Annotated in this window: 58 protein-coding genes (1 of these 58 cut by a window edge); 26 read left to right on the top strand and 32 right to left on the bottom strand. The window is 67.7% G+C overall.

The genetic code is table 11. The features are described from left to right. Positions 1 to 371 precede the first annotated feature (371 nt). On the bottom strand, positions 372 to 722 hold the full coding sequence (locus V0Z78_RS08880; protein WP_336344270.1) for a helix-turn-helix transcriptional regulator: 351 nt from the start codon (positions 720 to 722) through the stop codon (positions 372 to 374). 91 nt (positions 723 to 813) lie between these two features. On the opposite strand from V0Z78_RS08880, the gene V0Z78_RS08875 reads away from it, so the two are divergent. Further along, complete coding sequence (locus V0Z78_RS08875; RefSeq protein WP_336344269.1) at positions 814 to 1,923, top strand: aminotransferase class V-fold PLP-dependent enzyme; 1,110 nt, start codon at positions 814 to 816, stop codon at positions 1,921 to 1,923. Here V0Z78_RS08875 and menE read toward each other — a convergent pair. From menE to V0Z78_RS08855, 4 genes are all read right to left on the bottom strand, one after another. Then, a complete protein-coding gene (menE, locus tag V0Z78_RS08870; protein WP_336344268.1) occupies positions 1,906 to 3,372 on the bottom strand; it encodes an o-succinylbenzoate--CoA ligase in 1,467 nt (488 codons plus the stop codon). The genes V0Z78_RS08875 and menE overlap by 18 nt on opposite strands. Beyond that, complete coding sequence (locus tag V0Z78_RS08865) at positions 3,365 to 4,399, bottom strand: mandelate racemase/muconate lactonizing enzyme family protein (RefSeq protein WP_409338685.1); 1,035 nt, start codon at positions 4,397 to 4,399, stop codon at positions 3,365 to 3,367. The genes menE and V0Z78_RS08865 overlap by 8 nt, the downstream gene beginning before the upstream one ends. Further along, positions 4,396 to 5,331, bottom strand: a complete 936-nt coding sequence (locus V0Z78_RS08860) for a 1,4-dihydroxy-2-naphthoate polyprenyltransferase (protein WP_336344267.1) — start codon at positions 5,329 to 5,331, stop codon at positions 4,396 to 4,398. The genes V0Z78_RS08865 and V0Z78_RS08860 overlap by 4 nt, the downstream gene beginning before the upstream one ends. 180 nt (positions 5,332 to 5,511) lie before the next feature. Then, entirely contained in the window at positions 5,512 to 5,976 is a 465-nt protein-coding gene (locus V0Z78_RS08855) for a nucleoside deaminase (RefSeq protein WP_336344266.1), read from the bottom strand. A gap of 188 nt (positions 5,977 to 6,164) precedes the next feature. Between V0Z78_RS08855 and V0Z78_RS08850 the strand changes: the two genes are divergently transcribed. Next, a complete protein-coding gene (locus V0Z78_RS08850) occupies positions 6,165 to 6,704 on the top strand; it encodes a carboxymuconolactone decarboxylase family protein (protein WP_336344265.1) in 540 nt (179 codons plus the stop codon). A gap of 50 nt (positions 6,705 to 6,754) precedes the next feature. Here the strand turns inward: V0Z78_RS08850 and V0Z78_RS08845 are convergent, their stop codons facing one another. Then, positions 6,755 to 8,971, bottom strand: a complete 2,217-nt coding sequence (locus V0Z78_RS08845; RefSeq protein WP_336344264.1) for a hypothetical protein — start codon at positions 8,969 to 8,971, stop codon at positions 6,755 to 6,757. Positions 8,972 to 9,056: 85 nt separating this feature from the next. Between V0Z78_RS08845 and V0Z78_RS08840 the strand changes: the two genes are divergently transcribed. Further along, a complete protein-coding gene (locus V0Z78_RS08840) occupies positions 9,057 to 9,434 on the top strand; it encodes a hypothetical protein (protein ID WP_336344263.1) in 378 nt (125 codons plus the stop codon). 108 nt (positions 9,435 to 9,542) lie between these two features. On the opposite strand, the gene V0Z78_RS08835 is transcribed toward V0Z78_RS08840, so the two are convergent. Both V0Z78_RS08835 and V0Z78_RS08830 read right to left on the bottom strand, forming a co-directional pair. Continuing rightward, the gene (locus V0Z78_RS08835; RefSeq protein ID WP_336344262.1) at positions 9,543 to 10,457 is read right to left on the bottom strand and encodes a 1,4-dihydroxy-2-naphthoyl-CoA synthase; all 915 of its coding nucleotides are present in this window, start codon (positions 10,455 to 10,457) and stop codon (positions 9,543 to 9,545) included. 274 nt (positions 10,458 to 10,731) lie between these two features. Continuing rightward, complete coding sequence (locus tag V0Z78_RS08830; protein WP_336344261.1) at positions 10,732 to 10,980, bottom strand: hypothetical protein; 249 nt, start codon at positions 10,978 to 10,980, stop codon at positions 10,732 to 10,734. A gap of 287 nt (positions 10,981 to 11,267) precedes the next feature. Here V0Z78_RS08830 and V0Z78_RS19215 point away from each other — a divergent pair, with 287 nt between their 5' ends. Continuing rightward, positions 11,268 to 11,627 carry a DUF7344 domain-containing protein gene (locus tag V0Z78_RS19215; protein WP_457852003.1) on the top strand — a complete coding sequence of 120 codons (360 nt, stop codon included), beginning with the start codon at positions 11,268 to 11,270 and terminating at the stop codon, positions 11,625 to 11,627. Between the two features lie 56 nt (positions 11,628 to 11,683). Here the strand turns inward: V0Z78_RS19215 and V0Z78_RS08820 are convergent, their stop codons facing one another. The 3 genes from V0Z78_RS08820 to V0Z78_RS08810 form a co-directional block, all read right to left on the bottom strand. Then, positions 11,684 to 12,292, bottom strand: coding sequence for a CDP-alcohol phosphatidyltransferase family protein (locus tag V0Z78_RS08820; protein WP_336344259.1), 609 nt, complete (start codon positions 12,290 to 12,292; stop codon positions 11,684 to 11,686). Between the two features lie 208 nt (positions 12,293 to 12,500). Further along, positions 12,501 to 12,881 (bottom strand): hypothetical protein, encoded by a 381-nt coding sequence (locus V0Z78_RS08815; RefSeq protein ID WP_336344258.1) that lies wholly within the window; start codon positions 12,879 to 12,881, stop codon positions 12,501 to 12,503. A gap of 137 nt (positions 12,882 to 13,018) precedes the next feature. Then, positions 13,019 to 13,861 (bottom strand): NAD-dependent epimerase/dehydratase family protein, encoded by an 843-nt coding sequence (locus V0Z78_RS08810; RefSeq protein ID WP_336344257.1) that lies wholly within the window; start codon positions 13,859 to 13,861, stop codon positions 13,019 to 13,021. 269 nt (positions 13,862 to 14,130) lie between these two features. Here V0Z78_RS08810 and V0Z78_RS08805 point away from each other — a divergent pair, with 269 nt between their 5' ends. Together V0Z78_RS08805 and V0Z78_RS08800 are read left to right on the top strand one after the other, a co-directional pair. Next, complete coding sequence (locus tag V0Z78_RS08805) at positions 14,131 to 14,445, top strand: hypothetical protein (RefSeq protein ID WP_336344256.1); 315 nt, start codon at positions 14,131 to 14,133, stop codon at positions 14,443 to 14,445. A 46-nt stretch (positions 14,446 to 14,491) separates the two neighbouring features. Further along, on the top strand, positions 14,492 to 14,731 hold the full coding sequence (locus V0Z78_RS08800) for a hypothetical protein (protein WP_336344255.1): 240 nt from the start codon (positions 14,492 to 14,494) through the stop codon (positions 14,729 to 14,731). A 19-nt stretch (positions 14,732 to 14,750) separates the two neighbouring features. Here V0Z78_RS08800 and V0Z78_RS08795 read toward each other — a convergent pair whose 3' ends face one another. Continuing rightward, on the bottom strand, positions 14,751 to 15,038 hold the full coding sequence (locus tag V0Z78_RS08795; protein ID WP_336344254.1) for a PadR family transcriptional regulator: 288 nt from the start codon (positions 15,036 to 15,038) through the stop codon (positions 14,751 to 14,753). A gap of 231 nt (positions 15,039 to 15,269) precedes the next feature. Between V0Z78_RS08795 and pdhA the strand changes: the two genes are divergently transcribed. After that, positions 15,270 to 16,379: a pyruvate dehydrogenase (acetyl-transferring) E1 component subunit alpha gene (gene pdhA / locus V0Z78_RS08790; RefSeq protein ID WP_336344253.1), complete on the top strand. Its 1,110-nt coding sequence runs from the start codon at positions 15,270 to 15,272 to the stop codon at positions 16,377 to 16,379. Between the two features lie 33 nt (positions 16,380 to 16,412). Here pdhA and V0Z78_RS08785 read toward each other — a convergent pair whose 3' ends face one another. Next, positions 16,413 to 16,712: a hypothetical protein gene (locus tag V0Z78_RS08785; protein WP_336344252.1), complete on the bottom strand. Its 300-nt coding sequence runs from the start codon at positions 16,710 to 16,712 to the stop codon at positions 16,413 to 16,415. A 121-nt stretch (positions 16,713 to 16,833) separates the two neighbouring features. Further along, positions 16,834 to 17,445, bottom strand: coding sequence for a class I SAM-dependent methyltransferase (locus V0Z78_RS08780; protein ID WP_336344251.1), 612 nt, complete (start codon positions 17,443 to 17,445; stop codon positions 16,834 to 16,836). Between the two features lie 238 nt (positions 17,446 to 17,683). Here V0Z78_RS08780 and V0Z78_RS08775 point away from each other — a divergent pair, with 238 nt between their 5' ends. Beyond that, complete coding sequence (locus V0Z78_RS08775; RefSeq protein WP_336344250.1) at positions 17,684 to 18,595, top strand: NmrA/HSCARG family protein; 912 nt, start codon at positions 17,684 to 17,686, stop codon at positions 18,593 to 18,595. Positions 18,596 to 18,662: 67 nt separating this feature from the next. Here V0Z78_RS08775 and V0Z78_RS08770 read toward each other — a convergent pair whose 3' ends face one another. Next, positions 18,663 to 19,580, bottom strand: a complete 918-nt coding sequence (locus V0Z78_RS08770) for a TIGR03571 family LLM class oxidoreductase (RefSeq protein WP_409338731.1) — start codon at positions 19,578 to 19,580, stop codon at positions 18,663 to 18,665. Between the two features lie 142 nt (positions 19,581 to 19,722). Between V0Z78_RS08770 and thiE the strand changes: the two genes are divergently transcribed. Both thiE and V0Z78_RS08760 read left to right on the top strand, forming a co-directional pair. Next, positions 19,723 to 20,364, top strand: coding sequence for a thiamine phosphate synthase (thiE, locus tag V0Z78_RS08765; protein WP_336344248.1), 642 nt, complete (start codon positions 19,723 to 19,725; stop codon positions 20,362 to 20,364). Between the two features lie 74 nt (positions 20,365 to 20,438). Then, on the top strand, positions 20,439 to 21,104 hold the full coding sequence (locus tag V0Z78_RS08760) for a helix-turn-helix domain-containing protein (RefSeq protein ID WP_336344247.1): 666 nt from the start codon (positions 20,439 to 20,441) through the stop codon (positions 21,102 to 21,104). Between the two features lie 138 nt (positions 21,105 to 21,242). Here V0Z78_RS08760 and V0Z78_RS08755 read toward each other — a convergent pair whose 3' ends face one another. Both V0Z78_RS08755 and V0Z78_RS08750 read right to left on the bottom strand, forming a co-directional pair. Then, complete coding sequence (locus tag V0Z78_RS08755; RefSeq protein ID WP_336344246.1) at positions 21,243 to 21,653, bottom strand: TRAM domain-containing protein; 411 nt, start codon at positions 21,651 to 21,653, stop codon at positions 21,243 to 21,245. 190 nt (positions 21,654 to 21,843) lie between these two features. After that, positions 21,844 to 23,961: a beta-glucosidase family protein gene (locus V0Z78_RS08750; protein ID WP_336344245.1), complete on the bottom strand. Its 2,118-nt coding sequence runs from the start codon at positions 23,959 to 23,961 to the stop codon at positions 21,844 to 21,846. Between the two features lie 158 nt (positions 23,962 to 24,119). Here V0Z78_RS08750 and V0Z78_RS08745 point away from each other — a divergent pair, with 158 nt between their 5' ends. Further along, positions 24,120 to 24,773: a hypothetical protein gene (locus V0Z78_RS08745; RefSeq protein WP_336344244.1), complete on the top strand. Its 654-nt coding sequence runs from the start codon at positions 24,120 to 24,122 to the stop codon at positions 24,771 to 24,773. Between the two features lie 61 nt (positions 24,774 to 24,834). On the opposite strand, the gene V0Z78_RS08740 is transcribed toward V0Z78_RS08745, so the two are convergent. After that, positions 24,835 to 24,981: a hypothetical protein gene (locus V0Z78_RS08740; RefSeq protein WP_336344243.1), complete on the bottom strand. Its 147-nt coding sequence runs from the start codon at positions 24,979 to 24,981 to the stop codon at positions 24,835 to 24,837. A gap of 374 nt (positions 24,982 to 25,355) precedes the next feature. Here V0Z78_RS08740 and V0Z78_RS08735 point away from each other — a divergent pair, with 374 nt between their 5' ends. Both V0Z78_RS08735 and V0Z78_RS08730 read left to right on the top strand, forming a co-directional pair. Then, complete coding sequence (locus V0Z78_RS08735; protein ID WP_336344242.1) at positions 25,356 to 28,982, top strand: MMPL family transporter; 3,627 nt, start codon at positions 25,356 to 25,358, stop codon at positions 28,980 to 28,982. 88 nt (positions 28,983 to 29,070) lie between these two features. Then, the gene (locus tag V0Z78_RS08730; RefSeq protein WP_336344241.1) at positions 29,071 to 29,400 is read left to right on the top strand and encodes a hypothetical protein; all 330 of its coding nucleotides are present in this window, start codon (positions 29,071 to 29,073) and stop codon (positions 29,398 to 29,400) included. Between the two features lie 21 nt (positions 29,401 to 29,421). Here the strand turns inward: V0Z78_RS08730 and V0Z78_RS08725 are convergent, their stop codons facing one another. Both V0Z78_RS08725 and V0Z78_RS08720 read right to left on the bottom strand, forming a co-directional pair. Beyond that, on the bottom strand, positions 29,422 to 30,141 hold the full coding sequence (locus V0Z78_RS08725) for a hypothetical protein (RefSeq protein WP_336344240.1): 720 nt from the start codon (positions 30,139 to 30,141) through the stop codon (positions 29,422 to 29,424). A 132-nt stretch (positions 30,142 to 30,273) separates the two neighbouring features. After that, positions 30,274 to 30,693, bottom strand: a complete 420-nt coding sequence (locus V0Z78_RS08720) for a VOC family protein (RefSeq protein WP_336344239.1) — start codon at positions 30,691 to 30,693, stop codon at positions 30,274 to 30,276. Positions 30,694 to 30,828: 135 nt separating this feature from the next. Between V0Z78_RS08720 and V0Z78_RS08715 the strand changes: the two genes are divergently transcribed. Continuing rightward, positions 30,829 to 31,089, top strand: coding sequence for a hypothetical protein (locus V0Z78_RS08715; protein ID WP_336344238.1), 261 nt, complete (start codon positions 30,829 to 30,831; stop codon positions 31,087 to 31,089). A 553-nt stretch (positions 31,090 to 31,642) separates the two neighbouring features. Here V0Z78_RS08715 and V0Z78_RS08710 read toward each other — a convergent pair. The 5 genes from V0Z78_RS08710 to V0Z78_RS08690 form a co-directional block, all read right to left on the bottom strand. Further along, entirely contained in the window at positions 31,643 to 31,957 is a 315-nt protein-coding gene (locus V0Z78_RS08710; RefSeq protein WP_336344237.1) for a HalOD1 output domain-containing protein, read from the bottom strand. 186 nt (positions 31,958 to 32,143) lie between these two features. Further along, positions 32,144 to 33,895 carry a 2-succinyl-5-enolpyruvyl-6-hydroxy-3-cyclohexene-1-carboxylic-acid synthase gene (gene menD / locus V0Z78_RS08705; protein WP_336344236.1) on the bottom strand — a complete coding sequence of 584 codons (1,752 nt, stop codon included), beginning with the start codon at positions 33,893 to 33,895 and terminating at the stop codon, positions 32,144 to 32,146. Further along, the gene (locus V0Z78_RS08700; RefSeq protein WP_336344235.1) at positions 33,892 to 35,244 is read right to left on the bottom strand and encodes an isochorismate synthase; all 1,353 of its coding nucleotides are present in this window, start codon (positions 35,242 to 35,244) and stop codon (positions 33,892 to 33,894) included. The genes menD and V0Z78_RS08700 overlap by 4 nt, the downstream gene beginning before the upstream one ends. A gap of 148 nt (positions 35,245 to 35,392) precedes the next feature. Next, positions 35,393 to 36,580: a Cdc6/Cdc18 family protein gene (locus V0Z78_RS08695; RefSeq protein ID WP_336344234.1), complete on the bottom strand. Its 1,188-nt coding sequence runs from the start codon at positions 36,578 to 36,580 to the stop codon at positions 35,393 to 35,395. 924 nt (positions 36,581 to 37,504) lie between these two features. After that, positions 37,505 to 38,101, bottom strand: a complete 597-nt coding sequence (locus V0Z78_RS08690; RefSeq protein WP_336344233.1) for a sulfite oxidase-like oxidoreductase — start codon at positions 38,099 to 38,101, stop codon at positions 37,505 to 37,507. A gap of 154 nt (positions 38,102 to 38,255) precedes the next feature. Between V0Z78_RS08690 and V0Z78_RS08685 the strand changes: the two genes are divergently transcribed. The 3 genes from V0Z78_RS08685 to V0Z78_RS08675 all read left to right on the top strand — a co-directional run bounded on the left by V0Z78_RS08685 (position 38,256) and on the right by V0Z78_RS08675 (position 40,876). Continuing rightward, positions 38,256 to 38,468: a ribbon-helix-helix domain-containing protein gene (locus tag V0Z78_RS08685; RefSeq protein ID WP_336344232.1), complete on the top strand. Its 213-nt coding sequence runs from the start codon at positions 38,256 to 38,258 to the stop codon at positions 38,466 to 38,468. A gap of 124 nt (positions 38,469 to 38,592) precedes the next feature. Next, complete coding sequence (locus V0Z78_RS08680; RefSeq protein WP_336344231.1) at positions 38,593 to 38,871, top strand: UPF0058 family protein; 279 nt, start codon at positions 38,593 to 38,595, stop codon at positions 38,869 to 38,871. A 67-nt stretch (positions 38,872 to 38,938) separates the two neighbouring features. Beyond that, positions 38,939 to 40,876, top strand: coding sequence for a DUF7527 domain-containing protein (locus tag V0Z78_RS08675; RefSeq protein ID WP_336344230.1), 1,938 nt, complete (start codon positions 38,939 to 38,941; stop codon positions 40,874 to 40,876). Here the strand turns inward: V0Z78_RS08675 and V0Z78_RS08670 are convergent. After that, positions 40,873 to 41,178 carry a hypothetical protein gene (locus tag V0Z78_RS08670; protein ID WP_336344229.1) on the bottom strand — a complete coding sequence of 102 codons (306 nt, stop codon included), beginning with the start codon at positions 41,176 to 41,178 and terminating at the stop codon, positions 40,873 to 40,875. The genes V0Z78_RS08675 and V0Z78_RS08670 overlap by 4 nt on opposite strands. Before the next feature lie 200 nt (positions 41,179 to 41,378). On the opposite strand from V0Z78_RS08670, the gene V0Z78_RS08665 reads away from it, so the two are divergent. After that, positions 41,379 to 42,743, top strand: coding sequence for an adenylosuccinate synthase (locus V0Z78_RS08665; protein ID WP_336344228.1), 1,365 nt, complete (start codon positions 41,379 to 41,381; stop codon positions 42,741 to 42,743). Between the two features lie 46 nt (positions 42,744 to 42,789). Beyond that, entirely contained in the window at positions 42,790 to 43,530 is a 741-nt protein-coding gene (locus V0Z78_RS08660; protein ID WP_336344227.1) for a hypothetical protein, read from the top strand. Positions 43,531 to 43,575: 45 nt separating this feature from the next. On the opposite strand, the gene V0Z78_RS08655 is transcribed toward V0Z78_RS08660, so the two are convergent. After that, positions 43,576 to 44,142, bottom strand: a complete 567-nt coding sequence (locus V0Z78_RS08655) for a hypothetical protein (protein WP_409338684.1) — start codon at positions 44,140 to 44,142, stop codon at positions 43,576 to 43,578. 138 nt (positions 44,143 to 44,280) lie between these two features. Between V0Z78_RS08655 and fdhF the strand changes: the two genes are divergently transcribed. Together fdhF and V0Z78_RS08645 are read left to right on the top strand one after the other, a co-directional pair. Further along, positions 44,281 to 46,416, top strand: coding sequence for a formate dehydrogenase subunit alpha (fdhF, locus tag V0Z78_RS08650; protein WP_336344225.1), 2,136 nt, complete (start codon positions 44,281 to 44,283; stop codon positions 46,414 to 46,416). Positions 46,417 to 46,476: 60 nt separating this feature from the next. Next, complete coding sequence (locus V0Z78_RS08645; protein WP_336344224.1) at positions 46,477 to 47,556, top strand: CobW family GTP-binding protein; 1,080 nt, start codon at positions 46,477 to 46,479, stop codon at positions 47,554 to 47,556. Here V0Z78_RS08645 and V0Z78_RS08640 read toward each other — a convergent pair. Next, entirely contained in the window at positions 47,553 to 47,705 is a 153-nt protein-coding gene (locus V0Z78_RS08640) for a hypothetical protein (protein WP_336344223.1), read from the bottom strand. The two genes, V0Z78_RS08645 and V0Z78_RS08640, sit on opposite strands and share 4 nt — an antisense overlap. Before the next feature lie 135 nt (positions 47,706 to 47,840). Here V0Z78_RS08640 and V0Z78_RS08635 point away from each other — a divergent pair, with 135 nt between their 5' ends. Continuing rightward, on the top strand, positions 47,841 to 48,002 hold the full coding sequence (locus V0Z78_RS08635; protein ID WP_336344222.1) for a hypothetical protein: 162 nt from the start codon (positions 47,841 to 47,843) through the stop codon (positions 48,000 to 48,002). A gap of 96 nt (positions 48,003 to 48,098) precedes the next feature. Further along, positions 48,099 to 48,956, top strand: a complete 858-nt coding sequence (locus V0Z78_RS08630; RefSeq protein ID WP_336344221.1) for a hypothetical protein — start codon at positions 48,099 to 48,101, stop codon at positions 48,954 to 48,956. Positions 48,957 to 49,071: 115 nt separating this feature from the next. On the opposite strand, the gene V0Z78_RS08625 is transcribed toward V0Z78_RS08630, so the two are convergent. Beyond that, on the bottom strand, positions 49,072 to 50,232 hold the full coding sequence (locus tag V0Z78_RS08625; protein ID WP_336345174.1) for a glutathione-independent formaldehyde dehydrogenase: 1,161 nt from the start codon (positions 50,230 to 50,232) through the stop codon (positions 49,072 to 49,074). Between the two features lie 192 nt (positions 50,233 to 50,424). On the opposite strand from V0Z78_RS08625, the gene yqeC reads away from it, so the two are divergent. Beyond that, the gene (gene yqeC, locus V0Z78_RS08620; RefSeq protein WP_336344220.1) at positions 50,425 to 51,138 is read left to right on the top strand and encodes a selenium cofactor biosynthesis protein YqeC; all 714 of its coding nucleotides are present in this window, start codon (positions 50,425 to 50,427) and stop codon (positions 51,136 to 51,138) included. On the opposite strand, the gene V0Z78_RS08615 is transcribed toward yqeC, so the two are convergent. Then, on the bottom strand, positions 51,131 to 51,742 hold the full coding sequence (locus tag V0Z78_RS08615; RefSeq protein ID WP_336344219.1) for a molybdenum cofactor guanylyltransferase: 612 nt from the start codon (positions 51,740 to 51,742) through the stop codon (positions 51,131 to 51,133). The two genes, yqeC and V0Z78_RS08615, sit on opposite strands and share 8 nt — an antisense overlap. A 100-nt stretch (positions 51,743 to 51,842) precedes the next feature. Here V0Z78_RS08615 and V0Z78_RS08610 point away from each other — a divergent pair, with 100 nt between their 5' ends. After that, the gene (locus tag V0Z78_RS08610) at positions 51,843 to 52,037 is read left to right on the top strand and encodes a methytransferase partner Trm112 (RefSeq protein WP_336344218.1); all 195 of its coding nucleotides are present in this window, start codon (positions 51,843 to 51,845) and stop codon (positions 52,035 to 52,037) included. An 11-nt stretch (positions 52,038 to 52,048) separates the two neighbouring features. Then, positions 52,049 to 52,666 (top strand): DUF7524 family protein, encoded by a 618-nt coding sequence (locus tag V0Z78_RS08605; protein ID WP_336344217.1) that lies wholly within the window; start codon positions 52,049 to 52,051, stop codon positions 52,664 to 52,666. Here the strand turns inward: V0Z78_RS08605 and V0Z78_RS08600 are convergent. Beyond that, entirely contained in the window at positions 52,663 to 53,742 is a 1,080-nt protein-coding gene (locus tag V0Z78_RS08600; protein WP_336344216.1) for a DR2241 family protein, read from the bottom strand. The two genes, V0Z78_RS08605 and V0Z78_RS08600, sit on opposite strands and share 4 nt — an antisense overlap. A gap of 1 nt (position 53,743) precedes the next feature. Continuing rightward, positions 53,744 to 54,223: the 3' portion of a CbiX/SirB N-terminal domain-containing protein gene (locus V0Z78_RS08595; RefSeq protein WP_336344215.1), read on the bottom strand. It continues 396 nt past the right edge of the window; 480 of the gene's 876 nt are visible here — the last part of the coding sequence; its start codon lies off the right edge, out of view; it ends in the stop codon at positions 53,744 to 53,746.

Below are 54,223 nucleotides of genomic sequence, written 5' to 3'. Positions count from 1 at the left end.
GTTCGTGCGGCGAGCGCAGGAGAGGACTAAGCGGGTTACTCGGCCTTTCGGGAGGTGGGGAACGACGATCCGCCACGGCCGCCAAAGAGCCGGCGAACGAGTCCGACGAGGTGTTTCGCCTTCGTCACCTGACAGGCCCCGGATCCCTGTACGGGAAGGTAACCGCAGCGAGTGCAGACGTGGTATCCGTACGTTTCGGCCATCGATTCGGCGCATTTCGGACAGTTCATACGATCGATAGTCGCCGAAACCGGTTAAACATGTCGTAGTTATTAGATGTATACCGATCGATCATGGTGCATGATCGATCGATATCCACGTTACGAAGCGATAGCTGGACGTTCGTTCGATCGAATCGGAGGAGATCGTCGTCAGCCCTCGTACGCGAGGTTCATCATCCACTGGGAGAACGCGTCGCTCTGAGGGTTGATCTCCTCCTCGCCGATGAACGGCGAGAGCATGTCGCCGGCCATCAGCAGCGAGAAGTCGAGGTCCCGGGCGGTCGGGGTGAGGAGGTAGGTGTTGTGTCCGTTGTAGACCGTCTCGTGTCGTTCGATCAGATCGTTTCGGGCGAGCTTCTCGACGATGCGACTCCCCTTTCGGGATGAGACGCCGAGCTCCTTCCAGAAGTCGCTCTGGTGGATCCCTCCGCTCTCACGGACGAGTTCGAGCCCTTCGTGCTCGTCCTCCGACAGCTCGGCTTCGGTCTCGGCGGCGCTCATACCGTACTCTCGCGCGGCGAGGCGTTTAAAGTTGACCGTCGGTCGATCGTCGATCGGGAGGACTGATGGTCGTGCCCGTCGAAGCCCGCCCATGACACCCGAGGAGCTCCGCGCCGAGACGCCCGGGTTCGACGACGAGGGAACGGTCTACCTCAACACGGGCGCGAGCGGGCCGAGCCCCCGTCGCGTCGTCGAGGCCGCCACCGACTTTCTCGCTCACCACGAGTACGACTCACCCCGCGGGGAGGGGATGTACGCCGCGGCCGATCGCGCCTACGCCGAGGCCCGCGAGGCGGTCGCCGGTCTGCTGAACGTCGAGGAGGAGTCGATCGCGCTCACCCAGAGCACTACGGACGGGATCAACCGGGTCGCGAGCGCGATCGACTGGGAGCCGGGCGACGTCGTCGTCCGGACGGACCTCGAACACTCCGCGGGGATCCTCCCCTGGCAGCGTCTCGCCGACCTCCACGACCTGGAGGTACGCGTCCTCGAGACCGAGAGTGGGAGAATCGACCCCGACGCTTACGCGGAGGCGGTCTCGGACGCCCGGCTGGTCTGTTTCAGCGCGCTCACCTGGACCCACGGGACCCGCCTTCCGGTCCGGGAACTGGTCGACGTCGCCCACGACGTCGGCACACGGGTGCTCGTCGACGCCGTCCAGCTGCCGGGCCAGGCGGAGATGAACGTCACCGGATGGAACGCCGACGCCGTCGCCGCCGCGGGTCACAAGTGGCTCCTTGGACCCTGGGGCGCCGGGTTTCTCCACGTCTCGGAGGACTTTCTCGCCGAACTGGAGCCCCGGTCGGTGGGCTACCGGAGCGTCGCGGAGCCCGACGCGGACGTCTACGAGTTCCACCCGGGCGCTCGGCGCCTGGAGATCGGGACCACGAACCCCGCGCCCTACGTCGGCCTTCGCGAGGCGATCGGGACGATGGACGCGATCGGCTACGGCGCGATCGAGTCACGCATCGAGGAGCTCACCGACCGGCTCAAGGAAGGACTCGGCGAGGAGCGCCTACTGAGTCCTCGCGAGTACGAGAGCGGGCTAGTGACGTTCGCCGTCGAGGACCCGGAGACGACCGTCGAACGACTCGGGGACGAGGGGATACGCGTCAGGAGCCTTCCAACGGGGGCAGTCCGGGCGTCGGTCCACGCGGTCAACACCGAAGCGGACGTCGACGCGCTACTCGAGGCGCTCTGAACGCGAACGGTCGCGGAGAAGCTCGCGAACGGCCTCGCGGTCGACCGTCCCGGAGGCCGTACGGGGAAGCGCGTCGGCGAAGGCGATCGTCTTCGGGCGCTTGTAGTCGGCGAGGCGCCCCTCGCAGAACGAGCGAAGCTCACCCTCCGTTACGCCATCGGCGACGACCAGCGCACAGACGCGCTCGCCCCACTTCGGATCCGGAAGGCCGACGACGGCCGCGTCCTCGACGGCGGGATGTGAGCGAAGGACGGTCGCGACCTCGGCGGGATGGACGTTCTCGCCGCCCGTGATCACCACGTCGTCGACCCGGCCGATCACCCGTAGCGAGCCGTCGGCCTCGACCACGCCCACGTCGCCCGTCCGATAGCCCTCCGAACCGAACGCCGCGTGGGTCGCCTCGGGGTTGCCGTAGTAGCCGGACGAGACGGTCGGCCCGCTGACGACGAGCTCGCCCGGCTCGCCCGTCGCCAACGGCTCCCCGTCGTCGACCGCCCGCACCCGGGTGAACGCCAGCGGACGGCCGACCCGCTCGGGACGGGAGAACGCCTCCTCGGGGCGGGCGGTGGCGACCTGCGAGGCCGTCTCGGTCATGCCGTAGGTGGGGTGGATCGGCACGCCGCGGCCCTCGCAGCGCTCGATCAGCTCGCGGGGCGTCGGCGCACCCCCCGTGAGGACGAACCGCAACGAGTCCGGAAGGTCGCCGGCGTCGAGCAGCCGAGCGAGCATCGTCGGCACGAGCGAGACCCCGGTCGCCTCGTGGGAGCGGAGATCGTCGAGCGCCCGCTCGGCGTCGAACTCGCCTCCGAGGACGACGCACGTCCCGTAGAGCGCCGAGCGGACGATCGGCGCGAGCCCGCCCATGTGGTACGGAGGGAGGGGATCGTACCACCGATCGTCGGGGAGCACCCCCATCCGGAAGGCGGAGGCGACCGCGCTCGCGAGCAGGTTCCGCGCGGTGAGGACGACAGCCTTCGGCTCCCCGGTCGTTCCGGACGTGAAGAGCATCGTCCTGGGATCGTCGAGGGACCGATCGGTCGGCGAGGACTCGACGTCCTGCTCCTCGGCGAGCGAGCCGGAACCCTCCACGGATCGAACCGGAACGCTCCCGAGTTCCGTCTCCGACGGTTCGTCGTCGTGGACGAACGCGTCGAGGTCGACCCGATCGGTCTGTGCCCGCAGCTCCGGCTTCGAGAGACGCGTGTTCAGCGGGACGAAGAGCGCGCCGATCCGCCACGCCGCGTGTAGCAGCCGGACGAACGCCGGCGAGCCGTCGAGGAGAGCGCCGAGCTGGTCGCCCGCTTCGAGCCCCAGTGAGCGAAGCCGCCCGGCCGTCCGATCGACCCGTTCGTCGAGTTCCGCGTAGGTCCATCGTTCGTCCGACCGGGCGTCGATCAGTGCCGTCGAACGCGGGGCGGCGTGGCGCTGGTAGCGCAGGAGGTCACGCATCCCCGCCACCCCATGGGCCGTCCGTTCCCAGGCCCGCTGCTTGCGGGACGGCGATCTTCCCGTCGCGAACGGTCGCGGGATCCGTTCCGATGTCCTCCTCGAGCAGGTCTGCGGTCGCCAGCCCGCAGGCCCGCTCGACGTCGAGCGCCGCCGCGACGTGGATCGCGCCCGTTCGGGCGATCACGGCGTCGATCGTCGTCGTGATCACGATACCGAGTCCCTCGTCCTGCATGCGGCGACCGATATCGAGCGTACGATCCGGACCGCCGAGCGCCATCGGCTTCAGGACCAGCACGTCGGCGGCATCGACGAGCGAGTCGATCCCGTCGGGGCTCCGGTCGGCCAGCGTCTCGTCGAGGGCGATCGGCACCGGCCCGCCGGCGAGTGCGCGGTGGCCCGCGACGTCGTCCGCGGGGAGGGGCTGTTCGACGTACTCGACGTCGAGATTCGCGAGCGCGTCGAGCGCTCGATCCGCCTCCCGCCGATCCCACGCGCCGTTCGCGTCGAGACGCAACGCGACGTCGCTGACGGCATCGTACACTGCCCGAACGCGTTCGAGATCCTCGTCGAGCGGACGGGAGCCGATCTTGCACTTGATCGTCTCGAATCCCTCGGCGATCGCGTTCGTGGCGGCCTCGACCGTCTCCTCGATGGATCCGTCGCCGACGGTGGCGTTGACCGCCAGCCGCTCGACGCGCCGTTTTCCCCCGAGATGACGATACAGCGGAACGCCTGCACGTCGTGCCTCCCGATCGGCGATCGCGAGCGAGAGACCGTGCCGGGTGGCGGGTCGACCGTCGAGGTCCGCGAGCGCTGCCCGTGGATCGGACTCCGAAACGCCCGAGAGCGCCGTTCGACAGCCCTCGAACGACTCGGTCCAGCCCGGCAGCGGGGTCGCCTCGCCGACTCCTCGAGGGTCGTCGCCGACGCGGATCGCGATCCCCTCCCGCCGGTCGATCTCGCCGGCGGCCGTCGACAGCGGCGAGTCGAGCGCCAGCGAGAACGCGCGGCGTTCGATCCGGGTCACGAAAGTACCAGCCCCGTCGCGGACAGCACCGCGTAGGCGGCGAGCAGTTTCCCCGTCCGTTCGAGCGCCGGGTTGAGCGCATCGCCCGACGTCCGGGTCGCGACCGTTCGGGCTATCGAGGCGGCGTACGGCAGCGTCACCAGGGGAAGGAGGACCCATACGCCGAACCCGTAGGCGAGCAGCAGCGGCGGAACCAGGTAGGCGAGCGCGAGCAGCGCCGCGTACTCGATCCGGCTCCACCGGTAGCCCAGCATCACCGCGAGCGTTCGCTTTCCGGTCTTGCGATCGGTCTCGAGGTCGCGGACGTTGTTCACGACGAGGATCGCCGTCGAAAGCCCCGCGATCGGAAGGCTCGCGAGCAGCGCCTCGCTCGTCACGGTTTCGGGAGGGATCCAGAGCGGGAACGGGTCGGCGAGCAACGCCGCGGCCTGGACGTAGTAGGTGCCCGTCACCGCGACGAGGCCGAAGAAGACGAAGACGAAGAGGTCGCCCAGTCCGCGGTAACCGAAGGGGTAGGGGCCTCCGGTGTAGGCGATCCCGCTCGCGACGCTCGCGAGGCCGATCACGAGGATCGGCACGCCGCCGACGTAGACGAGGTAGGTGCCCACGAGAATCGCGAGCGCGAACGTCGCGACCATCGCGCGCCTGACCTCGTCGGCGCCGATCAGTCCCGATTGGGTGACCCGGGTGAAACCCTGGCGCTCGTCGGTGTCGGCGCCCTTGATCGCGTCGTAGTAGTCGTTGGCGAAGTTCGTCCCGATCTGGATCAGCGCGGCGCCGACCAGCGCCGCGAGCGCCGCCAGCGGGGCGAAGAGGCCGTCGTGGACGGCGAGGCCGCTTCCGACGATCACCGGCGCGGCCGCCGCGGGCAGCGTCTGCGGGCGGGCGGCCATCAGCCACGCCTTCGGACGTGAGACCTCGACCGTGCTCATTCGTCCAAACCGTGGGAAGCGCGACGCATAGCGGCTGTGGTTTTCCGCCCGTCGCTCGACGGAGCGGACGTCGTTACGACCCTCGACGGCGGGCTCTCGGAACCCACGAACGCGAAGGACGCGTTCGTCGACCGTCCCGATCGGGGGGCGTGGTCCCCGGTCACGAGTTCGCCGGCGGGGTCACCAGTCGAACGTCTCGTGGAGCCGTCGTCCCTCGTCGTTCAGAACGGGACCGGCGACGTCGATGAGGTCGTCGAGGATCTCCGCCGATCGGACCGACGGTGCGGTGCCGGTGAACGCCGCGAGCTCGTCGCCGGCGACGCTGTAGACGACCCGTCCGAACCCGGCACTGGCCATCCCACCGGCACACATCGGACACGGCTCCGTGCTCGTGTACATGACCGTCTCGGCGCGTTCCTCGTCGGTCAGCTCCCGGCAGGCACGGTAGGCGAGGTGGAGTTCGGGATGGCGACGAACGTCGTCCTCCGTGACCACGCGGTTCGACTCGGACATCACGACCCGGTCGTCGCGGACGAGCACCGAGCCGAACGGTCGGTCGCCACGGTCGGCGGCCTCGCGAGCGAGGTCGAGCGCCCGTCGCATGTGTGCGTCGTGGTCGAACCCGTCGAAGTCGGACCCGGTCATGCCCGTATGCTGGTTCGAGCGATCGGATAAGTCGTTCGGGCGGGCGACGAACGCAGCTCTCCGTCGTGACGCCTCTCCGACCGGCATTAAGCGAAACCGACGACGGGATGCACCCGACGGCCGTCGTGCAGAACCGTCGTCGTACCACGGTACACAGAACTAACCGTCCGTCCGTTCAACCCGTTCGCATGGCACGCGTACCGTACGTCGAGAGCGAGGACGTCCCCGAGGAACACCGCGACCTGCTCGTCTCGTCGCTCCAGGATCGCCCGCTCCACGTCTACCAGGCGCTCGGCAACAACCCCGAGGTACTCGCCGGCATGCGGGGCTTCTTCGGCTCGCTGTGGAGCGACAGCGGGCTCTCGGATCGCCGTCGTGAGCTCGTGGTGCTGGCTGTCACCCGCGAGATCGACAACGCCTACGAGTGGCACCAACACGTCCGAATCGCGCGCGGCGAGGGCGTGACCGACGAGACGATCGCGGCGGTCTCGGCGGGCGAGTTCGACGCGCTGGAGCCGGAGGAGGCTACCCTGCTGCGCTACGCGCTCGCGGTCGTCCGCGGCGAGGTCGACGACCGAACCCACGACGCGATCGCCGAACTGTACGACGACTCGGCGGTGGTCGGCATCGCGGCGCTCGCGGAGGGGTACGCCGCGCTCGGCGGCGTCATCGACGCGCTGGGCGTCGAACTCGAGGAGGAGTTCGTCGGCTGGGATCCGACGGCGTAGCCGTAGCCGGTACGACCACGATTCGCCGCATAGCGCTCACGAACGGGAACCTACGGCACGTCCAGCGGTCCCAGAGCGAAGTTCCGCGCTCCCGCCGGGTCCGCCTCGACGAGCGAGGCGATCCTCGCGGGCGTGAGCAGGTTGCCGCGGCCGAAGTACGGCATCGCGTAGGCGCGGTCGACCGAACCGGCCTCGCCGGCGTCGGACTCGAGTCGGACGGAGAACGCGGGGTCGCGCCCGCGTTCGCCGTTGAACAGCGACCCGCGGTCGATGCCGTAGAACGCCGCCGCCCCGTTCGACGCGGACGACGCGGCGCTGTGCTCGACCGCGTCGATCGCCGAGCCGTCGTGCAGGAGGACGACGCGGTCGCCGCCGGGGTCGGCGGTCGCCGCCAGGCCGTCGCCGGCGACCCAGAGGTCGAACGCCGACTCGGGGTCGAACCCGCCGTCCGCCTCGAACGCCTCCAGACTGCGCAGCGTCTCCCGCTCGTCCGGGTAGCGCACGGCGTCGATCGAACCCGTCTCTTCCGGGGGTGCGAGGTCGAGCCGGAGGGTCAGCGACTCGCCCGGTACGAGCCGTTCGTCGACCCGTCGATGGCCCAGCGCGAACGCCGCGGGGTCGGCGTCGTCGAGGAGCCCCATCGCCTCGGGTTCGGAGACGTAGGAATCGGGATCGAACGGGACGGCCGAGACGGAGCGAAGCGTCGCGTCGGTGGCGTCGTTGGGCGTCTCGATCCGGAGCGAGAGCGTCCCCGCTCCCTCTCCATCGTCGGCGAGATGCCGATCGCGGTCGAGCGCGTGGAGGACGGAGACGTGGTCGTCGCGTGGCGGGTCGTAGAGGTGATCCGTGTCGAGATAGCCGTTGACGTCGCCGACGAACTCCCGCTCGCCCGCCGCCGTCTCGAGCCACAGGCGGTGCTCGTGGAAATCGAGGCCCGAACCCTCGAGCCAGAGGTCGAACGTTCCGGACCGCTCGTAGCCCTCCTCGCGCCCGAACAGAAGCGAGTACGCGTATATGAACCGATCGCGGCCGAGCGAGTACGTGGTGGCCTCCGGGCGCTCGCGGAACTGATCGCTCGTGTCGGTCTTCGGGATGAACGGATCGAAACAGCGACCCGGATCCGACGGCGAGTAGGCGAAGCGCGCGTAGTAACCGATCGAGTCCGCGCCGGCGTCAACGGCGGCGTGGACGTCCATCCGGAGCGACTGCTTGCTGGGGGTGTAGCCCGTCTTGTTCGTGTGCGCCTGTCCCATGTAGAAGACCTCGCGGTCGTCGGTGTGGGTACGGGCGTTCCCGATGAGCGATCGGACGGCATCGTTCGCGCCGGTCGGTCCGACGTGTGGCTCGTAGTTGCCGCGGTAGAAGTCCACACAGGTGAAGTCGGGGACGGCGTCGCGCGCTCGGAGGTCGTCCAGCAACTGCTCGAACACCTCCGGATTCTTCGAGTCGACGACGTAGGTGAAGTGAGGGAAGATGCCGACGTCGATGCCGTCGCTGACCTCCTTGACGATCCGCCGCTGGTCCTCGAAGATCGCCGGCCCGTGTCGCTGCAGGTTCTCGACCGATTCGGCGTCCCAGACCTGGCCATCGCTGCTCCAGTAGCCGGAGATCGGCGCCTCCTGCCAGAGGACGACCCGGCCGTCGGGAAACCGCTCGTCGTACGCCTCCGTGAGCGTTCGCAGTCCCTGCAGGTGGCGCTCTCGCTTCTCCGCGTCGGAGACGAACTCCGGTGCCGTCATCGAGTTCAACACGCCGGTCGCGAGCCACGTAGACAGCCCGCGTTCGCTGGCCTCCGTGAGCGGCCCCTCGATGAACTCGTCGACCGCCGCGTCCGGCCGCCTCGTGGGTCCGGGCTGCGAGAGGACGACGGCCATGTCGTGGCGGTCCGCGAACGCGAAGAGGTTCTGCCGGATCCGCGGCTCGAGCCAGAAGTGGGCGTGCATCCAGAGGAACGTGGGAGGTGCGTCCGACTCGGGATGCGGCTCTCGGTTCGGTGCCGGGGACGAGACGAGATCGCTGGCCGCAACGGCGGTCGTTCCGACGGCGGCGGCGCCGCCGGCGAGGAGATACGCGCGACGCGACAGCCGGCCCCCGCCCGACGGCTGGCTGCCGGGCCGTTCGTCGGCGCCGGTCATCGTCCCGGTCGAGACGCCGGTCCGCGTCGCGCGATCCGTCGCGACCGTGGGCCCCGGGGCGTACTCGCGTTCGTCGGCGACCGACCCTCCCGTACCATGTTCGTCCGCAGGAAGGGGAGTCCCGGGCTTCAATGTTCGGAGAGCGACCGTTCGTGACTCCTGCCTCGGGACGCAACGCCACCGTAAGACCCTATACGGACTCGTGAACAGTACGGGTATGACCACCTCGGGAAGAGTCACGTCTACGCTCGGCATCGCACTCGGGAGTGCGCTCGTCGTTCTGGGCGCCGGCGCCTACGTGCTCTCCGACTTCGCGAGCGTCACGGCGCTGATCCCGGCCCTGCTCGGCGTCGCCATCGCCCTCCTGGGGATGGCGGGGCTCCGGACCGGTCGCGAACGCCTCGCCGTCTACGGCATCGGACTGCTCGCGCTGTTCGGCGTGCTGGGCTCGATGCGCGGGATCCCCGACGTGATCGCGCTGCTGACGGGCGGGCCAGTCGGCTCGACGATCGCCGCCGTCGCACAGGGCGTGACGATCCTCGTCGGTCTCGTCCTACTGGTCGCCACAGCGAGGTACGTCCTGGATACGCGCTGACCGGCGTCCCTCGATCCAGAACGCGATCGGTAAGCCCGGATGGCGCACGGTTCTCGGGTCCCTCGAGTCGGCGGACTCACCCGACGACGACCGTCTCCGGCGACCGCTTCAGTAGTGCCAGGGGTAGTCGTCGAAGTCGGGGTCGCGCTTCTCGAGGAAGGCGTCGCGCCCCTCGCTGGCCTCGTCGGTCATGTACCCCAGTCGAGTCGCCTCGCCGGCGAACACCTGCTGGCCAACCATGCCATCGTCCACCGCGTTGAACCCGAACTTCAGCATGCGGATCGCGGTAGGGCTCTTTCCGTTGATCCGCTCGGCCCACTCGAGGGCGACGTCCTCGAGTTCCTCGTGGGGAGCCGTCTCGTTGACCATGCCCATCTCCGCTGCCTCCGCCGCGGAGTAGGTCTTCCCGAGGAAGAACACCTCGCGGGCCTTCTTCTGGCCGATCTGTTTCGCCAGGTACGCGGAGCCGAAGCCGGCGTCGTAGCTCGCGACGTCGGGGTCGGTCTGGAGGAACTTCGCGTGCTCCTCGCTCGCGAGGGTGAGGTCACAGATCACGTGCAGCGAGTGGCCGCCGCCGACGGCCCAGCCGGGAACGACCGCGACGACGGGTTTGGGCATGAATCGGATCAGCCGCTGGACCTCCAGAACGTGCAGGCGACCCGCCTTCGCCTCGCGGACGTCGCTCGCGTCCTCGGCGCTCGCCTCGTCGTCGCCGCGATACTCGTAGCCCGAGCCGCCGCGCACGGATTGATCGCCGCCCGAGCAGAACGCCCAGCCGTCGTCCTTCGGCGAGGGGCCGTTGCCCGTCAGCAGGACGCAGCCGACGTCGGTCTGCTTGCGGGCGTGATCGAGTGCCCGGTAGAGCTCGTCGACGGTACCCGGGCGGAAGGCGTTTCGCACCTCGGGCCGGTCGAACGCGATCCGCACCGCGCCCACGTCGATCGCCCGGTGGTAGGTGAGGTCATCGAACTCGAACCCTGAAACCGCCTCCCACCGATCGTCGTCCATGAGCGCCGAAGCCATGGCGCCGAATTGGTGAGACGGTGCAAAAAGGTTCGTCATCGCGTTCGTCCCTGAGGGACGATCGATGAAGCACCTCGTCCGGGATCGATCGTTACGCTCTCGAGCGGCCTAGGATCGACTTCCCCGAGGAGAATTCGACCCGACCGGAGGAATCAAGCTGCATCCGATCGCGGATCACTGAACTGGTGCGAGGGCGGAGGCGCTCCCGGCTCCTCCGCCCGTACGAGGGACGGCGAGTGAAGAGATTCGGGAGAGGGCCGCGGTTCGATCGCGGTCAGCTGCTCGGGATCGTCCCGGCGTTCACGGACTCGAGGGTTCGCCTCGTACCCTCCCGGAGGCCGACGTACTCGATGTCGTACTCGGCCGCGAGCGTGGCGAGTTCCTCGGCGGCCGCCCACGTAGTGTACTCGAGTGATCCCAGATGGATCTTCGACGCGCCGCTCTCGACGGCGCTCTCGATCAGTTGACGCGCGTACGTCGGGGTACACAGCGATTCGTTCCGAACGGCATACATCTCACTCATGCTTGATCACACCGCGTGTGGTATCATATGACTTGACTAACTCTACCATGATAGACCTTGTGGTTCGACCGCCGACGATTTCACTGAGCCGAGACCGAGAGGAGACGATCGTAACGATCGAATATGTGACTACGTCCACCTGCTTCCCGCTATCGCGATCGATCGTTCTCTTCTAGCGGAAACATCGGCACGAATCGTCGTTCGGGCTGTTCGAGATGACGCTTCTGATTTATTCGGCCTGCCTTAGCAAGCCGGAGGGTGTTCTGGAGAGAGGTCCATGAGATACCATGTCGAGCAAGAGGAACGCGGGCCCCCGGTCAGCCGGCCCGTCCGCCGTGAGCTACCGCGACAGTCACCGTCGCTGGTTCGCCCTCCGACACCTATCGTCGCGTCGCCATCCGACGCCGATCAGCGAAGTCAGCGAATACGTCGCGTCGCACATGGACTCGTCGTGCGAGGAGATCGAGTCCAAACTGACGGAGAGGGACCTGCCGGCGCTGAGCGACTGTAACGTCGTCAGGTACGACTCCTACACCGACCTCGTCTGTCTCTTCGACGACCGCGGCACGTTCGAGAAGTACGTCCGCCGGGCGGCCAACGCGGGAGCGATCCTCCGGTTGACGCCACCCCGAGTCACGACCGACTGAGGCCACGGAAGCGTCCGAACCGGCCGTCGGATCGCCGCCGGCCGGACCGGACACCCTCACCGGAGCCCGTTCCACGCCCGGAGGAACCGCTGAAGCGCCGTCACGTGGCTGACGACGGCGAGAAACGCCACCAGCCACTCGACGATCGTGAGCCCGAGGACGTCGAACCGCACCCACGTCGCCAGCACGCTGGTCACGGTCACCAGGACGAGGATGTCCGCCCGCCCGAGGAGCCCGCCGTAGATCCTCCCGAGACCGACCGCCTGTGCCTGCGTTCCCATGTAGGCGGTCAGCAACACGCCGGTGATGGCGAGCAGTCCGAGTCCGTACCGGCCGACCCCGACGGCGAGGCCGCCGAGGATGACGACGTCCGCGTAGCGATCGAGGACGTGATCGAGGAGGTCGCCGGCCTCGGACGCCGCCTCCGTCTCCCTGGCGACGGCCCCGTCGACCACGTCGAGCAGGCCGTTCAGGAGGACCAACAGTCCGGCGACGAGATACCACTCGGGCGCCGAGCCGGCCACGTACAGCGTGGCCCCCGCCGCGAGAGCCAGCACGAAGGCGACGAGGCTGATGGCGTTGGCCGTGAGACCGAGCCGGATCGAGACCGAGACGAACGGCGCGATGAGCCGCTCGGCGACGGGTCTGAGCCGGTCGAGCGTCATTGAGGGGTGAACGACGACGGACGGCGGAACGCGGGTCCGTCGGGTACGGTATCGTCGGGCATCTCTACTGCCGTCCACGGACGAGAACCCCATAACTGGCCGCATTCCTCGCCGGCGAGTCGTCGGACGGACGACCGCCTCCGTCGTCGGTCCGAACGCCCGAAAACGGCGATCGGATTCGTCGACGGGAACTCTGCCGTCTGCCGGTCTACTCGGTATCGTCGGACGAACCCATGTGGGTCAGCTTGCGCCTCGGTGGTTTCTGGTGACTGATCGCGCCGGCGACGATCGCCCGGCGGACGTGCTCCGCGAACGCGTCAGGAGTCTCGCCCAGACAGACGAGCGCCGATTCCGGGTCGTAGTCGATGGCGTCGCACGCGGCCAGGACCCGCAGGTCGTCTCGCAGCCTCTCCCCGATCCGGTCGGTGGTCTCGCCCAGTCGCGGAGCGACGTACTCGCTCAGTTCCGTGACCGTCGCGGGGTAGGTGCACTCACGGAGATACCGCAGTACGTACCAGCGACGCCTGTTCGCCTTCTGATTGACTGAGGTCGCGACCGGCAGGGAGGACCTCGTCGATATGTCGTTCATTCTATAAACACGGTCGACGGTTACATCAATAGCGTTCTCCCTTGGATGAGCAACTCAGTTAAAAGGAATCGGCGAGCAGAGCGGGACGCTCTCGTCGGAGGGCGGAGACCACGAGCGCCGCTCTCGGATCTCGGCGTCTACTCGGGCGGCTCCTTCCACTCCTCGCCGTCGTCACGCGGTTCGTAGTCGATCGTCCGGCGCGCGTGTTCGATATCGAACCATCGACGGTCGTTGGCGCTCACCCCGTAGAAGACGTCGAACTCGACCGTCTCGTCCACCAGACAGCGCTCGACCATGTGGGCGTGGTCCCGCCGGGACTGCCACGTGCACTTCATGCGCGCGACCTGCCGTTCGTAGGCCTCGTCGCCGCGCTCGAACTCGCCCCGCTCGACGCCGGCCTCCGCGTCGCCGTAGGGGTGGTCGTACTCGGGGTCGCGCACCGAGCAGATGCGAAGCGCGTAGAAGCGCACGCCGTGGGCCTCGCTCGCGAGCCGTCCGAGCCCCTCGCCGTAGACCTTCTCGTTGCCGTACATGGAGTCGGGTCGCGGCGTGACGGTGTGATCGACCCTCAAGTCGAACCCGCGCGAGTAGATCTCGGGTGCGTTCTCCACCTCGTACATCCCGACGGCGTGGTTCGACGAGGCGTAGATGATCGAGTCGACGTCCGCGTCGACGGCGGCGTCGATGACGTTCGCGTGGACGGAGAGGTTCTCGCCGTGTTCCTCGGTCCACCGAATCGTCCGTTCCCACGGTCCACCCTCATCGAGGGGAACGTGGGCGAGGTGGATCACCGCGTCCATCCCCTCGAAGTGGGGTCGGATCTCCCCGTAGTCGCGTGCGTCGGCGACGACCGACTCGACGTCCGGATCCGGGTGCTCCTCGAGGTCGAGGCTCGTAACGGAGTACGCCTCCCGATCCGCGAGGCCGTCCGTGATCGCGGTGCCGACCGTTCCGGCGCCGCCGGTGACGAGGACCTGCATGGACGACGGTTCACCGGCCCGCACTTTCACTGTATCGCCCGTTCCTCGCTCGTCGTCCTCCGATCGAAGATGGCGTGTGGAATGCCAACACTGAGAAGCATCGCGAGTCGCTGCTCCACCTCCTCGGGAACGAGGAGTGGCCCGAGGTCGACGAGCCGACCCCGTGACGGGCTCGATCGGGAGTCGAACCGGAGACGCCAGCGGGAACGGGGTTTCACTTTCACTCCCCTTGGCGGAGCCTCTTGGTGGACCCCCCAGTAGGGAGAGGTATGAAACGCCCGACCAGCAACCCCGACGGTCGACGGGAGACGGCCACCGAGGAGTGCCGACGAGAGCTCCACGTCGGTGCCGGCCTGTGCCTGGGAAGCGCGTTGGGTTACGGCGCGGCGTCGATCGTCGGATCCACGACCGCGATGGCGCTGTTCGGCGCCGCCGTTCCGATCCTGGCCTGTCAGGTCGGACTCCAGTATCGGCTGCTCGGCCGGTTACGGCGCGAGCGGCCGGAGGACGAGGCGTTCGCGGGTCCGGTTCGTTGGAGGAGAGCGAGCGAGTCCCGCATCAACCCGCTCAGGGGCAATCGTTAACGACCTCCACGATCTATTGTGATTAATGGTGGAATTGAACGAGGAAATGTCAGGTGTAGAGGAGGAGATCGCGGCCATCAGATCCCGTCTCAGGGAGTCGATCCCCGACCTGTTCGGGTTCGACGTCGTCGTCGGGAACGTTCAGTACGACGCCAACACGAACACCGTCTCGGCCGTCGTCGAGCCGGGTTCGGAGGCCCAGGAACAGCTCTCGCGAACGTTCGGGGGCGTACAGGCGAAGGCCGGTGGAACGATGGAGTTCGAGTTCGGCGCCACCCGCGAGTAGGCGCTCGACCCGTTGAAGCCTACGCGGAGAGGAGGGTCCCGAGTCGCTCGTCCTCCCACTCCCGTCTCGACTCGATCCCCCGCTCTCCGCGGTCGCTGAGCCGGTAGAAGTTCGTCCGGCGGTCGACCTCCCCCTTCTTCACGAACCCCTTCTCGACCAGCGTATCGAGGTTCGGATACAGACGCCCGTGGTGTACCTCCTTCTCGTAGTACTCCTCCAGCTCCTCCTTGATCGCGAGACCGTGTGGGTCGTCGAGTCCGGCGATCACGTAGAGAAGATCGCGCTGGAATCCAGTGAGCTCGAACACATCAATTAGACGTCGTTGAGTAGAATAAACGTTCTCCCTGTGAGTAATTCAGGGTTCGAGCGGCGTCGGACCCGGTTTTCCGACCACGACCGAGCGCGAGCGGAGACCGAGGGCGGTTCGCTCACCGACGGTCCCGTCGGTTCGTTCCGGGAGGCGGCTCGTCGCTCCGTTCGGTACGCGTCACACCGTAGCCGAGCGGCTTTATGACGCTCCCCGCCATCGTACGGGTGGATGTCACGAGACGTGTTACGACGCGACCCGGACGACCGTATCGAGGTGCTGGGGCCCGACGGGAGCGTCGTCTCGCCCGAACTCCTCCCCGACCTCGACGACGGGACGCTTCGATCGATCTACCGCGACATGCGGTTCTCGCGGCGGTTCGACGGGCGGATGATCAGCCTCCAGCGGCAGGGCCGAATGGGAACCTACTCCTCGCTGGCCGGCCAGGAGGGCGCTCAGATCGGGAGCACGTACGCCCTCCGCGACGACCTGATCGCGTATCAGTACCGTGAGCACGGCGCCGTCGCGGTACGAGGAATGCCCTGGGAGTACCTGCTCTACTGGATGGGCCACGAAGCGGGCAACGCAGCGCTCGCGAACCTCGACGTCTTCCCGCTCGACATCACCATCGGCGACCACCTTCCCCACGCCGTCGGCTGGGCGTGGGCCGCGAAGCTGGCGGGCGACGACCGCGCTGCTGTCGTCCATTTCGGGGACGGGGCGACGAGCGAGGGCGACTTCCACGAGGCGCTCAATTTCGCGGGCGTCTTCGACACCCCCAACGTCTTCTTCTGCAACAACAACCAGTGGGCGATCTCCGTGCCCAGAGAGCGCCAGACCGCGAGCGAGACGCTCGCTCAGAAGGCCGTCGCCTACGGCTTCGAGGGCGTTCAGGTCGACGGCATGGACCCGCTGGCGACCTACGTCGTGACGAAGGCCGCCCGGGAGAAGGCGGTGGATCCCGGTGACGACGAGCGGCGGCCGACGCTGATCGAGGCCGTCCAGTACCGCTTCGGCGCGCACACGACGGCGGACGATCCCTCGGTCTACCGCGAGGATCGGGAGGTCGAACGGTGGCGCGAGCGCGATCCGATCGCCCGGTTCGAGGCGTTCCTCCGGGAGCGCGGCGTGCTCGACGACGACCGGGTCGAGTCGATCGAGACGGAGATCGACGAGACGCTCACGACGCTCGTCGAGCGGGCGGAACGATACGAGGGCGATCCCGTCGAGATGTTCGATTACACGTACGAGAGGCCGACCGAACGACTGAGCGAACAGCGCGAGTACCTCCAACGGCTCCGCGAGACCTACGGCGACGACGCCCTGCGCGCCGACGAGTAGTGCCGATCGCGGAGGGCCGTCGCGGACGACGGGTCAGCGCAGCGCGTCGTAGTGGGTCTCACAGAGCACCGGATCGGGGATCCGGTCGAGGTCGATCTTGGTCCGAGCGAGATCCGAGACGGAGTCGCCCGGCAGTACGCCGTATCTCGGCCGCTCGCTGCAGTTCTGACGCACGCAGACGGGACGGAGCTCGCCGTCCACCTCCTCCTCGGTCGGACGACCGTCGTTGAGCATGGAGAGGTGGCGTGGACAGAGCCTCCCCACCGCCTGTTCGCCCTCGAAGTCGATGAGCACGTCGTCGGACGTCGGCTTGTTGCAGAACACGCAGGGCATGCGTTACGTTGAACGACCACGAGGTATAGTGGTTTCTCCGTTCGGTACGGTACGAACGGGGTGATCGATCCGCTGTAGCCCGTCGAGCGTCTCCGAGCCGGTAGAAGCGACCCCAGTCGGGTCAACGTTCCGTCGCCCGGAACGCCCGGAAGGTGTCACGCTCGAGCGGGACGGCGTCGATCTCGTCGAGGCCGAGCGCGGTGAAGACGCGGCGCCAGTCGCGATAGAAGAGGGGGAAGTCGTCGTTGACGTAGTTCACGTCGACCTCCTCGTCGTCCCCGCCCTCGTTCTCGACGGTGACGAGGAGGTCGGCCGTGATCCGCGCGAGTTCCTCGAAGACCCACTCGTTGTCTGGATGGACGTGCTGGAGCGTCTCGACCGAGTAGACGGCGTCGAACGCGTCGTCGCCGAACTCCCTCACGACGTCCTCGATTGCGCCGTGGTGGAAAGTCCCGGCGGCGGCGAGGTCGGGGTAGCTATCGGCCATCACGTCGAACGCGTCGCCGTTGATCTCGATGCCGTGGAGGTCCTCGTAACCGCCGTCGTGGAGGTGGGCGAGATGCCGACCCGAGCTACAGCCCAGTTCCAGAACGGCCGCGTCCGGACCGACGACGGCGTCGATTCGATCGCGGATCAGATCGCTCGTCTCGTCCGGTCCGTAGTAGGCGTAGTACTCCGGCGAGTACTCGCCCGACCGTTCCGCCCAGCCTTCGAGGACCTCGTCGGAGTTCACTCGCTGCGGTAGGGGGCCGGCGCGTAAAAACCCCGGAGAACCCGCCGCGTCCGACGGCGGTCGTCGGAGTGCTCGAACCCGGTAACGTCGACGTCACGTGGTATCCTCGGCGTCGCCGAACGGGTATAGGGTTCCGGAACGAACCGGGTAACGTAATGACACTCAACCGTTCGGGCGGCTCGGAACCGGGCGTATCGCACACGAAGCGACTCGGCGGCGCGTGGAGGTCGGACTGACGATGGCGGACGAACCGACGCGCGTCCTCGTGACCGGCGCGACCGGCAACCAGGGCGGAGCGGTCGTCGATCACCTCCTCTCGTCGGATACGGCGTTCGACGTCCGCGGGCTGACCCGTGATACGAGCGGTGAGACGGCGCAAGCGCTCGAGGAACGGGGTGTGACGATGGTCGAAGGCGACCTGGACGATCCCGGCACCCTCCGGGGACCCGTCGGCGACGTAGACGCCGTCTTCGGCGTGACCAACTTCTGGACGCAGGGCTACGAGAACCAGGTTCAGCAGGGGAAGAACCTCGCGGACGTCGCGAGCGACGAGGGCGTCGAACAGTTCGTCTTCAGCGGCGTCGGGAGCCACGAACGCGACACCGACGTACCCCACTTCGACTCCGCCTGGGAGATCGAACGACACGCCCAGAATCTCGACCTACCGATGACGGTGCTCCAACCGGTGTTCTTCTTCCAGAACCTCGAGGCGTTCGCGGAGGACGTCGTCGAGGACGGGACGCTCGCGCTCCCGCTCGAGGAGGGCGTCCCGCTCCAGATGGTCGACGTCGACGACGTCGGCCGCGCTGCCGCGGTCGCGTTCGCCGATTCCGAGTCGTTCGTCGGCGAGCGCTTCGAGCTCGCGGGCGACGAGAAGACGCTCGAGGAGACCGCGGCAGTCCTCTCGGAGGTCACCGGCGTCGACGTCGAACCGGTTCACGTCCCCATCGAGGACGCCTACGAGAGCTTCGGCGAGGAGTTCACCGTCATGTGCGAGTGGTTCAACGAGGAGGGCTACGAGGCCGACATCGGCGCCCTCTCGGAGACGTTCGGTTTCGAGTTCACGGCGCTCGAGAAGTACCTCCACGAGTACGGCTGGGAGGACAAGGAGGGGATGGCCGCGACGCCCGGCTGGGTGAAGGCGCTGTAGAATCGGAACCCCGACGGCCGACTCGAGAGGTGGGAGGATCCGCGTCGTTGGCCGCGGTGCTCGACCCCTACACCTGGTCCATCACGTCCTCGGCGAACGCCGCCAGCGCCCGTTCCGGGTCGTCGCCGCGAACCGAGACGAGGACGTGGTCGACGCCCATCCGCTCGAGGTCGCGGAAGTACTCGACGAACCAGTCGCTTCCAGCGCGAAACCCCTGTTCGATCGGCTCTGGATCGGCCCCGGGATCGGCGACGAGGTCGACGCCCACGGCCATGACGAACGGTTTCCCCCCGCCGACGCCGCGCCAGTCGTCGAGGTAGTCCTCGAGCGTCCGCCGCGGGAGGTGGTAGAACAGCCAGCCGTCGCCGTGTTCGCCGATCCACTCGAGCGACTGACGGGAGCGACCGGTGACGAGCAGCGGGAGCGTTTCGTCGGTGGGCTTCGGGACGAGGTCCAGCCGCCCGTCGAGGCTGCCCCATCGCGTCTCCAGTTCGGGGAACTCCTCGCGCCAGACGGTCCTGAGGGTGCGGACGCTCTCGCGAAAGAGCGCGTCACGCTCGTCCTCGTTCACCCCGAACGCGTCGTACTCCGGCGGTCGGTCGCCCGAGGCGATCCCGAGGAGGAGCCGCCCGTCGGAGAGCCGATCGATCGAGGCGGCTGACTTCGCGACGTGCAGCGGGTGACGAAGCGGCAGGACGACGCTCGCGGTGCCGAGCGCGACCTCCCCGGTGTGGGTCGCCGCCAGCGTTAGCCACGTCCAGGGGTCGTAGCTCCCGCCCGCGTCGCGGAACTTCGGCCAGTAGGTCGGGACGTCCCGTGCCCAGAGCGCGTCGAAGCCGACCCCCTCCGCGTGGGCGGCCAGACGCATCTCCCTCTCGGTCGAGGGGACTCCCTCGTCGACGCCCGTGAGCGGGAACGCCGTGCCGAACGTGAGTCCCTCTTCGCCGAACAGCCTCCGATATCCCCGGTTCTCGTGGCCGTTCATCGTCGGGATCGGCTCGGGTCGTTCATGTGGGACGGTCGGAGCGAGCGGTGAAAAGGGATCGGCTCGGAGACGGCTCACGCGCGTCGGCGGGACAGGGCGGAAAACCGCCAGTACTTCACTCCGGCGGCGACTGACGTCGAGCATGAACGGGGAGTACGGAACGTATCTCGTCACGCAGGAGGACCTCTCGGCCGGCCGGTCGACCACCGAGGTCGTCGAGGCGGCCATCGCCGGCGGGGTCGACGCCGTTCAGATCCGCGAGAAACACGCTACTGCACGGCGCCGTTACGAACTCGGTCGGGAGCTGCGCCGCCTGACGGCCGACGCCGGCGTCGACCTGATCGTCAACGACCGGATCGACCTCGCCGCCGCCGTCGACGCCGACGGCGTCCACCTGGGTGCCGAGGACCTCCCGGTATCGGTCGCGCGGGAGCTACTGGACGACGCCGTCGTCGGCCGATCGGTCTCGGGCGTCGAGGCGGCCCGCGAGGCCGAGGCCGCCGGCGCCGACTACCTCGGCGTCGGCGCCGTCTTCGTCACGACCTCGAAGGACGTCCCCGACGAGGAGAGCGGGATCGGGCTCGCTCGCGTGAAGGCGATCGCCGACGCGGTCGACGTGCCGCTGGTCGGCATCGGCGGCATCACGGTCGAGAACGCCGCCGACGTGGTCGCCGCCGGGGCGACGGGCGTCGCCGTCATCTCGGCGATCACCGGCGCAGACGACCCGAAGACGGCGACCCGGACGCTGGTCGACGCCGTCGCCGCCGGACGGAAGCGCCGATGAGGCGACTCTCCGGCCCCGGTGACCGCTCCGAATCGAACCGGACCACCTATCCACTCCGAGCCTAGACCAACCCCATGGCGACGATCGGCGAGATCTACCTCCCGGACGACGAGTTCGCGCTGTGTCATACGCTCGAGACGATCGAGAGCGTCCACTTCGAGATCGAACGGATGGTCGCCCACGACTCGGATCATCTCATGCCGTACGTCTGGGTCTCGGACGTGGATCGAACCGAACTCGAGGACGTACTGGAGGACGATCCGACCATCGACGAGTTCGAACTGCTCGCCGAACCCGACCAGGACTATCTCTATCGGATGAACTGGATCGACTCGATCGAGACGCTCGTCCACATTCTCACCGAGGAGGAGGGGACGATCCTCGTCGCGGAGAGCACGGATCGGGGCTGGTTCCTCCGGGTCCTGTTCCCGAGCCGGGAGGCGCTCTCTGCTACCTACGACTTCTGTCAGGACCACGACCTCTCCATCGACGTCCAACGGATCTACAACATCGACGACGGCCGACAGGGTCGGTTCGGCCTGTCAGCGGACCAGGAGGACACGATCGCCGAGGCGTACGAACGCGGCTACTACAGCGTTCCTCGGCGGACCTCACTGACGGACCTCGCCGAGGACCTCGACATCTCACACCAGGCGCTCTCCGAACGGCTGCGCCGTGGACACCAGCGGCTGGTCGAGAACACGGTCATCGTCGGCCGGAAGGACGGAAAGGAGGAGTGAGCGACCGACTCGCCGTTCGATCGGCGAGGGACCACTTCGAACGGTCGTGCCGGGCCTCGAACCCAGGGCGTCCGCGAGCGGTCGACGCACGAACGTTCGTCCGGGAGATCCCCGACCCCGGTTCGGGAGGCGGGACGGTTACCGATCGACGACCGACGCAAACGCCACGTTCGGTCGCACGGTCTCGATCCTGACGGTGACCTCGTCGCCGGGTTCGGCGTCGGGAACGATCAGGACGTAGCCCCGTGCGACCTTCGCGATGCCGTCGCCTTGGTCGCCGACGGTGTCGATCGTGACGTCGAGGACGTCGTTCTCGGCGACCGGTGGTCCCTCATTCCCCTCGGACCGGGACTGTGGCTCGTCGGCCGACGTCCCGGACGGTCCTCGGGCGACGTCCGGCCGAGCGAGGACTGCGACCTCGTACGTTCTCGTCGGATCGATCTCGTCGCCCTCGACCACCGACGGCGGCACTCGAATGACGTGCTTGTCGTTGCGGGTGTCGAGGGTCGCGCTGAACAGGGAGCGCAGCCCGTCTGGTACCTCGACCATCGATACGGTACGTTTCGACACGGCGCGCATAGTCTTTTGCATCCGCTACGCCCGTGGACAAAACGGGATCACGTCGAACGTTCGGCCGACCGGTCGAACCCGCCGAGGGACGCTCTGAGACCGCTCGCAGAACGATCGAAAGCGCTTGAGGAGTCGTGACGTCGCCACGGCGGTTCCGATCTGCAATCGGCTACCGGCTCACCTCGACGGATCGCTTCGCGCGGACGTCGCGCGAGGAACGTCCGACGAGGAGCGTGAACCGTCCCGGATCGACGCACCAGCCGTCGTCCTCGTCGTAGCGGGCGAGCGCGTCGCGATCGACCGTCAGCGAGACGCGTCGCCGCTCGCCGGGGTCGAGACGGAGCTTCGCGAAGGCCGCCAGTTCGCGCTCGGGCCGCACGACTGGCGGGTCCTCCGCCCGGGCGTAGAGCTGGACGACCTCGGTACCGGATCGCTCGCCCGCGTTTCGGACCGGGATCGACAGTTCTAGACTATCTCCGTTCCTCTCGACGGCGGGGTCGCCGTACTCGAAGCGGGCATAGGAGAGTCCGTGGCCGAAGGCGAACAGCGGCTCGATCCCCTCACGATCGAAGTGGCGGTAGCCGACGAAGACGTCCTCATCGTACCTGACGCGGTCGTCCACGCCCGGAAACGACTCGGCGGTATCCGTGGGGTAGTCCGTCTCTCGCCGGCCAAACGTGACCGGGAGCCGTCCGCCCGGATCGGCGTCGCCGAACAGGACGGTCGCGAGCGCTTCGCCGTCGGCCTGTCCCGGGTACCACGTCTCGACGACGGCGTCGACCTCGTCGATCCACGGACACTCGACCGGGCCGCCGGTCCGAAGGACGACGACGGTCCGATTGGCGGCGTCGGCGACCGCGGAGACGAGTTCGTCCTGCTCGCCGGGAAGCCGGATGGTCGGGCGATCCTCGCCCTCGGTGGTGTCGTCCCGGACCACCACGACCGCACAGTCGGCGGACGCCGCCGTCGCGACGGCGGCATCGAGGTCGGGGTCCTCGTCGACCGACTCGTCTGTTCCGTCCCCGCCGGACTCGAACGCGTCGAACAGCGACGACTCGACGATCGGCGCGACGCCGCGTTCGAACGTTAGACCCGCGGCGCGCTCGCCGAGTCCCTCGAGCGGGCTCGTCCGGACGACGGGGGAGACCTCGGAACTGCCACCGCCGCCGAGCTTCGCGCGTTCGGCGCTCGGGCCGACCAGCGCGACGTCGGCGTCGTCCGAAAGCGGGAGAATTCCGTCATTCTTCAGCAAAACCGTGCCCTCGACGGCGATCCGCCGGGCGAGCCGTCGGTGGGCGGGCGTGTCGAGCGCGCCCTCGGGACGGTCGTCGTCGAACAGGCCGAAGCGGTCCATCGTCCGGAGGAGCCGGCCGACCTTCTCGTCGACGAGCGCCTCGTCCACGGCACGGCTCTCGACGGCCTCGCGGAGCGGTTCCCCGAACAGGCCGCCCTCGTGCATCGCCGGGAGGGCGTCGGGAAACTCGATGGTCGCGGGATCGACGTCATCGGATAACGCCTCGGCCGGCGGGAGCTCCTCGAACGGGGCGCCGGGCATCTCGAGGTCGAGACCGGCCTCGGCGGCGCCGACGGTGCTCTCGGTCCCCCACCAGTCGGAGACGACGTAGCCGCCGAACCCCCACTCGCCCTTCAGGACGTCACGGAGCAGTCGGCGATGCTCGCTCATGTGGACCCCGTTTACCCGGTTGTAGGCGGTCATCACCGAGCCGACGTCCGCCTTCTCGACCGTCGCGCGGAACGCGGGGAGGTAGAGCTCGCGTAGCGCCCGTTCGCTCACCTCCGCGCTCGCCACATAGCGGTTCGTCTCCTGGTTGTTCGCGACGTAGTGTTTGACCGTCGCGATCACGCCCGCCGACTGGACCCCCTCGACGAACTCGACGGCGAGCCGCGAACTCAGGTAGGGATCCTCGCCGTAGTACTCGAAGTTACGTCCGCCATGGGGCACCCGAACGACGTTCACTCCGGGCGCGAGCAGGACGTCCTGGTCGTGGGCGCGAGCCTCGCGTGCCGTCGCCGTGCCCTGCTCGCGCGCTAGCGACGGCTCCCACGCCGCCGCGAGCGACAGCGTCGCCGGGAACGCCGTCGCCGACTCACCCTCCGCGCGGACCCCCAGCGGCCCGTCGACGAGACGGAGCGACGGGATCCCGAGCCGATCGATCGACGGGACGTACCCGGTCGCCCTCCCGTCGGGATCGGCCGCGCCGTGGACCAGTCGGATCTTCTCGTCGAGCGTGAGTTCGGCCACCAGCGAGGACACGTCGACGCTCACCGTCGACCTACCTCCTCGTTCATCGGTACTGCCAGCAGGGAGCTCTTCGGGTTAAACGTTCCTCGTTCACGACTCACCCGGTTCGTCGCACGAGGGCTCGAGAGCCGCGCGGACGACAAACGGCAGAACCTTTGGGAAACGGCCGTATCGGTACGACGATGGCTGACGCAGACGACGAAGACGAGCGGGGTCGGAGGCGCCGTCGTGCGGTTCGGAACGCGGGAGCGCTCGCCGGAGTCCTCTCGGCGCTCGGCGCGTCGGGGAGCGCCGGAGCGGCGGCCGAGCGACGAGGACGAACGCGTCCCGTCTGTCCGGGCGGCGACGCCTCGAGCGGCCCGAACGACTGGCACCTCGACATCGTGGCGGAACAGCTCGCGCTGCGCGAGTCGAACGGACCCCGCCTCGACGAGGACGGCGTTCGGACGGTGCTGAGCGAACACGACGGGGAGTTCGACGGGGCGTTGATCCTCCTCGCCGCGAGCGACTTCGGCCAGCCTCGCGTCTTCCTGCCCGAGAGCGTCTCCGACCAGGGTGCAGCGCTGCGGACGATCCTCGACCGGGTGCACGAACGGCGGTGGCGCGAGGAGAACCGCGACCTCAGAGAGATCCGCGATCGGGCGTTCGACGAGGTCGAGGGGATCCACCAGGCGCTACCGGCGCTCTACCACGGTGACGGCGCGGAGTACGACGTCACCGCCCCGTGGGAGGGGGGACCCTACAACTTCCGGACGATCACCCAGCTCGTGGGGTTCGTCGACTGGATGGCGAACGCCGACGACCGCTGGCTCGGGAACCACCGCCTCACGTACTGAACGAGCTCTCGAACCCGATCGGTGCGACGAGCGGAGCGACCGCTCGGCCGGGAACGGCGAACTACTCGACGACCGCGTGATCGATGGCGAACCTGCCGACCTGTTCGAGAATCGTGGACGGTTCGAAGACCCCGAGGTAGCTGCCGACACCCACGACGACGGCGACGCAGACGGCGAACGCGAACACGAGGAGCAGGAAGCTCGCCAACGACTCGTCGACGACCGGATACGAGACTCCGTATGACGTGATCGGTGGGACTCGAGAGGACGGCGGTCCCGAAGAATCACTACCTATACGCGATCCGTCCATATCACCCTATCCGTGCCGGTCCCGGCCAACCATGAGCGATCACACACGACTCGCCGCGGACGGGGTCCGCCGCCGGGACCACCACGGAGGGGCGTGTGAACGAACGTGTCGCTATATGAAGAGTATACACCCACTAATCCCCTCACCCCGAGGGTCGTCCCGTCCCGTTCGAGGACACCGCCGGCGTTCGAAAGCGATAAACCCGCTACCGTTTGTAGTAGCATACATACAGTTGATTCTCAGAACGACGTCGGTACGAGGCGGGGAGGCGAATGGGGCTCAGTGACCGTCTGGTGCGGACGATCACGCGACGAAGCCGGACGGTCATCGCCGCGCTGCTGGTGCTCTCGCTGGTCGTCGGCAGCGGCGTCACGGCGGTCGAGCAGTCCTCCTCGTTCGACCAGTTCGAAACCGACAGCGAGGAGGCGGAGAAGCTCGAGTACGTCGAGGAAAACTTCGGCACCGACGACAACGAGACGACCGCACAGATCATCGTCCGTGACGGGGACGCGCTGTCGAAGTCCTCGCTGATCTCGACGCTCGAACTCCAGCAGGAGTTCCGCGAGGACGAGACGATCGAGCCGACGCTCGCGGAGGAGCCCTTCGCCGACCTCTCGAACGTCGTCGCGACGACGGCGATCATCGACGAACGCCAGTCCGAGCTCGAGGACCGGGCCGACGAACTCGAGGAGCGCGGGGAGGAACTCGAGGAGCGCGGTAACGAACTTCAGGAACGCGGCGAGAACCTCGAGGCCGAACAGGAGGAACTCGAGGAGGACGCTGCGGAACTCGAGGAGGACCGTGAGGCGCTCGAAGAGGACGCCGCCGAACTCGAGGCGGAGGGTGAAGAGCTCGAGGAGCGCCGGGCGGCCCTCGAGGAGGAGCAGGAAGCGCTCGAAGAGGACGCTGCTGAACTCGAGGCGGAGGGCGAGGAACTCGAGGAACGCCAGGCGGCCCTCGAGGAGGACCGGGAAGCGCTCGAGGCCCGCGGCGAGTTCATGACGGAGACGCTCGACGAGACGCGTGAACTTCGGACGGCCTACGATCAGGGCGAGATCACGGCACTGGAGTACGCGGCCGGGATCGAATCACTGCGGGCGGACGCGGAGGAGGAGCTGCCCGCGGACGAGTTCGAGGCGTTCTCCCCGTTGATCGACGACGTCGCGGGAACGCAGGCCGAGCTGAACGAACTGAACGCCCAGTACGAGGCCGGCGAGATCGACGAGGAGGAGTACGAACGGCGACAGGCGGATCTCACCGCCGAGATGGAGGGACACTACGGCGCCATCGAGGAGGAGGTGCTCGCCGATGCGGCGGCCGATCTCGAGGAACGCGGGAGCGCACTCGAGGAGGACGCCACCGAACTGGAGGAACGTCAGGCGGCCCTCGAGGAGCGTAGCGAGGAGCTCGAGGAGCGCGGTAATGCACTCGAGGAGGACGCCGCCGAACTGGAAGAGCGCCAGGCATCCCTCGAGGAGCGCGGTAATGCACTCGAAGAACGGGGCGAGACGCTGGAAGAACGCGGTGAGGAACTCGAGGAACGCGGTCAGGCGCTCGAGGCCGAGGCCGACGCGCTCGAGGAGGATCGGGAGGCACTCGAGGCCGAGGCCGACGAACTCGATGAGGAGTTCGACGAGCTCTCCGAGATCGACCCCACCACCGAGGAGCAGATCGAACAGCTGGAGTCGATGGACCGGTCGGAGATCGACGAGGTGACCGAGTCGGTGCTCGACGAGGACGGGAACGGCGACGGCGGGGCGTACGCGTTCCTACCGACGGATCACGAGCCGGGCTCGACCGACGCCGAGGCGCGGACGATGTTCGTCACCCAGACGACCGAGCAGGCACAGAGCGGCATGGAGGGCGAGGCGCCCGACGCGCTGGTCGACTCCCAGCTCGCGATGCAGTCGACCCTGGACGAGCGATACGGCGAGAGCGCGTTCGTCTTCGGCTCGGGGGTCATCGCCGACGAGAGCGACCGGTCGATGACCGACAGCCTCACGCTCGTTCTCCCGCTGGCGCTGCTGTTCGTGACGATCGTGCTGACGCTGGCCTACCGGGATCTCCTCGACATCCTCGTCGGCCTGTTCGGCATCCTCCTCGTGCTGGTCTGGACGTTCGGGTTCATGGGCTGGGCCGGGATCGCGTTCAACCAGATCATGATCGCGGTGCCGGTGTTGCTCGTGGGGCTGAGCATCGACTACGCGATCCACCTGTTCATGCGCCACCGCGAGCAACGAAGCGAACTCGACGAGGACGCTGGGGGCTCCACCCGCATCGCGATGGAGCACGTCATCGGCGGGCTGGGCGTCGCGTTCGTCCTCGTCACCGCGACGGCCGTGATCGGCTTCCTCTCGAACCTCGTCAGCCCGATCGGCCCCATCCGGGAGTTCGGCATCGTCAGCGCGGTCGGCATCTCCGCCGCGCTGTTGATCTTCGGCGTGCTCGTCCCGGCGATCAAGGTCGAGCTCGACGCCCTGCTGGAGGGCTACGGGTTCGACCGACGAAAGCGCGCGTTCGGGACCGGCGGCGGCTTGACGAGCGGGTTCCTCGCCGGCGGCCAGCGCGCCGCCCGCCGCGTCCCGTGGACGGTCGTGATCGCCGCGCTGCTCGTGACTGCAGGCGGCGCCTACGGCGCGACGCAGGTCGAGACCACGTTCGAGGAGGAGGACCTCATCGCCGACGACCCGCCGGCGTGGATGCAGGAGCTGCCCGAACCGCTCGCGGTCGGCGAGTACTCGGCGAAGACACACCTCGACTACGTCAACGACAACTTCCTGCGCCAGGACAACCAGGCACAGGTGCTCATCGAGGGCGACGTCACCCGGGACGACACGTTAGAACGGGTCGACGAGGCCGAGGAACGCGCCGCGGAACGGGAGACGACGATCGTCCTCTCGAGCGGCGACGCGGACGTCAGGAGCCCGCTGTCGGTCATGGAGTCGGTCGCCGCGGAGGACGAGGAGTTCGACGAGACGTTCTCCGAGGCGGACACGGACGGCGACGGCGTTCCCGACGAGAACCTCGAGGCGGTCTACGACGCGCTCTACGAGGCCGACGAGGAGCGCGCCGCCGAGGTGGTCCACCGGACCGAGGCCGGCGAGTACGAGGCGCTGTTGCTAACCGTCTCCGTCCGGGGCGGGGCCGGCACCGACGCGGTGACCGAGGACGCCCGCTCGGTCGCGACCGTCGTCGACGGCGACGGTCTGGAGGCGACCGCGACGGGCGGGGAGATCGTCGGCGGCATCGTCGAGACGGAGCTGTTCGAGACCGTCGTCGAGAGCCTCGTCGTGACGCTCGTCGTGGTGTTCGCGTTCCTCATGGCCGTCTACCGCAGGCTCTACGGCAGCGCGCTGCTCGGCGCCGTCACGCTGTTCCCGATCGTGCTGACGGTCGCGTGGATCCTCGGGACCATGTATCTCCTCGGCATCCCGTTCAACGTCATAACGGGGATGATAACGAGCCTCACGATCGGGCTCGGCGTCGCCTACAACATCCACATGACCGAGCGGTTCGTCCTCGAGGGACGACGCGGCCGAGGGATCTGGCAGGGGCTCTACCGCAGCGTCACCGGAACCGGCGGGGCGCTGCTCGGCAGCGCGGCCACGACCGTCGGCGGGTTCGGCCTCCTCGCCTTCGCCATCGTGCCGCCGCTCCGGCAGTTCGGGCTGATCACGGGCCTGACGATCGTCTACGCGTTCCTCGGAAGCGTGTTCGTTCTGCCGAGCCTGTTGGTGCTCTGGAACAGGTACCTCCGCCCGCCGGGCGGCGCCACGGACGACTCCTCGGCCGACGCCACGGACGCGGGAGCGATCTACACGAACGCGAGCGCGGAGACGACCGTGGCCGGCGAGACCCGCACCGTCGATACGGCGCGGAGTCCGGAAGGCGACGACTGACTTCCGTCCGATCCGGCTTCGAGCGGTGCGGGGCACCGATCGCGGGTACGAAAGGATAATCCGAACGTGTGCCGAGGTACACGGTACCATGAGGAAACACGCCGACTGGATAACGCAGGTGGACGAACGGGTCCTCGAGGCGCTCGAGGACAGCGAGTTCCCGCTCCCGAAGGAGGAGATCCGCGAACGGTTGGCCGAGGCGGGCGCCGGCGACGCGATGGTCTACGCCCAGTCCTACGTCGACGCGCGCATCGCGCGGCTGCAGGCGTACGGGTTCGTCGACGCCACCCGCACCCAGCAGTACGCGCTGAGCGAGAAGGGGGCGCTGTTTCTGCGGGGGAAGTTCGACGCGAGCCTGGCCAGGTCGGGCGACGCGGGCGAGCGACCGGTCCACCCGAACGTGGACGTCATAGAGTGATACCGCGGTCCCGCGGCGCCGTCACGACCCCTCCTCGACGTTCTCGGTAGCGTCGTCCGTACGCTCCTCCGGCGAGAACCGTTGCTCGATCTCCTCGGCGTGTTCGGCGAGACGGTAGTTCGGCTTCAGGAGGACCAGCGTCGCCAGCACGCCCACCGCCAGACCGATGGGGGCTGCGACGGCCGCCCCCAGCAGCTGGAGCGTCGTCAGATCGAACGCGTTCGCCCGGAGCAGCGTCCACAGCGCGCCCGCCAGCCCGAGCACGATGCCGATCGCGCCCGTCCACGCGCCGACGGGTGACGAGGCGGTCTCGTAGCTGAAACGGACCAGGACCAGTCCAGCGAGGAGCGAGAGCGTGAGCACCGCCGCGAGGAGTCCGAGGTATCCGACCGTCGGCAGCGCGACCTCCGGCAGCCCTACGCTCGGTAATCCCGGTCCCGCCCCGGTCGACGAGAGGTCGTCGACGCCCGCCACGAGCAGTTCGAAGCCGGCGACGAGGGCGTAGTCCACCACCCGCGCCAGCAACACCAGCACCTCCACGAGAACCGAGAGCCCGGCCTCGAGAGCGTCGACGACGGCGTCCGCTCCCCGTACTCCGAGGGCGTGAGCCACGCCCACGCCGAGCGCGAGCGCCGCTACGGCGATCGCGTGTCGGCTGAGCAGTCGGACCACGGTGATGGCCACCGCGAGGGCGACGACGACGAGGCCGGCGGAGGGTTCGGAGGGAATCGTATCGAGCATGGGAGCTCCTCCCCGCGTTCGCGGTTCGGATCACCCGTCCTTGGCGACGCGAGGACGTGAGGGTTTCGCGTCGGTTTCGCCGAGCGTGGCCGATCGATGCTGGTGTCGGCCGCCGGGGGCCGATCGAAGCCCCTACGCCTCGAGAACCTCGACGAGGTTTCCCTCCGGATCCCGGAGGAAGAGGATGCGAGTCCCGCTCTCGGTCGTGCGCGGTTCGCTCGTCGTCTCGACCTCGGGCGGGAGGTCGTCGTGGAAGGCATCGAGGTCGTCGACCGCCAGCCCGAGATGCGTCGCGCCGGGCTGGTTGACGGCCGCCTCGGACCGCGCCTCACTCTCGGGATCGTACTCGACGAGTTCGATCCGGGCGCCGCCGCCCTCGAGGTGGGCGAAGGTCCCCGTCGCCCTCTCGACGTCGACGGCCTCCGAGAACGCCTCGCCCGAGACGTCGAACCGATCGAGCAGCGCCAGGCCGAGCACGTCCTGATAGAACTCGACGACGCGCTCGAGGTCGGTCACGGTCACGCCGACGTGGTGTGCGCGCGGGTTCGCCATACCTGGGGTCGCGGTCGCCGCCGTCAAACCCGTTTCGTCTCGGTCGTCATGGCGGGTCGTCGACCGGTGATCGTAGTGCTGATGTACGAGTGGGTCCACCCTTCGAAACCATGGCAAGGACGGTGATGGGCTGAGATGAACGACGGAGCACAACACCGACTCCGGCGGTTCGAACTGGTACGCTACGAGGACGCATCGGTCACCTCGGGGACGGGTATCGTCGCGGTCGGCGTCGAGTTCCCCTCCGGCTACGTGGAGATGGAGTGGCTCAACGAGCGAAATCCCAACCTCGACACCGCCGCGAACGGACACGCCTCCTATCCGGGCGGGATCGACGACGTTCGACGCGTCCACGGCCACGGCGGCCGGACGGAGGTCCGCTGGATCGACGGCTGACGGCGCTCGTAGGGCGCCGTGTTTGCTCGAGAGGGAGGGCGGGCGTACGTGAGCGTGTGGTGAGTCGACGGTCGGGGACGGTGCATCCGCCGACGGCTACGTGTGGTCCGGTCGCCGAGACACGATCGACCCGTCGGGCGCCGAGATACGATCGGTCTTCTGTCGCTGTACTCGATCGGACGGTCTCGGAACAGTATGGAGGTATGATCGTAGTCCCACCCTGCAGGGCTCCGGGTTCGGTCGATCCCGGTCCGTCCGCGTCGTCCGTCGCTCGTTCGAGGGTCGAGCGCTCCGTCGCGTAGTGGAGGAAGGTGTCGACCGATCCGACGGCGATCCAAAGTTCGACCGTGACGACCTCTATGCCGCGAGCGAGACCCGTATCCGGAGGACGACGACCCCCGTCTCGAGGACCCGATCGATCACCTCGACGAGACGCGAGGTGATCGGCCGTTCCGATCGCTCGCTCATCGACGTTCCTACCTCGTGTAGCCAATGATCACGCTTTCGTCTCCGCTACGACTCCGGCGCCGGTCCCCTCGGTCCCGTTCAGTGGTCACGCGCCGGTCGGCGTGTATATCGATATCCAGCCGTCGTTCGCCACCGTGATCCTGTACGTCTCGTACATGAACGTCACGACCGAGGACTCCCGGGAGCCGTCCCTCCCGCCCGTGTCGAAGAACGCGTCGCCGAGGCTGGCGGGGTCGAAGTAGTCCGCCAGAGGCGGCATACGCGAGTAGTCGAGCGGATCGGCATCCTTCGCCTCCGCGATGGCGAGCACCAGCGTCGTGACGAGTTTTTCGTCGTCGGTCGGATCGTACTGGGACCGACCGATCAGCTCCCACTCGTCCCGTCCGTCGTTGGATGCCATGATCGAGCGTCTCCTCTCACAGCGCGTCGGGCGTCCCGTCGACGCTGCGAAACGGATCGTGATCGTGGCGGCGCTTCCCTTCGACCGGTTATATCCTTTCCGTTTCGCGCTCGCTCGGTCGTGATCCGCGTTCGACGTGCGCCTCGAACGCTGAGGTCCGAACGAGGAAGGAGACGTCGGAAGCGATCACGCGTCGAACGCCGATCCGACGCGTTCGTGGACGTCCTCACGTCTCCGGTGGCTCGCCTCGCCGTCGACGACGACCTCGATCACCTGTGCACCGTCGCTCTCGAGCGACGCGTCGTAGGCGTCGACGAATCCCTCGAGCGAGTCGGTTCGAACGAAGTCGAGACCGTAGAGATCGCCGGTCGGCGCGAGCTCCAGGCCATGGGGCGTCTTGAACTGGTCGGTGAACGGCGGGTCGAATCCCTCGATGGGGAGCATGTGGAAGATGCCGCCGCCGTCGTTGTTCAGCAGGACGATCGTCGCATCCAGAGCGAGACGGCCGATCGCGAGCAGCCCGTTCATGTCGTGGTAGTACGCGAGGTCGCCGATCACGAGCACCAGCGGGTCGTCCGTGGCGCTGCCGGCGCCCAGCGCGCTGCTCGTGATCCCGTCGATGCCGCTGGCGCCCCTGTTTCCGAGGGTCGTGAGGTCGGCCTCCCGGGGGCGAGCGAAGCGGTCGGCGTCGCGGATCGGCATGCTGTTGGAGACGAACAGGGTCGCCGGGTCGGGGACACGGGCGAAGACGTGGTGGAGGACGGCTCCCTCGAAGAGCCGGTCCGTGGCGTCGTCGATCAGCGTCCAGTAACGCTCCTCGGCGCGGTCGAACCGTTCGCGCCAGTCGGAATCGGCCGGCGGTGCGTCGAGATCGGCCGTGATCGAACGCGCGAGGCGTGTCTCGTCCGCGATCAGCAGGTCCGTCGCGGCGAACGTCGCCTCGCGCCACTCGCCGGCGGGGTCGACGAGGAACTGACGAGCCTCTGCGTCCCGTAGGTACTCCCTGAGGACCTTCGAGGTCGGCGAGGCGCCGAACCGGAGAACGAGGTCGGGGCTCGGGGAACCCGGGGTATCGAGCCAGGAGTCGTAGCCGCCGACGACCGTGACGTCGGCGCGGTCGGCGACCCCGAAACGCACTCCCGAGATGGGATCGGCGAGGATCGGAAAGCCCGTTGCCCTCCCGAGCGCCGCGATCGCCCCCGCGTCGGGACCGTCGGCGGGCCCGGCGACGATCAGCCCGCGATCGCTCCCCCGAACGGCGTCGACGACCTCCCGGCGATCGGCGGTCGGGAGCGCCGGACGACCTCGAGCCACGGAGACGTACGGTCCCTCGCGACCCTCGGCGGCGGTCGGGTGGTGCTCCGCGAACTCCGGGGGGACGTCGCCGGGAACGTCGACCGGCTCGAGCGGCTTCGCGAAGGGGGCGTTCAGGTGGACCGGTCCCGCCGGCGTCCCGGTGCTCTCGGCGACCGAGCGGGCGACCGTCGTCCGCAGTGAGCGGAGTTTTCGGTCGTCCGCTTCGGGCTCGGGTAGCTCGCGATAGCGACGGACGGCGTCGCCGTAGAGCTTCGTCTGGTCGACCGTCTGGTTCGCACCGCTGTCGCGGAGTTCGGCGGGGCGATCCGCGGTGAAGAGGAGCATCGGAACTCGCGCCTGATTCGCCTCGATCACGGCGGGATGGAAGTTCGCGGCAGCGGTACCGGAGGTACAGACCAGCGGCGCCGGCCGGTCGGTTCGTTTCGCCCGGCCGAGCGCGTAGAACGCCGCCGATCGCTCGTCGAGATGTGAATGGATCGCTACCTCCTCGCGTTCGGCGAGGGCGACCGTCAACGGCGTCGAACGACTGCCCGGCGCGACGCAGATGTCCTCGATTCCCGCCTTGGCGAGCTCGTCAGCGATCGCTCGCCCCCAGAGGACGTTCCGATTGGGCGCGGTCATCGCTGCGAGAGCGCGTCGAGGATCGGGCGGTATTTGAGCTGGACCTCCTCCCACTCCTCATCGGGATCGCTGTCGGCGACGATACCGTTGCCCGCGAACAGCGCGACGGTCCGGCCGCTCGCGACGCCCGATCGGATCGCCACGGCGAACTCGCCGTCGCCGGCCGCATCGAACCATCCGACGGGGGCGGCGTACCAGCCGCGATCGAACGTTTCGGTCTCGCGGATCGTCTCCAGGGCCGTCTCGGGCGGGAGCCCGCCGACTGCGGGCGTCGGATGGAGCGCCTCGACCAACGAGAGGACGTGTTCGTCGCTCGCGAGCCGTGCGGTGATCGGCGTCCTGAGGTGCTGGATCGTCGCGAGCTTCCGGACGGTTCGGTCCTCGACGCTCACCTCGCCGAGCGGTGCGAGCTGTTCGCGGATCGTATCGACGACGACGCCGTGTTCGCGTTCGAGCTTTCCGCTCTCGAGCAGCGACGCCATCAGCTCGTGGTCCTCTTCGGGGCTCTCGCCCCGAGCGACCGAACCCGCCAGCGCCTCGGTCCGGACGGTTCGATCCCGAAGCGACACCAGCCGTTCGGGCGGTGCGCCGAAGAAGCCGGCCGTGGCGGTCGGCTCGATCAGGAACCGGTAGCAGTCGGGGTAGGTTCTGCGAAGGCGTTCGAGCACGTCGGGGATCTCGATCGGCGCCTCGAGGTCGGCCTCGAGCGCCTGGGCGAGCACGACCTTCCGAAGGTCGCCGGCGTCGATTCGCGCGGTGGCAGCGTCGACCTGCCGGGTCCACTCCCGCCGGGAGGTCGTTCGACGGGTGGCCGCGACGCCCGGCGGCCTGCCGCTCGGCTGCATCTCGGGGTAGTCCGAGAGGCTCTCTCGGGCGCGTTCGAGTTCGGTCGTCACCGCGGCGGCGTCGACCTCGGCTCCGTACTCCGAGACCGTGAGCCAGGTGCCGTCGTCGGTTCGCGTGAGCTGGATCCGCGGCACGACGAACTCCGCGGCGGGGAACCCCTCCCAAGGGGGCGAGTCGCCGTGATCCTCGTCGAAGGCGAATCCGCCGAACGCGCGCGGTCGCACCGATGCGGGGAGTTCCGCGTCGACGTCGGAGAAGAGCCGATCCGCGTCCGACCGGAGCCGATCGAACCGATCGGGACCGCTCGCGGTCAGGCGCGCGGCCGCGCCGGCGCCGACGATCTCGGGGCCGGCCGGCGCGGCCCAGTGGATCCGTGGTGGGTCGTGGCGGGCGAGAAACGTTCGATAGGAGAGTTCCGGCACCTCGCAGGCCCGGCTCACCAGCACGGCCTCCGTTCGGGCCTGGGCGGCGGATATCGGACCCTCGGGGTGCGAGGACGTCATTACCCGTTCTCAGGGTTCCGGCCCCTTCAGCGTGCCTATCCGGGGTCGGACACCGGGTTTCCGGTGAAACACACCGGGTTTCCGGTGAACGAGAGGGACGAGGACGGAGACGGGGAACCGTTCCGGACGCATCGACGGAAACGGCCGATCAGGCTGGGTCGACGAGCACGTCACGGACGACGTCGGCGTCCTCGAGGAGTCGGTGACGGGTGTAGCTACCCTCGGCGCTGCCGCCGCTGTGGCGCGACTGCTCGATGATGTCGAGGAAGGCGTGTTCCTTCAGCAGGTCCCGCACCCGACGCAGCGAGAGCGGTTCGGCGCCCTCCTGTCTACAGATCTCCTCGTAGACGTCGTAGATCGCCGTCGTTCGGAAGCCGTCGCCGCCGTTGAGCGAGAGCACCGTCAGCGCGTGGAGCACGTAGCGCGAGTGGGGCGTCGATCCGCGTATCAGTTCGCGAAACCGATCGGTCTCGGCGCGCTTCCGCGCGTCGGTGACGTACCCCTCCTGGACGGAGTCGGCACCCGTCGACTGGGCGATCTCGCCGGCGTACCGAAGGATGTCGATCGCCTTCCTCGCGTCGCCGTGTTCGCGGGCGGCGAGCGCCGCGGCCCGCGGGATCACGCCGCCTTCGAGGACGCCGTCGCGGAAGGCGTCGCGGCGAGCCTCCATGATCTCGCCGAGCTGCGAGGCGTCGTACGGCGGGAAGACGAACTCCCGCTCGCAGAGACTGCTCTTGACGCGCTCGTCCATCCGGTCCTTATACCGGATCTTGTTGCTGATGCCGACCACTCCGATCTTGCAGTCGGTGAGCTTGCCCGCCTCGCCCGCCCGCGAGAGCTGCATCAGGATGGCGTCGTCCGCGAGTTTGTCGATCTCGTCGAGGATGATGAGCACGACGTCGTAACGCTCGTCGAGGATTCGCCAGAGGCGTTTGTAGTAGGTCGCCGTGCTGATCCCCTTGTCGGGGACGTTTACGTCCGTTTCGGCGTCGTTGAAGCTGCTCGCGATCGTCTGAACCGCCTGTGTCTCGGTGGTGTCCTGAGCGCAGTCGACGTAGGCGAACGCGGCGGTGACGCCCTCGGAGCTCGCGGCGTCGATCAGGCGCTGGGAGACGTGTTTCGCGCACAAGGACTTCCCGGTGCCCGTCTTGCCGTAGATGAGGATGTTGCTCGGGCTCTGGCCGAAGATCGCCGGGTTGACCGCGTTCGCGAGCAGCTTGATCTCCTCGTCGCGTCCGACGATCCGACCCTCGTCGGGCAGGTGGTTGATCTCCAGCAACTCCTTGTTGACGAAGATCGGATCGTCGCGAATGAACAGCTCGTCCGTCTCGACCATACCCCACACCACGTTTCCGGTGAAATAGGTCTGCCGCTTTCGACGCTCCTCGTCCGAGGACCGACGTCGTTCGACCCGCGCGCACACACCACGTTTCCGGTGAAACGGCGGGGGAAGGGGGATTGCTCCAGACGAAGGACGGCACTCGTCGTGAGAACGGACGAAAACCACGAACGAACGCCGGCAGGTCACCGGCGTCAGTTCGTTACGTGACTTCAGCCAGAGGACGATCTCCAGGTCGGAAACTCCGTTTCGCGTCGGCTGGGAACGACCGACGCCTCGTTCCTTCGTTCGTTCGACGACTGAGTCAATGGACGGTGACGAAGGTGAAGTATATAACTCTATACATTCATACGTTCGGCGTGGGATGCTTGTAGGAGACGAGTAGATTAGAAATAGGTTAGACATGGAAAGAGAGAGTAGGAGGAGAAGGCCGGACGTAGGTCGGGGTCGAGTCAGAAGTAGAGGGAGAGTGGGTGAGGCGGAAGTTGCCGATTACGGTTCGTGTGGATTTCGTCGATCTACGAGTCCACGGATGGCTCCCTCGAGACGGTCCTTCGAACCGACCTTCCTGCCATCGATCGCCGGGGTTGGCCAGCCATTGAGAACCCGGGATTAGCCGGCGACCGGGAACCCGGGATTAGCTGGCCATCGGGAGCACGGCTCGGGCTGGGTGGCCCCGACCTCTGACTCGCCTCCCGAGTCTAGCATCCCTTCCTCTGTTCACCGATCTCCCTCCGGTCGCCCCACCCCGGGGCCCCTCTCTCACGACCGTTTTCACCGGAAACCCGGTGTGTGTCCGCCCTCGTTCCGGTTCGCGTCCCCGACATCGGGAGGGATCGTGCCTCGCCATTGATCGTTTTCCGCGGCGAGCACTCCACGGAAGGGTAACGGCGGCCGTTCGTCGTTCGTGCCGTTCGATCGTCAGCCGTAGCGCTCCTCGTTCCACGGGTCGGCGGTGTTGGAGTAGCCGCGTTTCTCCCAGAAGCCGCGTTCGGGTTCGGTCAGGAACTCGACTCCGTCGACCCACTTCGCACCCTTGTAAGCGTACTTGTGTGGCGTGACCACTCGTAGGGGACCACCGTGGTCCGGCGGAAGGTCCTCGCCGTCGAGTTCCCAGGTGAACAGCACCTCCTCTCGGTTGCAGGCCTCGAGCGGAAGGTTCGTCGTATAGCCGTCGAGCGCCGAGAACATGACGTGGACGGCGTCGTCGTGAACGCCCGCGCGTTCGGCCAGGTCGGGAAACGAGACGCCGGCGAACTCGCAGTCGAACCGGCTCCAGCCGGTGACGCAGTGGAAGTCCTGGCGCTGCGTGCGAGTCGGAAGCGCCCGGAACTCCTCCCAGGAGAGGGAGAGTTCCTCCTCGACTGCCCCGGTGACGGTGAACTCCCACTCGTCGGGGTCCCACTCCGGAACGGGGCCCTTCGAGAGCACCGGGAACTCCGAGGTCTCGCGCTGGCCGGGCGGCAGCCGCTCCTCGCCGAACTCGCGATAGAGGTCGGTGACGTCGGTGACGCTCATGCACGTCGGTAGTCCGGCGAACCACGTAGACCTACCGACCGCCCGCCGATCCGCCTCCGCGAACCGACACGTCCGTCCGCGGAGCGATGGTCGAGTCGGGATCGGCGGGCCCACCAGAGTTATATATGCTTCCGTCGAAGCCCCGGACGTTCCGATGCCGAAAGTAGAGATAACCGTTCCCGAGCACCTCGAGATGCAGATCGCCCAGATGGTAGAACAGGGCGAGTTCGTCAACCGCGAGGAGGCGATCGAGGAACTACTGTCGACGGGAATCAAGGCGTACAAGACGAGCGGAGCACAGATGGACGACGATGCCGCGCTCGAAGACGACGGGATGATGGGCCACGACGACGAGTACGTCTTCTGATCCGTTCGCCGCGAGTCCCACGCTCGAGTTTCGGGACGATCGCCCTTGAGAGTCCGTGACGCGTGGACGTTCTCCTCGAACGCGGGAAATTCTTAACACCACCACCCACCTATCGACGAACAAGATGCACAAGGACGAGCTCCTCGAACTCCACGATCAGATGGTGACCATCATGAAGTACTTCAAACGTCAGGAGGGGGTCGACGAGAACCTCTTCGCTCCCTACGACCAGCTGGACGTCGATCCCACGCACGTCCACAAATCGAAGAGCGAACACAAACACGCCGTGTTCGTCCTCGGCAACGCGCTGGCGAACGCCATGAGCGAGGACGAGTTCTCGAGCGCCGGCCGCCTCGGCAAGCGCATGAAGGAACTCGCGGACGACGCCCAGCGGAAGATCTGAGCGCCGCCACTATATTACACCTACCTTTTGTCGGAAGGATTATGTCTCCTGGCCGTGACGTCCGAGCATGCGAGCCGAGACGGAAGCCCGAATCGAGCGGTGGGAGACGCGACCGACGGACGGCGGCTACGCCGGCCTCCACGCGCTGATCGAGGCGGGGTTCTCCGGCGTGATCAGCGCGGACGGAACGCGGCTGTTCGTGCTCGACGGCCGCCCGATCGGCCTGTTCGGCGGACCGATGGAGTCGTTCGAGAACGCACCGATCACCGCACACGTCACACCCCATCCGGCGCTTCCGATCCTGTTCGCGATGCAGGAACGGGGCGGAGAGACGACCGCCCGGTGCTACACCGACGACACGCCGCTCGCGGACGCCGCGGAGACGCTCGCCTCGAACGGCTTCACCGGCTACGTCGAACTCTCGGAGAACGTCCTCAGCGGCGAGTACTACGTCGTCTACCACCGAGGTCGTTCGATACCGGTGGCGTTCGTCGGCGAAGGTGATCGCCTCCTCGTCGATGACGACGCGCGGACGCGGGCGAACGAGGAGGTCGGGATCTACGAGGTGACGGCGGTCACGCTCGAGGAACTCGATCTACCGGAACCGCCGGGGGACGAGCCGGCGACGGCACGGCCGTCCCCGACCACGAGCGGCAGAACGCTTCGGGACGATGGGTCGATCGCCGACGCCGACGGTCCCGTCGACGCCACCGATCACGCTCACACCGAGGCAGCCGGTTCCGCCGCCGCTGGTCCGGCCGGCTCCTCCCCCGCCGTCGATCCTGACGGGGCCGACGGCCCGCCGGTTGCCAATGGCGACCCGGGCGGCCCCGACGACTCCACCGACCTCGAGACCGACGATTTCCGGGACGTCGATACCGTCGAGGACGGCGTCGATCGGACGGTCGCGGTCGACCGATGGGGATCGGTAGTGAATGAACCGGTCGAGGACCGGATCGCCGCCGAACGACGGTGGCGGGAGGCCGTTCGAACGGCCGCACCCGGGCCGGAGCGAGTTCGTGACGAGAACACCGTCGTCGGACCGGTCACCGAGACCGAACCCGGGACCCCGAGTGTGGCCGACGACCTCGACGAGGAGGCGAGTCGGGAGCCAGCGAACGAACTCGAGGTCGAACGACGGCTGCGGGAGGCCGCCGAGGCCGAGGCCGATCGACTCCAAAAGGAGGTGCTCTCGCTGCGTGAGCGCCTCGAGACGTTCGAGACGGCGGACGAAGCCGAGAGCTCCCCCGCGGGGGTCGAATCCGCGGAGGAGCTTCCGTCCGAGTCGATCGCACCGACGCGGGCGCTCTCGGGGACGGACCTGTTCGTCCGGTACGCGACGGCGAGCGGGCCGACCCTCGGGGACGCCCACTCGGACGGGGTCGATCGGGCGGCCGTCGACGGGAACCTCCGACTCGAGCGCCACACCGGGTTCGATCCGACGGGCGTGCGGGTCGGCGATCGACCCTTCGAGACGTTCCTAGAGGAGCGCGTCGAGCACCGCTTCGCCGACTGGCTGATCCGATCGCTGTCGTTCGACGTCCGCGAGACGGGACATCGAAAGGGGCTCGAACGACTCTACGACGCGATTCCCGAGATCGACCGGATCGACTTCGGCGGGATCGTCGACGTCGGCGAGGACGTCGGCACAGGCGAGGGGGAGAACCCGTCGTTCGACGTCGTTTTCCGGAACCGAATGGGCGAGGCGCTGATCGTGGCGGACTGTGTCGACTCGCGGGAGGCGGTCGGCGAGGAGCAGGTGGCGTCGCTCGTGACGGCGGCGACCGCGGCGAGGGAGGCCGGGGAGACGTTAGCGGGGGCGATGCTGGTGACGACGAGCTTCTTCGGTCCTGACGCCCTCGAGACGGCCGTGGAGGCAACGCGGTCGGGACTGCTCGGGAGGAACGCCCGCGAGAGCTACGTGACGATCTCCCGGCGCAGCGGCTATCACCTCTGTCTCATCGAGATGCGCGATGCGTTTCACGTCCGCGTGCCGGAACTCTAGCTCTCGACCTCGGCAACGCCGCCGATCTTCATCCCTTCGAGCTTGTCGATCGTCTCGTCGAGCTTACCGTCGAGTTCGTCGACGAACTCCTCGGTACGTTCCGTGGTGATCGCACCCTGGCTGGAGGGCTCGATCAGGTTCTCCTCCTCGAGGACCCGCAGCGAGTAGCGAACCTTATGGTGAGGATATCCGGTTTCGTTTGACATCTTCACGATGCCGATGGGTTCGTTCTCGATGACCATCTTCAGCACCTGAAGATGTCGTTCCAGCATGTCGACTTCCTTTTCAAGCCGGTCTATCATGGCACTTGTTAACTTGTCGTTGGTACTTTTAAAAGTTGCTGTCGGCGGTCGGGTCGAAGGTCGATACCCACTGATTATCGTGGGTGTGGTTAACGGTTCTGGTTCCCTGCCGTCACGTCGCGTTCGCCCGGAGATCGGTCGGTGACGGGTCAGGCGGATCGTAATCGGTATGACGGTCGGTCCGAAACCCTCTCCTCGTTATGACCGTAACGATCGTCGGCGCCCAGTTGGGCGACGAGGGCAAGGGCGGGGTCGTCGACCTCTACGGCGACCGAGTCGACGTCGTCGCCCGGTATCAGGGCGGCGACAACGCCGGCCATACCGTCGTCCACGGCGGCGAGGAGTACAAGCTCTCGCTCGTACCGAGCGGCGCCGTTCGCGGGAAGATCGGCGTGCTGGGCAACGGCTGCGTCGTCAACCCCGCGACCCTGTTCGAGGAGATCGACGCCCTTCGCGAACGGGGGCTCGAACCCGACGTCCGCGTCGCCGAACGCGCCCACGTCATCCTGCCGTACCACCGCGTCCTCGACGGCATCGAGGAGGAGGCCAAGAGCGACTCGAACCAGAAGGTCGGCACGACGGGTCGAGGGATCGGTCCAACGTACGAGGACAAAGCCGGCCGCCGGGGGATCCGGGTCGGCGACCTGCTCGATCCCGACGTTCTCCGGGAACGTCTCGAGTACGTCGTCCCGCAGAAGCGCGCGCTCGCGGAGGACGTCTTCGGCGTCAAGACCGGCGAGGAGTTCGACATCGCCAGCCTCTACGAGCAGTACCGCCGGTTCGGCGAACGCCTCGCCGAGGAGGGGATGCCGGTCAACGCCGGCGACTTCCTCACCGACGCCATGGCCGACGGACGGACCGTGATGGTGGAAGGCGCACAGGGAACGACCATCGACATCGACCACGGCAACTACCCGTACGTCACGTCCTCGAACCCCACCGCTGGCGGTGCCGCGACCGGGACCGGTCTCAGCCCGGGCGTCATCGGCGACGGGGAGGTCATCGGCATCGTCAAGGCCTACCTCACCCGGGTCGGGAGCGGGCCGCTGCCGACCGAACTCGGGGGCGTCGCCGGCGACACCCCCGGCTACGACGAGCAGGGCGAGGGCGAGAACGAGGAACTCGCCGAGTACATCCGCGAGGAGGGCGGCGAGTACGGTACCGTCACGGGCAGGCCCCGCCGCGTCGGGTGGCTCGACGTCCCCATGCTGCGCCACGCAACCCGCGTCAGCGGCTTCACGGGGCTCGCGATCAACCATATCGACGTACTGGCCGGCCTCGAGAGCGTCAACGTCGGCCACGCCTACGAACTCGACGGGGAGACGATCGAGACGACGCCGACCACCACCGAGCGGTGGGCCGACTGCGAACCGGTGCTGCGGGAGTTCGACGGCTGGCCCGAGACCGACTGGGAGGCGGTCGCGAACGAGGGCTACGATGCGATCCCCGCGAACGCCCGCGCGTACCTCGAGTACGTGAGCGACGAACTCGGGGTTCCGATCTACGCCGTGGGCGTCGGTCCCGGTCGCGAGCAGACCGTCGTCGTCGAGTCGCCGTTCGAGTAGCGAGGTCTTCGGGTTCATATACCATCGAGGTGACATATGGCGTACGATGGCTGTGAACGGATCGAACTCCGGGACGCGCGATCGGGAACTCGAGCAATCGAACGTTGAGGTAGAGCCGACTGACGACCACGAACGTCGTGCGGAGGAGTTCTTCGGGTTGGAGGCGGCGCTCCGTCGGGTCGAAGGAGTCGAGGACGCTCCGGCGGAGACGCGAACGACCGGCACCATAACGGCCGTTCGACGGACGTCGGCCGTAGCCGTCCCCGAGACCTACCCCGACTCGATCGAAACGTCGGTAGTGCTCGCGTTCGACGTCCGGACGAACTCCGGAGACGAGGCGGTGATCTACGTCGAGTGGCCCGAGACGTTCACCGCCGAGACGCCGTTGGCCCGGTTGCTTTCGAGTCTCGACATCTCCCCGGGTTCGTTCGCGGATCTTTACGGGGCCGTCGTTCCCTTATCCCGGGTCGACGGACGGTACGTTCTCGATCTCCCGTCCTCACCCGCGACGGATCGATCACCTCGATGGGTGTACGCGATCGTCGCCTGCCTCGTCGGATGGGGAGTGGCCTGGCTCGCGAATCCCAGCGGCGGCCTCATTCTCCTCGTCTGGACGCTGCTGCCCCTCGCGACGTACCTCGATCTCGGGTACGTTCGTGAGGCGAGCGACTGGGAACCCCACCGGTTGTTCTGGCCCCTCCTGGCGGCCGTCTGGATCGTCAACGTTCCCGTCGGCGTGCTCTACCTCTACAAGCGAGTGCGCGCCCTGGGTCCCTTCTGGCGTTGATCGATCCTCGTCCCGGTCGTCGGGTCGGGAGGCGGTGAGAAACCGTTACTCCGAGCCCCCTCTGCCGATCCGCCAGAGCGCTCGATAGAGCGTCCAGAGGTCCACGTCCGCCTCCTCGGCGACGCGTCGACAGGCCGCGAGGAACGTACGGTACTCCTCGAGGGTAACGGGATCGGGATGGGGATCGTCCAGCTCGCCCGCCTCGTGAAGCGCTCCCCAGGTCCGTCCGTCGACGGCCACGTAGCGTCCCGGATCGATGAACTGGAGGAACGCGCTCGCGACGCGCAGGTCGACCCCCTTGAGCTCCAGCAAGCGGTCGACGCGTTCCTCGAGCCCCTCGGCGTTCGCAGCGCCCAGAACGGCCTCGCGGACCGCCCCGCGCTCGTTCTCGCCGAAGCGTTCCTCGCCCTCTCGGCGTCGATCGTCGGGGTAGGCACCGAGAAAGCGTCGGTAGTGCCACTGGACGACCCATTCGGCGTCCCGTCGGCCGAACTCGCCTCCGGCGAACGCCGCCGGATACGTCTCGACCGCTTCCTCCTCGACCGGGTACAGCGGCTCCTCCTCGGCGTACTCCTCGGCTTTCTCCACGACGATTGGACGGGAGAGGCTCACGCCGGTCGCCTGGAATCGGCGATTTCGAGCCCGAATCGGCGATCAGGATGTGGTGTCATTGTTTCGATAACGCGTAGGGATTAAGTGGCTGGTACCCCTCTACGTGGTTAATGGTAATAAGCCACGTGGTGATCGGCGATGGCGAGTGAGGAGCAAGAGCCGGTCAAGACGATCTGTCCCTACTGCGGCGTCGGCTGTGGAATCCAGGTCAAACCGGGCGAGGAGCCCGGCGACATGCGCTTCATGCCGTGGGGCGAGGCGCCGGTCAACGAGGGAAAGATCTGCATCAAGGGCGGTGCAGCCACGCAGGTCGTCGACCACGAGGATCGACTCACCGATCCGCTGATCAAGGAGGACGGCGAGTTCCGGGAGGCGACGTGGGAGGAGGCCTACGGACGGATCGTCGACGAACTCGAACGCATACGAGAAGAACACGGCCCCGACGCCATGGGCTTCTACGGCTCGTCGAAGACCATGAACGAGGAGAACTACCTCCTCCAGAAGCTCGCGCGTCGATACGGCACGAACAACGTCGACAACTGCACGCGGATGTGTCACGCCTCGACCGTGTGGGCGCTGCGGACGAGCCTCGGCGCGGGCGCGATGACCAACAGCATGGCCGACCTCCGGGAGGAGGCGGACGTCTTCTGGATCCAGGGTGCGAACCCCGGCGAACAGCACCCGATCGCCAACAGCGTCTACTTCCGACAGGCGGTACTCGACGGCGCGACCGTCATCCAGGTCGACCCGCACGCGAACAAGACGACGCGGTCGTTCAAGATCGACGAGACCGACCGCCACATGCACCTGCAGCTGAACCCCGGGACGGACATCCCGCTCCTCAACATCGTCCTCAAGACGATCCTCGAGAACCACGAGGAGAACCCCGACGAGGGGTGGATCGACGAGGCGTTCATCGAGGAGCGCACCGAGGGGTTCGAGCACCTGCAGGAGACCCTCGAGGGCTTCGACGCGGAGGCCGCCGCCGAGGAGTGTGGCGTCCCCCTGGAGGACATCCGGGAGGCGGCCGAGAAGTACGCCAGCGCCGAGAACGCCGCCATCTTCACCGGAATGGGGATGAGCCAGCACGCCTGCGGCGTCGACAACGTCCAGAACGAGATCAACCTCGCGCTGATCACGGGCAACCTCGGCAAGCCCGGGACCGGGGTCAACCCGCTTCGCGGCCAGAACAACGTTCAGGGGACGTGTGACGTCGGCGCGATGCCGAACGTCCTCCCCGGCTATCAGCTCGTCGACGACGACGAGGCCAGAAAGAGCGTCGAGGAGGTCTGGGGCTTCGACGTCCCGCCGGAGCCGGGCCTGACGAACGTCGAGATCTCACACGAGGCGGGCAGATCGGTCCACGGGCTCTTCGTCATGGGCGAGAACCCCATCATGTCCGAGCCCGACGCGAACAACGTCGCCGAGCGGTTCGAACAGCTGGAGTTCATCGCGGTCCAGGACATCTTCATGACCGAGACCGCGAAGTACGCCGACGTGATCCTGCCGGCGACGACGTGGGCCGAACGCGGCGGCACCGTGACGAACACCGACCGCCGGGTCCAGCGCATGCGCCCCGTCCAGAAGGTCCACGAGAACACGAAACACGACCTCGAGATCGTCTCGGAGATCGGTACCCGACTCTTCGGCGAGGACGGCGGCTTCGACTTCTCGGATCCGGAGGAGGTGTTCGAGGAGCTCCGGCAGGTCTGTCCGAGCTACCACGGGATGACCTACGACGCGCTGGGCGAGGAGGGGATCCAGTGGCCCTGCTACGAGGAGGGTGACGAGGGCGATCAGTACCTCTACGAGGAGAGTTTCGACACCGAGAACGGGCTGGGTCACATCGAGGGCGTCAGCCACACTCCGCCCGCCGAAACGCCGGACGAGGAGTACCCGCTGATCCTGACGACGGCTCGGCTCGAGGAACACTACAACACCGGGACGATGAGTCGTCGCTCGCCGACGCTCAACCGCCAGCATCCCGAGAACTTCGTCGACGTCCACCCGAACGACGCCGAGCGCTACGGCATCGAGGACGGACAGAAGGTGACGCTCCGCTCGCGGCGCGGCGAGATCACCGTCGAGGCACAGGTCACCGAGGACACCAAGGAGGGGGTCATCTGGACGACGCCGCACTTCGCGGCGGCCTCCGCGAACAAGCTCACGAACGACGTGCTCGACGAGCGATCGAAGATCCCCGAGTACAAGGCCGCGGCCGCCGAGATCGAGGTCGGAATCGAACCCGGCGAGGACGCGCCCGCCGACGACTGATCGCCCCGTCCCGTCCCGATCGGAGCCCACCGTTAAGTCCTCGCGGACCCACGTTCGACCATGACAGAGACCGTACCCGTCACCGTGGTCAGCGGCTCGCTCGGCGCCGGGAAGACCACGCTGATGAACCACGTCCTCACCAATCGGGAGGGATACGAGGTGGCGGTGATCGTCAACGACATGGGCGAGGTGAACGTCGACGCCGACCTCATCCGCCGCGAGGGCACGGACGAGGAGGGAATCGTCGATCTCTCGAACGGCTGTATCTGCTGTGAGCTCCGCGACGACCTGCTGACGGAGGCGAGGCGGCTCGCCGAGAGCCGCCAGTTCGACTACCTGCTCGTCGAGTCGTCCGGGATCAGCGAGCCGATTCCCGTCGCCCGGACCTTCACCGAGGGCGGCGAGGACGATCTCCCCGAGGGGTTTCATCTCGATACCACCGTCTCGGTGATCGACGCCGCGGAGTTCGAGCGGGCGTTCGACGCGGGCGAGGTCCCGGACGAGGGCTCGAGTACCGACCTCGACCGTCCGTTGACCGAGCTCCTGATCGATCAGATCGAGTTCTGCGACCTCCTCCTGCTGAACAAGACCGACCTCGTTGAGAAGGAGAAGCTGGAGGAGATCGAGGCCGTGATCGAGCGCCTCCAACCGCGCGCGGAGATCGTCCGGACGACCTACTCGGAGATCTCCCCCGAGCGAGTGCTGGGAACGGGCCGGTTCGATCTCCAGGAGGCCCAGCGCCACGTCGGCTGGAAGCGCGAACTCGCGAGCGGAGGGCATGGCCACACGCACCCGGCCGAGGAACTGGGTGTCGAGTCGTTCGTCTACCGACGTCGGGAACCGTTCCATCCCGAACGACTCGACGAAGCGTTCGAGTCGCTCTCGGGGATCGTTCGGGCGAAGGGGATCTTCCGGCTCGCCGGGCGCGACGACGTCATGGGGTTCAATCTCGCGGGCGAATCCATCAAGGCCGGACCGATCGGCGAGTGGCACGCGGATGACGAACGCCGGAGCGAACTCGTCTTCATCGGCACGGCGCTCGACGAGGACGGAATCAGAGAGACGCTCGACGAAGCGCTCGTGACGGAGGGGGAACGCGAGGCGGGGTTAGCGGACGTCGCGGACCCGTTCCCGTCCTAGTCCGTCGTCGAGAACTGCTCGCGGAGGTCGTCCCACGACTCGTGGAAGCCGTAGTTCTCCGCTTTCTTCCGGCTGCTCTGGTAGGTGACGTCGTACTGGAGGAGCTGATCCCACCCCTCGTGAGCGTTGTAGGCGCAGTACTTGCACATGACCGCGGCTACGGCACTGATCGACATAACGGTTGTCGCCGGGACGTTCGATCCATCGAGAGCGTGAACGGATCGCCGTCGATCCGAACCGGGCGACAGGTAGAGGTGGGTGCACGTCCGAGCACTCGCATACTCATGGACGCTCCGGACGAGCCCGGACTGCCGGAGGACGGATCGATCGTCGGGCGGTGCGAGCACTGCGACTGGAGCGTCGTCGTCGACTCCTACTCGGCGGTCACCGAGGCCTACCAGGACCACCTCCGGTCGGCACACCCGAGGGCGTGGCTTCGCGCCTGATCGACCAGCCGCGGCACGCCTCGAATCCGATCCGTACCGGACCCCTCCACGGAGAGGAGGCGCCTCTTTAAGGATCGAGTCACCGTACGAGCTCCCATGAGCTCGAACACGCTGGAGGAGCCGGACCGAGCCGTTCTCGAAGCGCTCGAGGGTCGACGGACCGACGCCGGGACGATCGAGTCGGAGCTCGACGCCTCGCGCGAGGCGCTCGACGAACGGCTGTCACGGCTGGTCGAGAACGCGCTCGTCGAGGAGGTCGACGACGGCGAGTACGAGCTGACCGAGAACGGCGAGCGCCTTCTCGAGGCGACGCCGGCCGGCGACCGAGACGACCGGATCGACACGCCCGAGGACATCGAACGATCCATCGAGGGGTTCGACCTCCGGCCCGACGAGGAGCGAGCCGTCCGCAGCGCGTTCTCCTTTCTCCGGTACTGGGGCGACGCGACGACGGCGGAGATCGTCGACGCCACCTACGGCGAGGAACCCGCCGGCTACGCGACGGCCGACCGCTGGTGGGACGACTGCGTCGAGAAACGGCTCGCGGCGCTCCCTGACGTCGATCCGCCGGCGGACGGAGCGGGGGAGTCGAGCGGCTCGATCGAGAGCCGGTGGCGATACACCGGCGAGACCGGCGTCGAGCAGCCCGATCGCGACGGACGCGAAGTCCGGGACGCCGGCGGCGAGGCGCCCTTCGGGAGCATTCGCCACGCTTTCGAGGAGCTCGACCTGACCGACGCGGAGCGGACGGCGGCGCGGGTCGCGTTCGCGACGCTCTCCGCGCGCGGGGGTGCGACCGCCGAGGAGCTCGCCGACGCCCTCTACGACGAGCACCCGGCGGGGTACGACTCGACCGACGAGTGGTCGAGCTGGCTGGACGCGACCTTCGCGGAGCTGCCCGACGTCGACCGCCGAGAGGACGGAAGCTGGGCCCACGATCCCGATCCCCAGTAACCGGCACTGGCCCGGCCGGGATCGATCGAGTGTCGACTGGGTTCGAATCGAACGGGGCGAACCGAAGAACGAAGAAGAACGGAGAGAACGCGCTGACGCGACGCGATCGACGGGACTACGGCTCGAGCAGCACCTTCGTGACGCCCTCCTCGCGCTGGTCGAACTTCTCGTACATCTCGGGCGCGCGCTCGAGGTCCTCGCGGTGCGAGACAAGGAAGCTCGGGTCCGCGCGGCCCTCGATGATCATGTCCCGGAGGTATCGGTTGTACCGCTTGACGTTGGCCTGGCCGGTGCCACACCGCAGCCCCTTCTCGAAGAACTTCCCGAAGTCGATGCCCAGCCGCCCCTGGCCGGCCATGGCGTCGGGTGCGCCCGGGTCAGAGGGGACGTACAGGCCCGGAATGCCGAGCTCGCCGGTCGGCCTGACGACCTGGATGAGCTGGTTGAGCACGACGGCGGGGTTCTCGCGGGCGGGGTCGTACGCGTCGTCTCCCGGATCCGTCTCGGGGTCGATCGCCTGATAGCCGACGGCGTCGACGCCCTTGTCGACCTCGTCGCCGTGGGCGTCGATGATCTGTTCGACGGGATCGGCGTCCTCGAAGTTGATCGGGGTGGCGTCGCAGTGTTCCTCGACCATCTCGAGGCGGCTCGGAACCCGATCGACGACGTAGATCTCGGCGGCGCCCTTCAGTTTCGCGCTGTAGGCGGCCATCGTCCCCACGGGGCCGGCGCCGAAGATCGCGACCGACTCACCCGACGTGAGGTTCGCGAGTTCGGTGCCGTGCCAGCCCGTCGGGAAGACGTCCGCGAGCAGGATGAACGAGTCCTCGAACTCCCGGCCCTCGGGGAGCTTCAGCGCGTTGAAGTCGGCGTACGGTACCCGGAGGCGTTCGGCCTGTCCGCCCTTGTAGGGACCCATCGCGACGTAGCCGTACGCCCCGCCGGCGAAGCCGGGATTGACGTTGGTACAGAACCCCGTATACCCCTCCTCGCAGTTCTGACAGAAGCCACAGGCGACGTTGAACGGCAGGACGATCCGATCGCCCTCCTCCAGGGTGGTCACCCCCTCGCCGACCTCGTCGACGATCCCCATGTTCTCGTGGCCGAAGACGATCCCCGGATCCGCGGCGGTTCGGCCCTCGTACATGTGGAGGTCCGATCCGCAGATGGCGGTCGTCGTGATGTCGATCACCACGTCGTTGGGATGCTGGATCTCGGGTTCGTCCACTTCCTCGACGGCGACCTCGTGCTCTCCTTTATAAACGACGGCGTCCATTGACATTTGGTATCTGACCTCGTTACCTGGAAGGAGTCCCTACATATGACCGTATTTATTGGTAACATACACTTAACCTCGGAAAACAACTGAACGGCAGGGTAGCACGCCGGCCACCTGACTGCACGGCGGTAGCGAGCGATCGGTCCACGCTGACACAACTGGTTTGAGCGCTACCGCCGTAGCCGTGGTATGGAGCTCGCCGAGTCCCTCGGCGCGACCGGGACGGTCTGCGTGGTCGGCGCCGGGGGGAAGAAGACGACGCTGTACGCGCTGGCGAACCACCTCGATCGGGCGGTCGTCACTGCCACCGTTCGGATCCCGATCTTCGACTCGCGGGTCTCGCGCGTCACGGTGACGGACGACCCCCTCGCGATCGTCGAGAACGCCACCGAGTGGCCGATGGGCGTCGTTCCGGAGCGCGAGGGCGATCGTTACCGGGGGTACGAGGTCGAGACGATCGACGAACTCGGCGAGCGGACGGACGTCCCACTGTTGGTGAAGGCCGACGGCGCGCGCACCCGTGAGCTCAAGGCACCCGGAGAGCGCGAGCCGCAGCTGCCACGGAGCGCTGATACCGTGATCCCCGTCGCGAGCGCGCACGTCGTCGGCGAGCCGCTCGACGAGCGGACGGTCCACCGCCCCGAACGCGTCGCCGCGCTGACCGGCCTCGCTATCGGCGACGCCGTCACCTCCGACACGGTCGCCACGGTGCTCGCGAGTCCGGAGGGCGGGCTGCGGGACGTCCCCGAGGACGCGAGAGCGGTCCCGCTGATCAACAAGGTCGACGATGCCGACGACGAGCGCGTCGCCCGTGAGATCGCACGCGGGGTCCACGAACGCGCCGACGTCGATCGGGTCGTCCTCGCGCGGATGGCCGACGCCGAGGTGGTGGACGTCATCTGAACCGCCGGGCGGCTTCCTCGAACTCCTCGCGGGTGTTCAGGTTCTCGAAGGTGTCGAGCGAGGCGTGTTCGAGGACCTCGCTCTCGTCGATCACGACGTAATTCAGGTGTTCGAGCGGAGCGATCACCTTCCGTTCGCCCTCGGCGAGCGCCCGTTCGCAGGCGTCGGCCATCGCCTCGGCCCGGTAGACGGCGTGGGTGGTCTGGAACCACCCGTCGCCCACCCGGGGAACGGCGGCGTCGTAACCCTGGGCGCGCTCGAACAGGCGGGCGACGAGCACGGGCTCGACGAACGGCATGTCGCAGGCGACGACGAACGCGTACTCGCTCTCGGCCGCCCGAAGTCCGGTCCGGATCCCCGCCATCGGCCCCTCGTCGGGGTCGGGGTCCTCGGCGAACGCCACCGGGTTCGGATAGGCCTCGAGCACCTCGCCGACCGCCGGGACCTGGTCGGCTCGACAGTTCACGACCAGTCGATCCGTGGTCGAGGCGAGCCGGTCGGCGACCCTGCGGATCATCGCTTTGCCCGCGAGCTCCGCGAAGGCCTTATCGCTGTCGCCGAACCGGGTCGAGCGCCCCCCGGCGAGGATGACGGCGTCGGACATGGTGGCGGTTCGTCTCAACCGCGTATAGGCGCCGCGAACCCGTCATACTTTTCCTACCCGCGTTCGTCGGTGCGATCATGCATCCCGCAGGTGAGGGTCTGTGAAGGAGTCGCTGCTCGACATCGTCTGCTGTCCGATCGACAAGGCCGACCTCGAGCTCGAGGCCGACGATCGAGACGGCGAGGAGATCCTCTCCGGCACGCTCGTCTGCACGGAGTGTGGCGAGCGCTACCCCATCGAGGACGGCATTCCGAACCTCCTGCCGCCCGACATGCGGGAGGACGCCACGGCCTGAGTGTTCCAACCGTGCCAGACACGCTGTCCGTCGACCTCAACCGCCGCTCGGTCCACTCGATCGAGGTACCGGAACGCTTCGAGACGAGCGATAGCTTCACCATCGAACTCACGAACCACGGTGAGGCGGCCCACGTCCACATCAACCTCGACGACGAGCTCTCGAAGGCGATCGCGATCGCCGACGGCAACCACTTCATCGAGGCGGGCCGCACCCGCACCATCGAGGCGTCGGTCGACCAGCGCACCCGTCCGGTCAGCGGCCGTCTAAAGGTCATCACCGGCTACGGCGCGGAGGCCGGCTACGTCGACGTCTCGTTGATTCCACCCACTCGGCAGGTCGAGAAGTCACCCGTCGAGGTCGACGAACGCCTGGCACACCCCAAACCCCGCGAGGGGTCCGAGCCGCGGAGCCGAGGGGGGAACCGAAGCCGGACCCGGACCCGGAGTCCCAGTCGGGGTCGCGACTCGGGTCTCCCCTTCCGGACGCTCGCCGCGGTCTCGATCGTCGTACTCTCGCTGCTGTTGGTCGTCGTCGGCGCGCTGCTCACCGGCAACCCCGCCGTCATCCTCGGGGTCGGGGTCGTCCTGGTCGGAATCGCCGGAGCGGCCCTCCTGTTGCAGGGTTAGCCGTGATCCTCGGGGTAGGTCGGCGTCCCCGAGAGCCCGTGTTCGTCCGTTCGACGCGCGCGTAGATACCGCGCTCGATACCGGTTGGCTCCCTCGTTCAGGTCCGCCTCGCGGATCTCCTCGACCCGCCCCTCGGCGACGGCGTCGACGATCTCCTCGAGCTGCTCCTTCTCGGTCGGCGTCAGCTCGAACTCGTAGCTGCGGGTCTCCTCGCGGCCGAGCGTGACGAACTTCCTCGCCGCGGTGACGAACAGCGAACACGGCTCGCGACAGGGGAACTCCCCCTTGCCCCGAGGGACGTCGAGCTCGGTCTCCTCGTCCTCGTCCCACATGCGCCGCTTGAGACACTGCGAGTCGACACAGCAGCTCTCGGTTGCGGCCTCGAGCTCCTCGACGGAAAGCTCGTCGACGACGTCGTAGATCCCCGTCTGGCGCTCGGCGGCCTCCCGGAAGTGGGTCACGTCGAGCGCCCCCTCGTTCTCGCGGTGCCAGTTCGCGATCGTCGCGGGGTAGACGAAGTCGACCGTTCGGACGAGGTCGTGGCCGTCGAGGTCCGGGTAGCTCCAGCCCGTCGGCAGCGTCGGCGCGGTCTTAAGCGGCCGGTATCGTCCCCGGTCGTCGAGCTTCACGAGCTCGCGGGCCGCGAGCGGGTCGTCGTAGCGGTCGAGGTCGCTCGAGGGCACGTCGATGTCCGCCTCGTGACGGATCGCGTACCGCCGTCGGCCGTCCTCGCCGAGGCGCGCCTCGAGTCGGAGCTGACCCCACGATCGGGCTACGCCGTCGGCGAGCGCCTCGTAGCGCTCGCGCACCGAACGCTCCTCGGCCCGTTCGAGCCACCGGAGGAAGGCGTATCGTGCCTCGGCGTCGCCGACGACGTGGTTCCAGTAGTGCCAGTTCGAGACGAACCACGGGTTCTCCTCGGCGAACGCCCGAAGCTCCTCGTCGGTCCCGATCTCGTCGCATCCGTCGCCGGCCGAGACGGCGTACCCGGCGTCCGCGGGGGTGACCGAGAGCCCGTCGAACTCGATTCCATCGGTCGCGGCCGCGAGGAAGGCGTCGAGCTGGGCGGCGTTCATCTCAGTCGCCCGCGACCTCGGCGTTCGCGTCACGCCGGACGCGGTCGATCGCGCCCTCGAGCGCCGCGCCCGCCTCGGCGGCGCGCTCGAGGATAACGTCGGCCATCAGTCGTTCCGTCCCGACCGCGCCGGAGTACCAGAGCCGGTGGCCGTCGATCTCCGTGGGGACGTCGTAGCCCTCGCGGTAGTCGTCGACCATCCCCATGTCCTCGGGGATGTCCTCCTGGGTGTGGAAGCCGTCCGCGATGAACAGCGGGACGACGACGACGTCGTCGCTCTCGAAGTGGTCGGTGACGTCGTCGACCTCCGGCTCCTCGTCCATGAACAACGCCTTCACTTCGTCGAACCGGTCCGCCTCCCGAATGCGTTCGGCGTGGTACTCGATCGCCTTTGCGCTGTTCTCGTTTCGATCGGTTCCGTGGCCGACGACGGCGAGCCCGAACCCCTCGCCCACGTCGGGGTTTCCGGTGACCGTCTCCGC

This window comes from Halalkalicoccus sp. CG83 (genome assembly GCF_037081715.1).
GTDB classification, from domain to species: domain Archaea; phylum Halobacteriota; class Halobacteria; order Halobacteriales; family Halalkalicoccaceae; genus Halalkalicoccus; species Halalkalicoccus ordinarius.
The sequence above is the reverse complement of the archived record's forward strand: the minus strand, read 5'-3'. Positions and strand labels throughout refer to the sequence as shown.

Bases quoted from the DNA above. Each gene is read 5' to 3' on its own strand.
- V0Z78_RS08725 (WP_336344240.1), bottom strand. From the start codon at position 30,141: ATGCTCGATACGATTCCCTCCGAACCCTCCGCCGGCCTCGTCGTCGTC.
- V0Z78_RS08680 (WP_336344231.1), top strand. From the start codon at position 38,593: ATGCACAAGGACGAGCTCCTCGAACTCCACGATCAGATGGTGACCATC.
- V0Z78_RS08815 (WP_336344258.1), bottom strand. From the start codon at position 12,881: ATGAACGACATATCGACGAGGTCCTCCCTGCCGGTCGCGACCTCAGTC.
- V0Z78_RS08880 (WP_336344270.1), bottom strand. From the start codon at position 722: ATGAGCGCCGCCGAGACCGAAGCCGAGCTGTCGGAGGACGAGCACGAA.
- V0Z78_RS08785 (WP_336344252.1), bottom strand. From the start codon at position 16,712: ATGCCCTGCGTGTTCTGCAACAAGCCGACGTCCGACGACGTGCTCATC.
- V0Z78_RS08820 (WP_336344259.1), bottom strand. From the start codon at position 12,292: ATGACGCTCGACCGGCTCAGACCCGTCGCCGAGCGGCTCATCGCGCCG.
- V0Z78_RS08715 (WP_336344238.1), top strand. From the start codon at position 30,829: ATGAACGACGGAGCACAACACCGACTCCGGCGGTTCGAACTGGTACGC.
- V0Z78_RS08755 (WP_336344246.1), bottom strand. From the start codon at position 21,653: ATGGTCGAGGTACCAGACGGGCTGCGCTCCCTGTTCAGCGCGACCCTC.
- V0Z78_RS08855 (WP_336344266.1), bottom strand. From the start codon at position 5,976: ATGACCGGGTCCGACTTCGACGGGTTCGACCACGACGCACACATGCGA.
- V0Z78_RS08600 (WP_336344216.1), bottom strand. From the start codon at position 53,742: ATGAACGCCGCCCAGCTCGACGCCTTCCTCGCGGCCGCGACCGATGGA.
- V0Z78_RS08615 (WP_336344219.1), bottom strand. From the start codon at position 51,742: ATGTCCGACGCCGTCATCCTCGCCGGGGGGCGCTCGACCCGGTTCGGC.
- V0Z78_RS08745 (WP_336344244.1), top strand. From the start codon at position 24,120: ATGGCTGACGCAGACGACGAAGACGAGCGGGGTCGGAGGCGCCGTCGT.
- V0Z78_RS08735 (WP_336344242.1), top strand. From the start codon at position 25,356: ATGGGGCTCAGTGACCGTCTGGTGCGGACGATCACGCGACGAAGCCGG.
- V0Z78_RS08625 (WP_336345174.1), bottom strand. From the start codon at position 50,232: ATGGACGCCGTCGTTTATAAAGGAGAGCACGAGGTCGCCGTCGAGGAA.
- V0Z78_RS08700 (WP_336344235.1), bottom strand. From the start codon at position 35,244: ATGACGTCCTCGCACCCCGAGGGTCCGATATCCGCCGCCCAGGCCCGA.
- pdhA (WP_336344253.1), top strand. From the start codon at position 15,270: ATGTCACGAGACGTGTTACGACGCGACCCGGACGACCGTATCGAGGTG.
- menD (WP_336344236.1), bottom strand. From the start codon at position 33,895: ATGACCGCGCCCAATCGGAACGTCCTCTGGGGGCGAGCGATCGCTGAC.
- V0Z78_RS08685 (WP_336344232.1), top strand. From the start codon at position 38,256: ATGCCGAAAGTAGAGATAACCGTTCCCGAGCACCTCGAGATGCAGATC.
- V0Z78_RS08860 (WP_336344267.1), bottom strand. From the start codon at position 5,331: ATGAGCACGGTCGAGGTCTCACGTCCGAAGGCGTGGCTGATGGCCGCC.
- menE (WP_336344268.1), bottom strand. From the start codon at position 3,372: ATGCGTGACCTCCTGCGCTACCAGCGCCACGCCGCCCCGCGTTCGACG.
- V0Z78_RS08690 (WP_336344233.1), bottom strand. From the start codon at position 38,101: ATGAGCGTCACCGACGTCACCGACCTCTATCGCGAGTTCGGCGAGGAG.
- V0Z78_RS08800 (WP_336344255.1), top strand. From the start codon at position 14,492: ATGTCAGGTGTAGAGGAGGAGATCGCGGCCATCAGATCCCGTCTCAGG.
- V0Z78_RS08760 (WP_336344247.1), top strand. From the start codon at position 20,439: ATGGCGACGATCGGCGAGATCTACCTCCCGGACGACGAGTTCGCGCTG.
- V0Z78_RS08635 (WP_336344222.1), top strand. From the start codon at position 47,841: ATGGACGCTCCGGACGAGCCCGGACTGCCGGAGGACGGATCGATCGTC.
- V0Z78_RS08850 (WP_336344265.1), top strand. From the start codon at position 6,165: ATGGCACGCGTACCGTACGTCGAGAGCGAGGACGTCCCCGAGGAACAC.
- V0Z78_RS08840 (WP_336344263.1), top strand. From the start codon at position 9,057: ATGACCACCTCGGGAAGAGTCACGTCTACGCTCGGCATCGCACTCGGG.
- V0Z78_RS08830 (WP_336344261.1), bottom strand. From the start codon at position 10,980: ATGAGTGAGATGTATGCCGTTCGGAACGAATCGCTGTGTACCCCGACG.
- V0Z78_RS08805 (WP_336344256.1), top strand. From the start codon at position 14,131: ATGAAACGCCCGACCAGCAACCCCGACGGTCGACGGGAGACGGCCACC.
- V0Z78_RS08665 (WP_336344228.1), top strand. From the start codon at position 41,379: ATGACCGTAACGATCGTCGGCGCCCAGTTGGGCGACGAGGGCAAGGGC.
- V0Z78_RS08640 (WP_336344223.1), bottom strand. From the start codon at position 47,705: ATGTGCAAGTACTGCGCCTACAACGCTCACGAGGGGTGGGATCAGCTC.
- fdhF (WP_336344225.1), top strand. From the start codon at position 44,281: ATGGCGAGTGAGGAGCAAGAGCCGGTCAAGACGATCTGTCCCTACTGC.
- V0Z78_RS08775 (WP_336344250.1), top strand. From the start codon at position 17,684: ATGGCGGACGAACCGACGCGCGTCCTCGTGACCGGCGCGACCGGCAAC.
- V0Z78_RS08675 (WP_336344230.1), top strand. From the start codon at position 38,939: ATGCGAGCCGAGACGGAAGCCCGAATCGAGCGGTGGGAGACGCGACCG.
- V0Z78_RS08670 (WP_336344229.1), bottom strand. From the start codon at position 41,178: ATGATAGACCGGCTTGAAAAGGAAGTCGACATGCTGGAACGACATCTT.
- V0Z78_RS08835 (WP_336344262.1), bottom strand. From the start codon at position 10,457: ATGGCTTCGGCGCTCATGGACGACGATCGGTGGGAGGCGGTTTCAGGG.
- V0Z78_RS08660 (WP_336344227.1), top strand. From the start codon at position 42,790: ATGGCTGTGAACGGATCGAACTCCGGGACGCGCGATCGGGAACTCGAG.
- V0Z78_RS08695 (WP_336344234.1), bottom strand. From the start codon at position 36,580: ATGGTCGAGACGGACGAGCTGTTCATTCGCGACGATCCGATCTTCGTC.
- V0Z78_RS08710 (WP_336344237.1), bottom strand. From the start codon at position 31,957: ATGGCATCCAACGACGGACGGGACGAGTGGGAGCTGATCGGTCGGTCC.
- thiE (WP_336344248.1), top strand. From the start codon at position 19,723: ATGAACGGGGAGTACGGAACGTATCTCGTCACGCAGGAGGACCTCTCG.
- V0Z78_RS08810 (WP_336344257.1), bottom strand. From the start codon at position 13,861: ATGCAGGTCCTCGTCACCGGCGGCGCCGGAACGGTCGGCACCGCGATC.
- yqeC (WP_336344220.1), top strand. From the start codon at position 50,425: ATGGAGCTCGCCGAGTCCCTCGGCGCGACCGGGACGGTCTGCGTGGTC.
- V0Z78_RS08645 (WP_336344224.1), top strand. From the start codon at position 46,477: ATGACAGAGACCGTACCCGTCACCGTGGTCAGCGGCTCGCTCGGCGCC.
- V0Z78_RS08770 (WP_409338731.1), bottom strand. From the start codon at position 19,580: ATGAACGGCCACGAGAACCGGGGATATCGGAGGCTGTTCGGCGAAGAG.
- V0Z78_RS08630 (WP_336344221.1), top strand. From the start codon at position 48,099: ATGAGCTCGAACACGCTGGAGGAGCCGGACCGAGCCGTTCTCGAAGCG.
- V0Z78_RS19215 (WP_457852003.1), top strand. From the start codon at position 11,268: ATGTCGAGCAAGAGGAACGCGGGCCCCCGGTCAGCCGGCCCGTCCGCC.
- V0Z78_RS08720 (WP_336344239.1), bottom strand. From the start codon at position 30,693: ATGGCGAACCCGCGCGCACACCACGTCGGCGTGACCGTGACCGACCTC.
- V0Z78_RS08730 (WP_336344241.1), top strand. From the start codon at position 29,071: ATGAGGAAACACGCCGACTGGATAACGCAGGTGGACGAACGGGTCCTC.
- V0Z78_RS08875 (WP_336344269.1), top strand. From the start codon at position 814: ATGACACCCGAGGAGCTCCGCGCCGAGACGCCCGGGTTCGACGACGAG.